Source organism: Pseudomonas sp. PA27(2017), from assembly GCF_001945445.1.
Classification (GTDB): Bacteria; Pseudomonadota; Gammaproteobacteria; order Pseudomonadales; family Pseudomonadaceae; genus Aquipseudomonas.
The window spans coordinates 1-47,490 of sequence record NZ_MSXW01000029.1 but is presented as its reverse complement, the minus strand read 5'-3'; the positions used below and the strand labels follow the sequence as shown (position 1 = coordinate 47,490).

Sequence of the window (47,490 nt, the reverse complement as noted above, 5' to 3'; positions counted from 1 at the left end):
GTTTGCGGTGAGTATGGGGTGGGGGAATTCTCCCACTGTCTGGCTTGTCGCTTGCAGAAGCCGCGCATGTCCCTCCACCCCCGACAGGTTCCTAGCCTAGAACATACAAGCCGCGACCTCGCGGCGAATCGCTCAGGCACCGCCGAAATAGGCAGTCAGGCTGCAATCGTTTCGCCCCGAGGTCGGGGCTCCCACAGGTTGGTTTGAGTGTCTGCTCCTGCCTTGTAGTTGCCGCTTCATGCGCAGATAAGACTTTGAACAGGCTCTAAGGCCCGCTCCATCCCGCGCAAAATCCAAAACATCAACCTGCCTGACTGACCTGGAAGGCCCTTGAGCACGTCTAACGCCCATCAGTAGCGACTATAAAAAATTACTACAAAAATCTCAAAAACGCCGTTTTATCTATCTGTAAATGATTTTGAACAGTGCGACATCGCGCCGCACTTCACTACTTAATTAGCGGTTATATTTTCAGACATTTATTCACGATATCCTCATGTAAGGCGATTTTAGCGGCTTAAATACAATATTTTATCGAGATAATCGGGCATGAAAAATAACAATATCTCCGATAACTTGTAGTCATGAAAAATAATTACTCCATGAATATTGCTTACCGACGCGCACTGTTTGCAGAATGCCGCGGTACGACTTTAGTCGACACCGTACCTCTGCCGCCCTCTGGGTGAATCTGCAACGATCGCAGGAGATGCAAGCGTGCACATTGGTGTTCCCCTCGAAACCCAGGCAGGCGAAACGCGGGTGGCCGCGACGCCGGAAACCATCAAGAAACTGATCGGCCAAGGCCACCAGGTCACTGTTCAGAACGGTGCCGGCATTGCCGCCAGCATTACCGATGCAGCCTATACCGCCGCCGGTGCCAGCATCGGCGATGCCGCCGCGGCATTCGGCGCCGAGTTGATTCTCAAAGTGGTCGCCCCCAGCGACGCCGAGCTGGCTCTGATGAGAAGCGGCGCCGTACTGGTCGGCATGCTCAACCCGTTCAGCAACGAGACCATCGCCCGGCTCAACGCTGCCGGCGTCACCGCCTTCGCCCTGGAAGCGGCCCCGCGTACTTCTCGCGCCCAGAGCCTGGACGTACTCAGCTCCCAGGCCAACATCGCCGGCTACAAGGCGGTGATGCTGGCGGCTAACCACTACCCGCGCTTCATGCCCATGCTGATGACCGCCGCGGGCACGGTGAAAGCCGCTCGCGTGCTGATCCTCGGCGCTGGCGTTGCCGGCCTGCAGGCCATCGCCACGGCCAAACGCCTGGGCGCGGTGATCGAGGCCTCCGACGTGCGCCCAGCCGTGAAGGAGCAGATCGAGTCCCTCGGCGCCAAGTTCGTCGACGTGCCGTTCGAAACCGACGAGGAGCGCGAGTGCGCCGAAGGCGTCGGCGGTTACGCCCGGCCGATGCCGGCATCTTGGATGGAACGCCAGGCCAGGGCCGTGCACGAGCGTGCCAAGCAGGCCGACATCGTCATCACCACCGCGCTGATTCCCGGCCGCAAGGCGCCAACGTTGCTGCACGAGGCCACGGTCGCCGAGATGAAGCCCGGCTCCGTGGTCATCGACCTGGCCGCCATTCAGGGCGGCAACTGCCCGCTGACCGAACTGGACAAGGTGGTGATCAAGCACGGCGTGACCCTGGTCGGCCACGGCAACCTGCCCGCCCTGGTCGCCGCCGACGCCTCGGCCCTGTATGCGCGCAACCTGCTCGATTTCCTCAAGCTGGTGATCAAGGACGGCGCCTTCCACCTCGACCTGGAAGACGACATCGTCGCTGCCTGCCTGATGTGCACGGGCGGCGAGATCAAGCGCCTCAATAAATGATGCCTTCCTCTCCTTATGGAGAGGCCAACGACTACAAGAAAGGATCACAGCGATGGATCTGATTTCCGACGGAATCTACAACCTGATCATCTTCGTGCTGGCCATCTACGTCGGCTACCACGTGGTCTGGAACGTCACCCCTGCCCTGCACACGCCGCTGATGGCGGTCACCAATGCCATTTCGGCGATCGTCATCGTCGGCGCCATGCTCGCCGCCGCACTCACCGTCACCCCGCTGGGCAAGACCATGGGCACCCTGGCCGTGGCACTGGCAGCGGTCAACGTGTTCGGTGGCTTCCTGGTCACCCGACGCATGCTGGAAATGTTCAAGAAGAAGGCCGCCAAAGCGGCGGTGGAGAAGTAAGCGATGAGCATGAACCTGATCACCCTTCTCTATCTGGTCGCATCGGTGTGCTTCATCCAGGCGCTCAAGGGCCTGTCGCACCCGACCACCTCGCGGCGCGGCAACACCTTCGGCATGATCGGCATGACCATCGCCGTGCTCACCACCCTCGGCCTCATCCATAAACTCGGCAGCGAGCTGGCGGTACAGGGCATCGGCTACGTGATCGTCGGCCTGCTGGTCGGCGGCACTGCCGGTTCGATCATGGCCAAGCGCGTCGAAATGACCAAGATGCCCGAGCTGGTCGCCTTCATGCACAGCATGATCGGCCTGGCGGCGGTGTTCATCGCCATCGCGGCCGTCGTCGAGCCGCAATCCCTGGGTATCGTTGCCGCGATCAGCGATCCGATTCCCAACGGCAATCGCCTAGAGCTGTTCCTCGGTGCGGCCATCGGCGCCATCACCTTCTCAGGCTCGGTGATCGCCTTCGGCAAGCTGTCCGGAAAGTACAAATTCCGCCTGTTCCAGGGGGCGCCAGTACAGTTCGCCGGCCAGCACCTGATCAACCTGCTGATCGGCCTTGCCATCGCCGGCCTGGGCCTGTACTTCACCTTCACCGGCAATCTCACGGCCTTCGCCGTATTGGTGGCCCTGGCTTTCGTGATCGGCGTGTTGATCATCATCCCCATCGGCGGCGCGGACATGCCCGTGGTGGTGTCGATGCTCAACAGCTACTCGGGCTGGGCAGCGGCCGGTATCGGCTTCTCGCTGAACAACTCGATGCTGATCATCGCCGGCTCCCTGGTCGGTTCCAGCGGCGCGATTCTCTCGTACATCATGTGCAAGGCGATGAACCGCTCGTTCTTCAACGTCATTCTCGGCGGTTTCGGCGGCGCGACCGATACCGGCCCGGCGGCTGGCAGCAGCGAGCAACGCCCGGTCAAATCCGGCTCCGCGGACGATGCCGCGTTCCTGCTCGGCAATGCCGACAGCGTGATCATCGTGCCCGGCTACGGCTTGGCCGTGGCCCGCGCTCAGCATGCACTAAAGGAATTGACCGAGAAGCTGGCGCACAAGGGCGTGACCGTGAAGTACGCGATCCACCCGGTGGCGGGCCGCATGCCCGGCCACATGAACGTGCTGCTGGCCGAGGCCGAAGTGCCTTACGACCAGGTGTTCGAGATGGAAGACATCAACGCCGAATTCGGCCAGGCCGATGTGGTGCTGGTGCTCGGCGCCAACGACGTGGTCAACCCGGCGGCGAAGAACGATCCCAAGTCGCCGATTGCCGGCATGCCGATCCTCGAAGCCTTCAAGGCCAAGACCATCATCGTCAACAAGCGCTCGATGGCCAGCGGCTATGCCGGACTGGACAACGAACTGTTCTATCTGGACAAGACCATGATGGTATTTGGCGATGCCAAGAAGGTCATCGAGGACATGCTCAAGGCCGTAGAATGACCCGCAAAGGGGCGCGCTAGAGCGGTCGCGCCCCTTTCGAGTGCAATTCGGCGTCAAGGGAAAAATACAGCAGCGCTGATTGGTAACGAGAATTGCTGCTCAAAAAAATAAATAGCTAAGCAACTATACCGAACAATCGTAACTGTACCGCAATTAATTCACTTAAAATTTAGATATTTTCAGCGTAAAAAACTGCCAAACACGCTAAGTCACGGCAAATTCACAAACACCGTTACAGTTACCATCTAAATTGTAGGAACAGTTAAAAAGCAACCTATCTAGTGCTCAGCTAATTTACTTCAGCTGTGGCTACTGCAAATCCCGTGCGAGGACGAAAATGGGCACCAGAACTTAACCAGTCCCGCCAAAAGCGGAAGGATGCACGCCATGGAACGTACCCTCAGTTCCGATCTGCTTGTCGACAACTCGTCCAAATCTGCCACCAGCCTGCCGCTGAACATCCTGGCCACCCTGCTCCTGTGGCAGCGCCGGATCGTCAGCCGCCGCCAACTGGCACGCCTCGACCCTCGTCTGCTGGCCGATGCCGGTATCAGCGAGAGCCAGCGTTACGCCGAGCTGAGCAAGCCGTTCTGGCGCTAACCGCAATATCTGAGCTTCTCCCGCAAAACCCCGCCGGCATGCAGCGCCGGCGGGGTTTTGTCGTCATGGGTAGCGGTAATCTCATCGTCACTGCCTTGTAAACAAACTGTGTCGGTCTTTTTCTTCCCAGGCTTGCAGAGCGGTTAGAATGTGGCTTTCCGTGAGCCGTAGAGACCAAGCCCATGCCCAATGTCCGCACCCTCGCCTTCGTCAGTCTGTTCGGCCTCGCTACCGGCGCCAGCGCCAGCAGCTTCGTGGTCACCACAGACACCCTGGTCGACGCACTTGCCGCCACCATCGACACCACCTCCAACGCCACCTCTTCGGTGGTCGATAACAAGGTCGTGCTGGCCGCCAGAGACGACGCTGCCAGCTTCGTCGCCAGCGCCGGCGCCGTGCGCGGCGCTCACCTGGAAAACGCCCTGCAGCACATCCGCGAACGCATGCCGAGCCTGCAAGCCGACGATGCGCAACTGGCGCAGGCTATCCTAGCTCGCTAACCATTCGTCATTGCCGGAACTGCGGCAGGCGTTCCCCGTCCAAGCAGCCAATCAAACCCCATTCGGAGACCGTTCATGAAGCGTCCGTTGTTAGCCGCCACCGCCTCGCTGGCCCTGTTCGCCGGCGCCGTACAGGCCCAGACCCTGGTGGCCACCAGCAACATCATCGTCCGCGCGCTGGATCGCACCATCAACTTCACCTCGGACACCACCACTTCGATCCGCGACATGAAAGTGGTGATCGAAGCCCGTGACGACGCTGCCAGCTTCGTCGCCAGCGAAGGTGACATCCGTGGCGCCCAGCTCGAAGCCGCCTTCGGCGCGCTGCGCAGCCAGGTTCCCGAGGCCCAGAACGCTTCCGATCAGGTACTCGCAGAAGCCATTCTCGCGCTGTGATGACCGCCCGCGGCTGGCTCCTGCTGCTGACCCTGCTGGTCAGCACGGCCAGCCACGCCCAGTTGCAATTCGCCCTCGACGATGCCGGGCTCACGCCCGAGCAACGCCACGCCAGCCAGACCCTACTCGACGAAGCTCATGCTGCCCTGCCGCCGCACCTGCGCGAAGCGCTGGACCGTGACGTGGCCGTGCGCTGGGTCGACATGCCAGCGGACAATTACGGCCGAGCCGGGCGCCTCAGCGGCGTCGAACTCAACGCCACGTTGCTGCCCAGCCTTACCGACGGCAGCGCGGCGACCACCCGCAACGGCCGCCCCCATGGCACCGTGCGCCAGGAACTGCTGGCCACCGTGCTGCATGAAGTGACCCACCTTTACGACCGTGGCGCCTACTGGAGCGCGGAGCAGCGCACCTTGCTGCGCCGCTGCCAGCGGCACAATGCCGACCTGGGCCCGGTCGGCCTGCGCGCCGAGTGCCGCGGCCAGACCGAGCGCCGCTTCACCCTCAGCGACGAGCCGCGCCTGCTCGACCTGGCCGGCTGGCCCCAGCGCGTCGGAAAACGCGGTGAGCGCGAAACTCATAACGGTCAGGTTGCCCGCAGCCCGGACAGCTACGAGCTGAGCAACCCGCGCGAGTTCGTCGCGGTGAACATGGAGTACTTTCTCCTCGACCCCGAATATGCCTGCCGCCGCCCGTCCCTGGCGCGCTTCTTCAGCGAGCACTTCGGCTGGTCGCCGGCCAGGCAAGCGCCCTGCGGCAACGGCTACGCCTACCTGAACGCAGGCCGTGATTTCGACAAGCAGGCGCTGGCCAACCTCGACCCTGAACGCGTCTACGAAGTGGATTACCTGCTCGCCGAGGCCAATCAGAACATGGCCAGCCGCTGGGGCCACAGCATGTTGCGCCTGGTCATCTGCGCACCGGGCCGTCCCCGGGGGCCGGATTGCCGGCTGGATCTGGATCAGCACCTGGTGCTGTCCTACCGCGCCTTCGTCAACGACGTGCAGCTGTCGAGCTGGGACGGCCTGACCGGCGCCTACCCGTCGCGCCTGTTCGTGCTGCCCCTGGCCCAGGTAATCGAGGAATACACCAAGGTCGAGCTGCGCAGCCTCGCCTCGGTGCCGCTGAAACTGCCGCGCGAACGCCTGGAGCAGCTGGTCGCCCGCGCCGTCGAGCAGCACTGGAGCTACGACGGTGACTATTTCTTCATCTCCAATAACTGTGCGGTGGAGACCCTCAAGCTGTTGCGCAGCGGAACCAACCATCCGCGCCTGCAGACACTGGACAGCATCACGCCCATCGGCTTGCTCGAAGTGCTCGAAGCCCGCGACCTGGCCGATGGCAGCGTGCTCGACGACTCGCGCGAGGCGCTGCGCCTCGGTTATCGCTTCGACTCGTTCCGCGACCGCTACCAGGCCATGTTCAAGGTGCTGCAGCAGCGCCTGCCAATCCGCCAACAGCGCGTCGAGGACTGGCTCGAGCAGCCATCCGAACAGCGCCGCCAATGGTTCGAGCAGGCCGACCTGCGCGCCAGCGCCGCCATGCTGCTGCTCGAACAGGCGGCAATGCGCCGTCAGTTGCTGCTCTCCCAGGACGAACTCAAGCAGCGCTACCTGACCGGCCGCGCCGCCAAGGACCCGAGCCTGAACAAGGCCGGTGATGCACTGGAGCAGATCCTCGCCAACACCGGCTTCCTGAGCCGCCCAGCCGAGCTGCTCGAAGGCGGTTACGGCCTGCCGCAGCAGGAAGAATGGCAGCGCCTGGAAAGCGAAACCCGCACGCGCCAGCAACAACTGAGCCTGCTCAGCGCTGACCTCGACGGCGAGGTGCGCAGCCTGCTCGAACCCCAGCGCCTGGCCGAGCTGGAAGCCAACGAGGCCAACCTCAAGCTGCTCGGCGAGCACCTGCGCAAGCTGCACAAGAAAAGCGGTGGGCTGCAGCTGTAAGAGCGCCATGGCCAATAAACGAGGCCTGGTTCAAGGTTTGGCGCACGATCTTGTACACGCGAAACATCTTTGTAGAACTTTTCAAAGCGCCTTCCAGTCGGACTTCTGCCCCCTGACTGGAAGAGCCGATGTCCGAACTTACCCTTCGCATCGCTGAAGTAGCCACAGGCCACGACGCGCGTTTTCCTGCCGCCAGTCGTTTCAGCGAACTCACCTCCCTGCTGCAGCAGCCGGCCTTCGATGTCGTGGTGCTGAGTGCCAGCGAAGCCGAGAACCTGGCGATGCTGCAAACCTTGCGGCGCCAGCCAGCTTATCGCCTGAGCCTGATCTACTGCGCCAGCCAGGCGCCACTGGCCGTGGCGCTGAGCGACGGCCCGGCGCCCACGCAGCCGAGCATGCTGCAGCAGGCCTGGCAGCAATGGCGCGAGCGCTTGAGCCTGTTCAACAATGGCCGCGCACCCGAGGGCCTCGAAGCGCAGTTGCTCGCCTACCTGTGGCTGCGCGCGCCAGGCACGCTCAAGGCAGTGCGTGCGCCGTCTTCGGCCAGGCACTACGTCTATCCGCTGCTCGAGGCGCTGGGCGATGACCAGGTCAATGGCCTCGCGCAGGTGCAGAACCTGGCCCAGCGCAACCTGCTCGACAGCACCGCACTGGTCGATCGCATCCGCCTGTGCCGCAGTTGCGGCAGTGGCCACCTGAACTACGTCGACGTGTGCGTGGAATGCAATTCCCTGGACATCGCCCGACAGCCGTCGCTGCACTGCTTCACCTGCGGGCACATCGGCGCCCAGACCGAGTACCTCAAGGATGGTGCCCTCGTCTGCCCCAACTGCTTGACGCGCCTGCGCCATATCGGCACCGACTACGACCGACCACTGGAAAACTACAACTGCAACAGTTGCGATGCCTTCTTCGTCGATGCCGACGTACAGGCGCGCTGCCTGGATTGCGGCGAGCACCACGCGCCGGACGAGCTGCAGGTTCGCGAAATCCGCGACTATCAGCTGTCCGAAGGCGGCCTGCTCACCGCCCGCCAGGGGCTGGAACGCAATACCGACAATTACTTCCGTGGCCTGCCGGTGGTCGGCGCCGGCACCTTCAAGACCCTGCTCGACTGGCAGCTGGAGCTGATCGAGCGGCACAAGGCGCCGACCTTCGCGCTGCTCGGCATGCGCTTTCGCAACCTGGGCCGGGTACTCGAACGCCTGGGCCCACAACGCGGCCACGCCCTGCTCGACACCCTGATCGAGCGCATCCAGGTGGCCATCCGCGACACCGACCGCTGCACCCGCAGCAGTGAGGAACAGCTCTGGCTGCTGCTGATGTACACCGATTCGGCCGGTTTGCGCCGGGTGGTCGAGCGCATCAACGAAATCAGCGAGCTGTTCGTCGGAGAGGATCTCCAGGACATTCGCCTGACCACCAGCGGCTGCGTCGCCCCCAGCGGCCTGATCGACAAGGAAGACGCCGAGCTGCTGATGGCCCGCCTCGCCGGAGAGCTCTGATGAACGCGCTGGTCGAGCATCTGCACGCGTGGCTGGGCGAGATCTATGGCGCCAATGGTCATTGGCGGCTGTTTCTCATGGTTTTCCCGTACTTCCTGCTGCTGGAGGTGCCGCTCAACCTCATGGTGCTGCTCGGCACCCTGCGCTGGTTCGTACGCAAGCGAAGTGCGCTGCCGCTGCACAACACCTGGCATCCGCGGGTGTCGTGCATCATCACCTGCTACAGCGAGGGCCGCGATGTCGAGCTGACCCTGCGCAGCCTGGCCGAGCAGACCTACCCCGGCATGATCGAGATCATCCCGATCGTCGACGGCGCCGCCGCGAACAAGGCCACCACCGAGGTGGTGCGACGCTTCAAGGCCGACCAGCGCCTGCCGCGCAACCGGGTGATCCGCCCCATCGCCAAATGGCAGCGCGGCGGACGGGTGTCGTCGCTCAACACCGGCCTGGCGTACAGCACCGGCGAGATTCTCATCAACGTCGATGGCGACACCTCGTTCGACAACGACATGGTGGTGCGCATGGTCAGCCACTTCCGTGACCCCAAGGTGCCCGCCGTCGCCGGCAGCCTGCGCGTGCGCAATGCCAGGCAATCGTGGGTGGCGCGCATCCAGGCGCTGGAGTACCTGCTGTCGATCCACATGTGCAAGATCGGCCTGGCCGAGTGGAACCTGGTCAACAATGTCTCCGGGGCCTTCGGGGCCTTTCGCCGCAGCTTCCTGCAGCAGATCGGCGGTTGGGACACCCATACCGCCGAAGACCTCGACCTGACCCTGCGCATCAAGGCGTACTTCCGGCGCTACGGCCTGCGCATTCCGTTCGAGCCCCAGGCCATCGGCCATACCGATGCACCGGCGACCTTGCGCGGCTTTCTCGACCAGCGCCTGCGCTGGGACGGCGACCTGTTCTTCGTCTACGTGCGCAAGCACCGCCACGTGTTCACACCGCGCCTGCTCGGCTGGCCGAACTTCCTGATGCTGATGGTCAGTGGCCTGTTCTTTCAGCTGGTGCTGCCTTTCATCATCCTCGGCTACAGCCTGGTGGCGGTGATCATCCTGCCGTTCACCGCGCTGGTGTTCTATTCGCTGCTGATCTACGCGCTGTACCTGGTGATGAGCACGCTCCTGTACCTGGGCCTGATGCTGATGGTCAGCGAGCGGCCCAGGCAGGACCTGCGGCTGATCTGGGTGCTGCCCTTCTACCCCTTGGCGATGTACGCCCTGCGCTGCTGGAGCGTGGTCGCCATTCTCAATGAAACCCTGCGGCGCGGGCACGAGGAGTCGAGCATGGCGCCCTGGTGGGTGCTCAAGCGGGCCAATCGATTCTGAGGCGCTATTACTAGATGACTGCACCACGACCTTCACGTCTGCTGCTGCCGCTGCTGTGCTGCGCGCCGCTGCTGGCAGGCGCCACGCCCCTGAGCCTGGAGCAGGCCCTGCAACAGGCCGGCGACGGCAGCCCGGCGGCCAACGCTGAACTGCAGGCGCGCTACGCGGCCCGCGACCAACGCGAGAGCGAATCCGGCTGGGAGATGTTCGGCAACGCCAACGTCGGCCGTTACCGCGAACTGGTGACCGACGAAGTTCGCGACGATTACTACGGGCGCAGCTTCGCGGTCGGCGTGCGCTACCCGCTGCTCGGCAGCCTGCGCCGACGCATGGATGCGGTGCGCGACAGCGAACGCGACATTCGCCTCGGCGAGATCGAACAGGGCTATCGCCGCGCCCAGCAGCGTTTGGCCATCCGCAGCACCTATGCGGACTGGTGGCGGGCCACCCAGGAGCAGCGCCTGTGCCGGGATGTCGAGCGCGCCGCACGCGATGCCGACCAGCAGGTGCAGACGCGCCTGGACGGCAAGTGGATCCTGCCGTCCGACGCCCAGCTGATGCGCAGCGAATGGACCGCGGTAACCCAGCGCTGCGCCATGCAGGACGGTTTGCTGACAGATATCCGCGCCAGCCTGCAAAGCCTCGGCGTGCAGGTCGACGGCAACGACACGCCAGTCGCCTCGGCCCTGGCCAGCGACCCGCAACCCTTGCAGGCCTGGCAGACGCAGCTCGAAGACAACCCGCGCGTCGCCGGGCGCAGCGCCGAACTGGCCAATGCCGAGCTGGGCCGCAAGCAGCCCTGGTACAGCGCCATCGAGTCCTACGTCAACGTCGCCCAGACCCTGGAGCAGCGCAGCGGCGCCAGCGATGACGGCAGTGGCCTGAGCGCCGGCATCACCTTCTCGGCGCCCTTCGACCTGTTCGACTACGGCTCCGCCCGCGGCCGCGAGGGCGAAGCGCGCTACCAGGCGGCGGTGCAGGCGCTGGAGCGCGAGCGCGGCGATGTGTTGCGTGAACTGGGCAAGGTGTTGGAGCAGCAGCGCCGCCAACTCAACGAATACCAGTGGCGCAGCGAACGGCGAGACGCCCTCGACACCATCATCGCCGAGCGCCGCCAACGCGGCAGCCTGGATGCCGGCGAAGCCAGCCTGCGGCTGCTGCAGGCCGAGGTCGATCACTACAACGCCGGCTTCGCGCAGATTTCCGCCTGGCACGGCGCCTGGCTGCAGGACTCGGCGCTGCGCCTGTTCGGTGATGACAGCCCGGGCTTCGAACGCCTGCTCGGCAACCGCGTGGTGCACTGGCAAGGCGAAAACACCGTCATGCCGGCACAGGCGGCCACGCAAACCGACTGGAGCCAGGGCGCGTACATCTGGGACAGCGTCGCCCTGCTCGATGCGCATCAGCGCAGCGGCCAACTGAACGCCCTGCAGCAGGCCGGCATCAGCCAGTTGCACGTCGGCCTGACTGCGCTGCAGGTCGCTGACATGCAGCGCAGCCACCCGGCCCTGGGCGCCTTGCTGCAGGCTGCCCACGCCCGCGGCATGCGGGTCACCCTGCTGCTCGGCGACCCGGACTGGCTGAAACCGCGCAAACGCCAGGGGCTGATCGACCTGATCGGCCAGCTCAGGGACCTGCCCTTCGACGCCCTGCACCTGGACCTGGAAGTCGAGCAGCTCGGTTGGCCGGTTCCCGATCAGCGTCTGCACGACTGGCTCGACACCGTGCGCGAGGCCAAGGCCGCCGCGCCCTGGCCGCTCAACCTGTCCAGCCACCCGCGGTGGTTCGACGAGCACGTCAATCGCCAGCCCTGCGTGCCCTGCGAACTGCAGCGCATCGGGGTCGGCGAGATCAGCCTGATGATCTACACCCGCAACCCGCAGAGCAGCGCCAATCGGGCCCTGGCCATCGCCAAACAATGGCCGGCCCTGAAGCTGCGTCTGGCCCAGAGCGTGGAGGTGGATCAGCCCGCCGACCTGAGCTGGGCGGACGCCTCCCACACGCAATTGCAACAACAGGTAGTGAACTGGCAGAACGCTCTGCGCCCGGCTGGAGTGGGCGGTATCGACTGGCAATCCTGGACCGATTACCCGAGAAGCCGATGAAGATACGTTTCAATAGCCCGAAAGAACGACACCCGACCCAGGACAACGGCATGCAGGTGCTCTACGCACCCGGCAAACGCCTGGCCTTCCGGCTGCGCTGGTACCTGATCCTGTTCCTGATCCTGCTGCCCGCCCTGTGGCTGGCCGGGCGCTACGGCCTGGAACTGATACGCGTCGAGGCACCCGCGCTGGTGCGCCTGCCCACCATGGAAGTGCGCGCCATGCAGCCCGGCCAGGTGGAAAGCATCCGCGTGCAGGCAGGTGATCACGTGGATATCGGCACGCCGCTGGTGGAGCTCGACAACCCCGAATGGCGCCTGCGCCTGAACCTGCTGCAAGGCGGCTCGGCGCCAGTTGCAGCACCGGTCGGCGACCTGGGCGCGCGCAACCGTGCGGTGCTGCAGAGCCTGGTCAACCGCGCCTCGCAACGGGTCAACGACACGCGTCGGCTGGTGCAGCAAGGCGCCGCCACCCGCGGCGAGCTGGTCGAAGCGCAGAATGCCCTGGACAGCCGTGAGGCCGAGTTACTGGATTTCGAGCGCAGCCTGAGCGGCGTCGGCAGCAGCGAAGGCGAGCGTTATGAGCGCCAGCAGCAACTGGAAAGTCGCTGGCTGGCCGGCCAGCTCGAGCAGATGCAGGTCAGTGCCAGCGAGCGCGGCCGAGTGGCAGAAGTGGTCACCGCACCCGGTGAGAATGTCGGCCCCGGCACCCTGCTGATGCGCCTGGAACGCAGCGGACCAGCGCAATTGTGGGTGTACCTGGACCCCAAGGATGTCGAGCACGCCATCCCCGGTTCGCCACTCGACGTGCGCTTGCCCGACGGCGACTGGATCAAGGCGGAAGTGATCAATCCGGCAGAGAGCGCCAACCCATTGCCCAGCGATCTGCGCCAGCCGTTTCGCAGCCCCACCCGCGGGCTGATGGTGCCGGCGCGCTTCACCGAGCCGCTGGCCAACGAGTGGCGCGTCGACTCGCTGCCGGTGCGCGTGCGCTTCCCGAATGAGCACTTCACTCTGTTCGGCATGCGCTTCTGAGCAGGGTGCTCCTGGCAGGCCGCAAGCCTGCCTATCGCACCGTATCGGGAAACCTGACCACCGCGCTGAAGCCTCGCGGGGTGGCGTTGCTGAAGCCGATGGAGCCGCCCAGATGATGGGCGATCATGCCGACGATGGCCAGCCCCAGCCCCGCACCCTGCGGGTTGCCGGCGCTGTGGAAGCGTTCGCCGAGGCGCGGTATGCGGGCCTCCTCGACGCCTGGCCCTTGATCGACGACCTGCAGGTGCACGCCCTCGCCTTCCCGGCAAACGCGCACGCTCACCTCGCTGCCGGGTGACGAGAAGGTCAGCGCGTTGCTGACCAGGTTCTGCAGCAGGATCACGATCAACCCGCGATCGCCCTGAATCAGCGCCGTTTCCTCGGCCTCCAGGGCCAGGTCGATCCGCCGGTTCAGGGCCAGCGGCGCCAGGTCGGCCAGCTCCTCGCGCACCACAGCGGTCAGGTCCAGCGGCTGCAGGTTCTGCGATGGCGCCTCCAGCCGCGCCATGGTCAGCAGCTGGCTGGCGATGCGGGTGGCGCGATGTACACCGTGCTTGAGGAAGGCCAGCGCCTCCTCGCGCTCCTGCACGCTTTCGGCCTGCGCCGCGTTACGCACGTGAATCTCGAGAATCGCCAGAGGCGTGCGCAGCTCATGGGCGGCATCGGCGATGAAGCGGCGTTCGCGTTCGAGCAGCGCGCGCAGCTGGCTCAATACGTCGTCCAGAGCCAGGCGCATGGGTTCCAGCTCCGGCGGCAGCGGCCCTGTCGGCAGCGGCTCCAAGCTGTGCTCGGGGCGCTCACGCAGTTGTTGGGCCAGGCGCTGCAATGGGCGCAGCCCCCAGCCGAGCAGCAGCCAGATGAACGCGGCCAGCAACGGCAGGCAGACCAGCGTCGGCATCAGGGTGTGCTGGAGAATCTGGTGGATCAGGTCCTGGCGCAGGTCCTCCCGCTCACCGACCCAGATGCGCAGGCCGCCTGCGCTGTCGTCGAGCAGCACGCCGCACCACTCCTGATCGTTGAAGAAGAATTCGTGAATGCCCGGCGCCGGCAGTTTCGTCAGGTGCGGCGCCTGTTCGGAGCGCACCAGCAGATTACCGTCGCGGTCCCATACCTGGAACGCCAGGTTGATTTCGTAGGGGTGCGAGAACACCCCATCGGCGGAGCGATCCAGGGCGCCATCCAGCGCCTGGCGAACGAACTGCCAGTCCACCGGCCGGCCGTCGGGCTGCTGCAGCATGCCTTGCAGCACCCGTGCAGCTTGCACCAGTTGTGCGTCGTAGACCGCTTCGGTCTGCCGGTGGCTGTCGCGCAGGGCCAGCAGCACCAGGGCCAGGCTGCCGGCCAGGACCAGGGCGATGGTCGGTGCCAGAATGCGCGTGCGGATGGAAATCACGACGTCTGCTCCACCAGATAACCGACCCCGCGTACGGTACGGATCAACTCGCTGCACAGTTTGCGGCGCAGGTTGTGGATCAGCACCTCCAGCGTATTGCCCGGGCCGCTCTCCTGCCAGCCGTACAGGGCGCCGGCCAGGCGCTCGCGAGTGACCACCACGCCGGGGCGAATCAGCAACTGGTGCAGTAGCTGGTATTCCATGGGCGTCATCGGCACGGCGCGGCCCTGGTAACGCACCTCCTGGGTGGACGGGTCGAGGGTCACGCCGGCGAACTCCAGCACCGGCTGGGCACGGCCCTGGCTGCGTCGCAGCAAGGCGCGGATGCGCGCCTTCAGTTCCTCGGGGTCGAAGGGTTTGACCAGGTAGTCGTCGGCGCCGGCATCCAGGCCCTGAATCCGGTCATCCATGGCATCGCGGGCGGTGAGCACCAGCACCGGCACGGCGTTCTCGCTGCGCGCGCGCAGTTGACGCAGCAGGGTCATGCCATCCAGGCGCGGCAGGCCGAGATCGAGCAGCACCAGGTCGAACCGTTCGCTGCGCAGCGCATGGGCGGCTTCGACGCCGTCCTCCAGCCAGTCCAGCGTATAGCCTTCGCCGCGCAGGGCCACGCGGATCCCGCGCGCCAGGGCACGATCATCTTCAACCAGCAGGACACGCACGGCACGCACCTCGTCATCGATAAAACGGCGCCATCATGCGCTTCGCGCGGCGCATTGGGCAGGGGTAGATGTTACCGACCTTTGCCCATTAAGACTTTCCTAAGCTTCGCGTCGCAAGGTGCTCCTGACTACCCCAAGAAGGAGACTCACCATGCGTTACGTCGCGCTTTTCGCCCTGCTGCTCGGCAGCCCGCTGGCCATGGCCAGCACCGAATGCACCACCGCCGACCGCTCGACCTGGCAGGACCCGGAGCAGTTCCAGGCCAAGCTCAAGGAACAGGGTTACCAGATCAGCAAGTTCAAGGTCACCAAAGGCAACTGCTACGAGATCTACGGTTTCGACAAGGACAAGCGCAAGGTCGAGATCTATCACGACCCGGTCAGCGGCAAGGCCATCAAGACCGAGATCGAAGACTGATGCAGGCGGCGACGATACGACTCTGGGATCCCCTGATCCGCCTGTTCCACCTATCGGTAGCCGGGGTCTTCGTCGCCAACTATTTCTTTACCGAGGAAGGTGACGATTGGCACACCTGGCTCGGTTACTACGCCTGCGCCTGGCTCGCCGTGCGCCTGATTTGGGGCTTCGTCGGCCCGCGCAGCGCGCGCTGGACGGACTTCTGGCCAACCCGCTCACGCCTTGCCGACCACCTCGGCCGATTGCTCGAGGGTGAACCGCACCGCCGCCTCGGCCACTCGCCGATCGGCGCCCTGGTGATGCTGCTGATGATGACGGCCATCGCCACCCTGGGCATCAGCGGCTTTCTGATGCAGGAAGTCGATGCCCTGTGGGGCGCCGACTGGCCGCTCACGCTGCACGCCTGGGCCGCCAACGGCCTGGCGACGCTGGTGGCGATCCATATGGCTGCGGCCGTGATCGAAAGCCTGCACCTGGGCGAGAACCTGCCGCTGTCGATGATCACCGGCAAACGCCGCCCACCATCCGAACATCGCTGAGATTCGAACCCCATGCTGACCCTGCTCGCACCTCGCCGTGCCAGCGCCCCGCGCGCCTGGCTGTCGCTGCTTGCCCTGGCCACTCTGAGTTGCGGGCTGTTGCTCGCCGATGACTTTCTGCAGCAGCTGTTCACCCCTAACAACCACGCCGAGCTGGAAGCAGGCTACGTGGTCGTGCTGTGGCTGTTCAGCCTGGGCCTGTGGCTGTGCAACCTGCGCCCGCTGAGCATGATCATCCTGACGCTGTTCGCGGTGATGCAACTGATGCAGCTGGCCAATATCAGCTTCTTCGGCGAGCCGCTGACCGCCATCGACATCCAGTCGCTGCTCAACGACCCCGGCGAAGTACGCGAGACCGCCGCCCACAGCTTCGCCGAGCACTGGCCGGTGCTGCTCTGCGTGGGCATTCCCTACGGCCTGCTGCTGGTGCTGCACTGGCGCCTGCCGGGCCGGGTCAGCCTGCCGCAGAGCCGCTGGGCGCTGCTGCTGATCGCCGTGGTGCTGCTCTCCAAACCCTATCGCGCCACCTACCGCAACCTCGATTCCTTCGCCGCCAGCCCCAGCCGCAGCGCCCTGCACAACAACCTCAACGTGTTTTCCGCCTGGGCCGTGCACCTGGCATTCAAGCCGGAGTTCGAGCTGCCGCCCAGCACCTTCGCGCCCTATGCCCTGAGCCCGAGCCTGAGCGAAGCCAAGCACGTCTGGCTGGTGGTCGCCGACTCACTGCGCAGCGATCGCCTCGGCGTGTTCGGCTACGACCGCGACACCACGCCGAGACTGGCCGACTACCTGCGCGAGCATCCCAGTGCTTTCGTGCGCCCCGGCATCGCCGCTGGCGTGGCCACCGACGTCAGCCTGCCCTACCTGATCAACCCGATTCGCGAGCCAGGCAAGGATGCGCTGCTGCGCACCGGCGACATCAACCTGTTCCGCTTCGCCAAGCAGGCGGGCTTTCGCACCCACTGGATTTCCTCGCAGGAATCCAAGCTGCTGGCCAACCTGGGCAGCCGTTATCTGGACGTGTCGATCACCCGCGAAGACCATCCGGTACGCTTTCTCAAACTACAGGATCGCGCCCTGCTCGACGTACTCGACAGGCAGCGTTGGGCGCAGCGCAACTTCGTGGTGCTCAACCTGCGCACCGCGCACCTGCCCTACGCGCAGAACTACCGCCATGAAAAGACCCCGGCACCCTGGGTGGATCAGGGGCCCAATGGCCAGAGCAACGCCTACGACAACTCGGTGCATTACCTGGACGGCCTGCTGGCCGAGGTGATCGCCGACTTCGACCGCCTGGAGGGCGAGCGCTACCTGATCATCACCGGCGACCATGGCCAGCGCCTAGGCGAAGGCGGCCACTGGGGCCACAACGATCTGGTACCGGAAGTCAGCGACGTGCCGGTGATCGTCATCGGCCGCGAGGCCAAGGCCGAGACCATGGCGAGCCTGTCGGCCGAACGTTGGATCAGCCATTACGAAGCCGGCAAATGGCTGGCCGCGCGCCTCGGCACGCGCATCCACAACCCCAACCTGCGCCCCAACGAGCACTTCGTGCACGGCAAACTGCTGTTCACCGACAACTTCATCCAGCGCGTCTGCGAAACGCCCACGGGCCTGGTTCACCAACCGCCGCAGTTGCTGAGCATGCTGCTCAAGGAACCCGAAAAACGCTGCTAACGCTCAACCCTCGGCCGAGCGCAGGGTGATGCGGGTGATTTCCGAGGGCTTGCCCAGGCGCAGCGGGAAGCCGTTCCACAGGCCGGTGCCGTTACTCACATACAAGCGCATATCGCCGACCGCGTACTCGCCCGACACGTAACCCTCGTTGAACGCCTGGGTGACCCAGTGCATGCCCAGCACTTGGCCGCCATGGGTATGCCCGGACAGCTGCAGGTCGACGCCCGCCAACGCGTTGAACGAGGCGGCCAGGGGCCGGTGGCTGAGCAGGATCACCGCGGCGTCCTTAGGCGCCCCGGCCAGGGCCGCATCGACATCCGGCAGCGGCTGGCCGAAGCGCGCGGCGGCGGGGTCGGTGATGCCGGCCAGCACCAGGCTGGCGCCCGCATCAATGATCGTCACATGACTATTGAGCAGCATGGGCAGGCCCAACTGCGCGAAGTGCTCCAGCCACTGCTGGTACTCGGCGTAGTACTCATGGTTACCGGCAATCGCGTACACGCCCAGGCGCGCCTTCAAGGCGCGTAACGGCTCGACATCGCCGGTTCGCGCGGCGACGGTGCCATCCACCAGGTCACCGGTGATCACCAGCAGGTCCGGGTCGAGGGCGTTGGCTCTGGCGACCACCGCCTCCATCCACGGGCGCTGCAGCAGCCGGCTGGCGTGCAGGTCGGTGAGCTGCACCAGTTGCAAACCATCCAGTTCGGCGGGCAGCTGGGCCAGGGTGATTTCCACCTCGCGCACCTCCGGCACCCGCACCGCCTGCCAGACGCCCAGCGCCGACAGCAGGATCGCCCCGATACCGACTCCGGCGCGCAACCGAGGCGCCATGACGGCGGTACGCAGGCGCGGCAACAGCGCCGCGATATCCAGTACCAACAGCAGCATGGCGCTGATGAGCAGTGCACCGAAGGCGCAGCCCAGCACCATCAGCAACGTGCCCGGAATCTCCGGCGAGGCCATGCTGCCGAAGAACTGACGGGTCACCAGGTGGTGCTCGGCAACCGCCAGGATCAATACACCCAGCAGCGCCTTGACCGATCGCGGCCAGCGCTGCGGCCAGACAATTCGCCAGAATACATAGAGGGCCAGGATGGCCGTGATCAGGTGGAACACGTTTATCTCGCTCGCTCAAGATGAATCGGATGCCGCCCTCTGTGACAGCGCCGTCACCTGCGGGTGCAGCTCGCGTTCGCCACATTTTTCCCGGGCAAAAAAAACCGCCTCATCAGGGAGGCGGTAACCAAAGGATGATGAACCGGAGAGACCACCGGCCTCTTTCGAAAGCCCATGGTGTTGTGTTCATCGAGGTACAGGGTATCGGTAAAGCCCGCAGGCACCGCATCATTTGCGTCGATAGTGATAATCGAAGGCTGCCCGCTAGCGCCACGGCCCAATGGCCGCGCTAGTTGCCGCCAGCCAGCAGGGCGCGCACGCGCAGCAGGTCAGCCAGGGTATCGACGTCGGTTAGGATGCCCGGATCATCGAGTGGCAGCAGCAGAGCCCGCCCCTCACGGCGATAACGCTGCACCACCGAGGCGCCGCCCGCTTCACCGCTCAGGTCGGCAAGTGCCTCGAAGCATTCCCGGGCGAAGCCGACCGGATGGCCCCGGTTGCCCTGAAAAGTCGGTACCACTACCGGCTGCTGCGTCAGCGCCTGGGCCACCTGGCGCAGGCTCGGCGCGCCGATCAGCGGCAGATCGCCCGGCAGGATCAGCCAGCACGACGCCGCCGCCGTGGCCCGCACACCGGCGGCGATCGAGTCGGCCATGCCGTCGCCAGCGGCGCGGTGCACCACATGGTGCGCCAGGCCGGAACGCTGGACTGCCGCCAGCACGTGGTCGAGCACGGGCTTGCCGTGCAGGTCGGCCTGCAGCTTGCTGCCGTCACCGCCGGAAGTACGAAAACGCGTGCCGCGCCCGGCAGCGAGCACGATGACCACCGGGCCGTCGGTCATGACTACAGCGCGCCGCGGTCGATGCCGTTGGCGACACGCAGCACGTCGGCCAGGGTCGCCAGGGCGATCTCCGCAGGGGCTTTGCTGCCCAGTTGCAGGCCGATGGGCGCGTGGATGCGTGCCATATCTCCAGGCTGCAAACCGCCCAAGCGGGCCAGGCGCTCCAGGCGTTTGCCGCTGGTGCGCTGGGAGCCCATGGCGCCGATGTAGAACGCCTCGGTGCGCACCGCTTCGATCAGGGTCGGGTCGTCCATGCGCGGGTCATGGGTCAGGGCGAGGATCGCCGTGGCGCTGTGGGCGCCCTGCTCGGCGATGAACCGCGCCGGCAGAATTTCGATAGCCTGCACGCCTGGCACATTCACCTCGGCGATGATCTCGGCGCGCGGATCGCAGACGATCACTTCATAACCAAGCGCCACGGCAAAGCCGGCGCAGAACTCGGCTACCGGCGACCAGCCGGCCAGTACCACGCGCAGCACGGCGCCGATGCGAATCGACACCTGCTCGGCGCTACGATGGATCTTCGCATCGCTCATGCTGCCGGGCCGGCAGCGACTGCTGGCCTCCCCCAGCGGCACTTCGCGCACCAGCAACTCGCCACCGCCGAGCGCCTGCTCGACCTGGCCGAGCATGCGCTGCACGGCCTCGCCGGGCTGCAGGTACTCGACCAGCACATCCAGCACGCCGCCACAGGGCAGTGCGCGGGTGGGCGTCAGGCCGCCTTCGCCGTAGCGCACGATCTGGTTGCAGGGCGCGAACCCGGCATTCTGCACGCGCTCGAGAAAATCCTCCTCGACGCAGCCACCGGACAGCGAGCCGCACGAGGCGCCGGACGCCAGCGCCGCCAGCATCGCTCCCGGCGCCCGCGGTGCCGAACCGAATGTCGACAGCACAGTGCACAGCCAGACGCCATGGCCCTGCTGCAGCCAGCCGAGAGCCTGCTGGATCACCTGCAGGTCAAGTTGCTTCATCGACACCCCCTCATTCCACGGCACCGGGCGCACGCACGGCGGCACCATTTCAGCATGCAATTTGGTGGCCGGGTTGGCGCTTCGGTTCAGTGTATTTGCCGGCGGGCAGCGGCTGATCGGGCCAGGGATCTGGCGCCTATGGAAGAGGCGCCTAACGCGACGGGATACGGCCGCAGCGCAGCCCGAAAAATCAGACGAAGCTCTGGCGCGCAGCACCACGGGGCAGGCGATTGCGGCCCGGCAGTTGCTCGATCCTCTGCTGCCAGGCGGCCTTCACGCTCAGGGTCGCTTTCTCGGCGCTCTCGGCGGGTTTGGCCGGGGCCTTGGCGGCGCGGGCGGCAGCGCGCAGTTCGGCCAGGGTTGGCGTGCGGTTGGTGGTGACCGGCGCAGCGGCCTTGTCCAGCGAACGCAGGCAGAGTTTGCAGGAAACCTGCGCCTGATCCTCGGTGGTACTCAGGCTCGCGCCGCTACGGCCGCAGGCGATGGTGTTCGAGGAAGGCGAGAAGTGAATGGCCAAGATGGCATCTCCAGCAGTAAAACGGGGCGGCGATTTTACATACCCGCCGCGATTTCTGCGCACTCACCTGTCACAGTGAGCCTTGGTCGCTGGCGTGGGACGCTCAGCCGCGCGGAGTGCCGGGCTGCTGAGCCTTGTCTGGCGTCATCGACGCGCACATGGCGAGCAGCTGGGCAACGCTCCAGGGCTTGGGTATCACGGCGACGTTGAGGCCGTCGAAATCCGTGGAGGCCCCGAGGAAGCCCGAGGAAATGATGATCGGCAGATCCGGGAAACGGTCACGAATCAGGTGCGCGAGAAAGATGCCGTCGATGTCGCCGGGCATGCTGAAATCGGTAAGCACCATGTCCACCTGGCCGTCACTGCTGGCGAGGTATTCCCAGGCGTCGTCAGCACAGGGGAAGGCTTTGACCTCGTGGCCTTCGTCTTCGAAGATCTCCACGAGCATCTCCCTGATGGAGCGTTCGTCTTCGGCTATGACTATCAGTGGCATCGCTGGGATCCGGCAGTAAGGGTCAGGCTCTGACCGGCTCGGCCAGGCAAGATTTCATTAATTTTTCATGGCGCCGACTGGTGGCGCGTGCGAGGCGGGATCGTCGCCCGCCAACTCGGCGGGCGACGATGGGCCGGGGCCCGATCAGGCCAGGCGGAAGCGGCCCACCAGCTTCTGCTGGTGATCGGCGAGGCGCGCCAGTTCCTGGCTGGTGACGGCGGTCTGCTCGGCACCGGAACTGACCTGGATGGCCACGTCGTTGATCTCCACCACGTTGCGGTTGATGTCTTCGGCCACCGCGCTCTGCTCCTCGGCCGCCGCGGCGATCTGCATGTTGCGGTCGCTGATGCTGGAAACGCCCGAGGCGATATCGCCCAGCAGGTCGCCGGCACGCTCGATGTTGCTGGCACCGGCGCGGGCCTTGCCGAGGGTTTCCTGCATGGACTGCGTGGCCAGGTCGGAGCCGCGCTGCAGGTTGGCGATCATCTCCTGAATGTTGCCGGTGGACTCCTGGGTTTTCTGCGCCAGGGTACGCACCTCGGAGGCCACTACTGCGAAGCCGCGACCGTGATCGCCAGCGCGTGCCGCCTCGATGGCCGCGTTGAGGGCCAACAGGTTGGTCTGGTCGGCGATGCCGCGAATCACGTCGAGCACCGAGGAGATCGAATCGCTTTCGTGCTTGAGGTCGCCAATGATGCGCGCGGTGTCATCGGCCTGGGTCGACAGCTCACGGATCACCTCGACGGTGCGCTCGATTTCCAGGCGGCCCTGGGTGGTGCTGAGGTTGACCTGGCGTGACATCTCCGCGGCGTCGTTGGTGCTCTGCGCCACTTCGCGAACCGTGGCGCTCATCTCGTTGATGGCGGTGACCACCAGCTCGGTGCCCTGGCGCTGACGCTCCAGGCTGTTGCTGGTTTGCAGGGTGACCGCCGAGCACTCCTCGGCCGCGGTCGCGACCTGGGCGGTGGCCGAGCCGATTTCCTGGACGATCTGCGTCAGTTCCTCGGCCATGATATTGAGGTTGCGGGTGATCTCGCCGAACTCGTCCTTGCCCACATAACCCGAACGGGCCGTCAGGTCACGCTGCGACAGCGCCAGCAAGGCACGGTTGGCCTCGCCCACCGCCAGGTTGATGTTGCGGATGATCAGGTAGGACAACGCGCCCACCACCGCCATGGCGATCAGCACGCTGATGGCCGTCGTCCACAACATGGCCGACGCTTTCGCGCGCGCCTGGGCGGCCAGGTCACCGACGCTTTGCCCCAGCTCGCTTTCCACCTCGCCCATCAGGTCGATGCGATTGGTGGAGGTCTGGAACCAGTCGGTGGCCTTCACGCCCAGGGAATCGCCGATCGGCGTGTCGAAAGACAGCTTCTGCAAGCGCGCCACTTCGAGGGCGCTGGGCTGCTGCATCTTCTCGTCGAGCTTGCGCACGAACTCTGGCGAAGCGTTGCGGCGAAAGCCTTCCGAATAGGCGGTGAACTCGCCAAGGTTGCGGCTGAAGGTAGAGAGCAGGTCCGCATCGAAGCGATCCTGATTGAACACCACGCCCAAGGTCGCGCGCTCGCGTCCAGCGCGCTCCTTCATCTCGATGAACTGGTTGAGCGAGGACAGCGCCCGCGACAAGGTCGGATCCTTGACCGAGCGTTCGACGGCGTGGGTGTAGCCGACCAGCTTGCGGATGATGTCGGTGAAGCGCGCGCCGGACTCACGGTTGTTGATCGCCAGCTTGTCGATCTGCCCACGCATGGCATCCAGCCCGCTCAACGCAGCCAGCGCCTCATTCAGCCCGGCATCGACATTGCCCAGCGCGCGTGCGTCGGCCAGGGCGGTGTCGGTCTGGCCGCGCATGCGCAGCAGCACGTCCTGCATGGTCTTGCCCTGGCTGCCCAGGAATACGCCACTGGCGCCGCGCTCGCGCTGCAATACGGTGATCAGTTGGCTGACCTTCTGCGCGACGACACTGGCCTCCTGGGTCCGCTCCATCTCCTGCAAGGTCTGGTAGCTGCTGTTGACCTGCAGAGCGGCCAGCCAGAGAAAGCCCAGCAACGGGCAGGCGAGAATCAACAAGAGCTTGAGGCTCAAGGGGATGTTTCTGAGCACGACGTTTCACCTATTCAATTTACTTCGGCAGTTCTGATTACGAAGCGAAGGGTTGCCTGTTGTCGCACCGTCTGCGCGGCGCGTTGAACAGGGGGACGCATTTGGCATGCGGCACGTTAGGCAATGGACGAGGTACAGACAGGCAATCGGCGCGAGACAGCCAATCTTTAATAAAGTTCGATGAACCAGGCGACAGTAGCTCGACGACCGCTAAATCAGATATGTGCCGCTAGTCGATTCGCTCTTGCTGCTCCTGGGGCAAAGATGGATCGACCTCCAGCCACGGCAAACGGCTCTGGGTCCAGATATGCCGGTCGGCGGCGGCGTGTTCGGGGTGATCGAGCGTGGCGATGGTCACGTCCAGGCTGTTCGGGCTCAGAGTGGTGAACAGCGCCAGATGGGCGCCGCAGGTCGGGCAGAAGTAGCGCTCGCAGCTGGGCGAGGAGGCGAAACGCGCCGGTTCGCCGCGTAGCCAGGTGAAGGCTGCCAGCGGCACGGTGATCCAGGTCACCAGGATGCCGCCGGTGCTGCGTCGGCACACCGAGCAGTGGCAGTGGGCGATATCGCGCAACGGCGCGCGGAACTGGTAACGCACGGCGCCGCATTGGCAGCCGCCCTGATGCGAATCGCTCATCCCGCTCTCCTTGAAACCTCGTGATATCCCAGCTTGCCTGATCAAACGGCACTGGCGAAGATGCACCCTCACCACCACCGGGGGCTCCCGTGACCGAACTGCTCTTGGCCCTTTGGCCACTCTTCGCGCTGATCGTCGGCGGCTACGTGCTCAGCCGTCGCGGCTTCCCCAACGAAGCCTTCTGGCCAGGCGCCGAACGCCTCAACTACTTCATCCTGTTCCCCGCGCTGCTGTTCAACAGCCTGGCCACCGCACCGCTGGACAACCCGCAGCTGCCGCGCATGGCACTGGCCGTGTTGCTCGGCCTGGGCATCGCCTGGCTGGCGCTGCTGGTGGTGCGTCGCCTGCGCGGCTGGCCGGCGGCGCGCTTCGGTGCTTTCAGCCAAGGCATCCTGCGTTTCAACACGTACCTGGGCCTGGCCGCCGTGGGCAGCCTGTTCGGCCAGCCGGGCCTGACTCTGGCAGCCCTGATGCTGGCGCTGATGGTGCCGACCGTCAACGTGCTATCGGTCTGGTCACTGACCGCCGAGCGGGGCGTCAGCGCGCGCAGCCTGCTGCTGCCGATCATCCGCAACCCGTTGATCCTGGCCTGCCTGGCCGGTGCGCTGGTCAACCTGAGCGGCCTGGGTTTGCCCGGCGGCAGCGGTCGACTGCTCAGCCTGCTGGCGGCGGCAAGCCTGCCGCTAGGCCTCTTGTGCGTGGGCGCGGCGCTGAAACCCGAACAGCTGGGCGGCGAGGTACCGGCCCTGGCCTGGAACAGCCTGCTGCGCCTGCTACTGATGCCACTGCTGGCCCTGGCCGTGGCCGTCGGGCTGCAGTTGCCGGCCATGGAAAGCACCGTACTGGTGCTGTTCTTCGCCCTGCCCACCGCACCGACCGCCTATGTGCTGACCCGCCAGTTGGGCGGCGATGCCAACCTGATGGCCGGCATCATCACCTTGCAGCATCTGCTGGCTGCCGCTTCGCTGGTGGCGGTGCTGGCGCTCCTCGAACGCCTGCTCTGAAAGCACCGCGACGCGGACCACAGGGTCCGCGTCGCCTGCCCAATTTCCTGTTCGCAGCCCTGGTTTCGGCGAAAGCTGGCTGAAAGCTTCGTGTTCTAGCATCCGCGCACTGACCGACACAGATTGGTCGATGAGCTGCCGCCAGTGAGGCCCGCAGCTGCCGTCAACAAGAACAAAACAGGTAATTAACCATGTTCCGCCTCAGCTACTCACGCCTGAATCGCCCTCTCCGCTCGCCTCGACGCTAGCCACTCGCGCGTTACCCGCCCCTAGCCGAATCACGTCCGGAGAATCTCCATGCTCACATTCCTTGGCTTCGCCATGGTCTCGACCTTCATGTACCTGATCATGAGCAAACGCCTGTCGGCGTTGATCGCTCTGATCATCATTCCGATCATCTTCGCCCTGATCGGCGGCTTCGCCGAGCAGATCGGCCCGATGATGCTCGAAGGCATCAGCAAGCTCGCGCCCACCGGCGTGATGCTGATGTTCGCCATCCTCTACTTCGCCATCATGATCGACTCGGGCCTGTTCGATCCGCCCGTGCGCCTGATCCTCAAGCTGGTCAAGGGCGACCCGCTGAAGGTCGCGGTCGGCACCGTGGCCCTGGCGCTGATCGTCTCCCTGGACGGCGACGGCTCGACCACCTACATGATCTGCGTGGGCGCCATGCTGCCGCTGTACAGCCGCCTGAAAATGAGCCCGACCATCATGGCCGGCCTGATCATCATGGCCGGCGGCATCATGAACATGACGCCCTGGGGCGGCCCGACCGCACGCGCCGCCAGTGCCCTGCACGTCGACCCGTCGGACGTGTTCGTGCCGATGATTCCCGGCATGATCGTCGGCGCCATCGTGCTGTTCGGCGTGGCGTACCTATACGGCATGCGCGAGCGCAAGCGCCTGGGCGTGCTGCAACTGCCGGACGACCAGAGTGCTCAGGAAGAAATCAGCGTGTCGCAGTTCCCCGAGGCTCGCCGCCCCAAACTGCTGTGGATCAACGCCATTCTCACCGTGGTGCTGATGACCACCCTGATCGCCGGCCTGCTGCCGATGCCGGTGCTGTTCATGATCGCCTTCAGCATCGCCATGATCATCAACTACCCCTGCCTGCAGCAGCAGAAGGACCGTATCGCCGCCCACGCCGGCAACGTCCTGGCGGTAGTCGGCCTGATCTTCGCGGCGGGTATCTTCACCGGCATCCTCAGCGGCACCGGCATGGTCGACGCCATGTCCAAGAGCCTGCTGGCGGTGATTCCGGACGCCCTCGGCCCGCACCTGGCGGTAATCACCGCCCTGGTCAGCCTGCCGTTCACCTTCTTCATGTCCAACGATGCGTTCTACTACGGCATTCTGCCGGTGCTGAACCAGGCCGCCTCCGGCTACGGCATCAGCGCCGTGGAAATGGCCCGCGCCTCCATCGTCGGCCAGCCGGTGCACCTGCTCAGCCCGTTGGTGCCGTCCACCTACCTGCTGATTGGCCTGGCGAAGATCGAATTCGGCGACCTGCAGCGTTTCACCCTGAAATGGGCGGTGCTGGTATGCATGGCGATCCTGGCTGCGGCGCTGGTGCTGGGCGTGTTTCCGCTGTTCGGTAGCTGATCCGAAAACATTTTGACGAAATTTTCACATCACTGGCGCTAGACTTCGGCATCCCGGCCGATGCCTCGCGCCAGTTTTCTATTCACCCACAAGGAACCTCTAATGGAATGGCTCACCAACCCGGAAATCTGGGTTGCTTTCCTGACTCTGACCGCCCTGGAAATCGTTCTGGGCATCGACAACATCATCATGATCGCCATTCTGGTGTCGCGCATGCCGCCGCACATGCAGGCGCGTACCCGTTTCTTCGGCCTGGCCCTGGCCATGGTCACGCGCATCCTGCTGCTGCTGTCCATCACCTGGATCATGCGCCTGACCACCGACCTGTTCCATGTGTTCGGCCAGGGCATCTCCGGTCGTGACCTGATCCTGTTCTTCGGCGGCCTGTTCCTGCTGTGGAAGAGCAGCACCGAGATCTACCACGGCATGGAAGGCGAGGAAGAAAGCCCCGAGCAGCCCTCGGGCGCCGGCAAGCAGTTCCTCGGTACCATCATCCAGATCGCCATCATCGACATCGTCTTCTCGCTGGACTCGGTCATCACCGCGGTCGGCATGGTTTCCCACGTACCGGTCATGGTCGCGGCCATTGTCGTCGCCGTCATCGTGATGATGATCTGCGCCGGCACCATCAGCGACTTCATCGAGAAACACCCGAGCCTGAAGATCCTGGCCCTGTCGTTCCTCATCGTGGTCGGCACCGTGCTGATCGCCGAGAGCTTCGAAGTCCACGTACCGAAAGGCTACGTCTACTTCGCCATGGCCTTCTCCCTGGCCGTGGAAGCGCTGAACATCCGCATGCGCACCGCCCGCCGCCGCGCCGAAGGCAAGGCCGACCCGGAGCCGGTGAAACTGCGCAAGGACATTCCTGGGCAGTGATCGGCTGACGCTGATGCAATGAAAAACGGGGCCTCGACGGCCCCGTTTTTTTATGCGCTCAGACCCGATCCGCTGCGGGCTCGAAGCGCTCACCACGAAACACCCGCCGCGGGTTACCCCGCTCCACCTGCAGGTGCGCATCGCGACGTTGCGCCCTCGCCGCATCGGCCTGCGCCTGGGCATGCACGGCGAGGCGCTGGGCAATCAGCAGCAGCGCCAGGCGCTTGTTGGCGTGCTGGCTGCGCTCGCTCTGCACCTTGACGCTGATGCCGCTGGCCACATGGATGGCACGCACCGCCGACTCGGTGGTGTTGACGTGCTGGCCACCCGGCCCAGACGAGCGCAGGGTTTCGAAGCGGATTTCACCGGCCAGCTCCTCTGCCGGCGCGGCAAAGCGCGCACCACCGAAGAACCAGTTCTTGCGAGCATGGCCGGGCCTGTAGGGGCTTGGGCAGGTCCATTGCAGCGAGCCCGTCCAGTCACCGGCCAGCCGCTCGGCCTGCTCGCCATCCAGCGCCAGCAATACCGAACGCAAGGTGCCACGCCGCGGCCCCGGTTCCTCTTCGAGTACCCGTACCGCCACGCAGAGGCCATCCGCTTCGGCCTGTAGCCTGGGCAATGCCCTGGCCACTGCCAGCGCACATTCCTCCGGACCCTGAGCCGCCGAGAGTTGCAGAAGGATCATCAGCAGCACCCTCCACGCGTCTTGTAGGTCAGCACCGGTTTCAGTCGCGCCAGCACGCGAACCAGCCCCGCCTGACGCAAGGCACCGACGACCGAGTCGATAGCCTTGTAGGCCTCGGGCGCCTCCTCGTAGATCAGCGCGCGGTCGGCGCAAATCACCCGGCTGCCGAGTGCGGTGCGGCTCAGTTGCTCGACGCTATAGCGCGCGGCGAGGCGATCCTTGCACTCGCTGCGCATCCATTTGCGACCGGCGCCGTGGGCCAGCGACAGCAGGCTGCGCTCATCGGCGATCGGCTGCACAAGGTAGCTGTAATCGCCACGCGAGCCGGGAATCACCACCGTACCCTGGTCCGACGGCGTGGCGCCCTTGCGGTGCAGCCAGCCATCGAGGCCATCGATACGCGCTGGCGAGACTAGGTTGTGGTTGATATCGAGCACCCTCTCGCCGTCGGCACGCAAGCGCTCGAGCATACGCCGGGCGATCAACTGGCGGTTGGCTTCGGCGAAACGCAGCGCGCCGTCGTGTCGGCCCAGGTAATGGCTGCTGGCATCGCTGCCCGCCTCCAGGCCTTGATGGCCGAACAGGTCGACCTGCTCACGCAGGATCGCTTCACCGAGGCCGCGCGAGCCGCTGTGCACCAGCAAAAGCAGGTGCTTACGCTCGATGCCCAAGGCTGTTAGCGCAGCATCGTCATAGCTTTCATCGAGCTGCTGCAGCTCGGCGAAATGGTTACCGCCGCCGATGGTGCCAAGGGAGCGCTCGTGTCCGGTGGTTGGCAGCCCGAAGGCGGCGACCGCCTCCTGCCAGTTCTCGTCGAGTGGCAGGTCGAGGTTACCGAGGCGCTTTTCCAGTTTGTCCAGATGCAGCTTGGCGGTCGGTATGTCCGTGCGCCACAGCGCCATGCCGCAGCCGATGTCGTTGCCAACCAGCGCCGGGTAAAAACGCCCTACGGAAAAGAATGCCGCACCAACCGGGTATCCACGCCCCGGGTGCAGATCCGGCATGCCGGCCACCCGATGCATGCCCGGTAAGCGAGCGGTGGTTTCGAGTTGCTGGATCGCTTTTCCTTCGATCCAGGTGTCGTCCGTGGCGACCAATACGGCGCCGTCGGACAAATTGCGAATGCAAGTGCCCATAGTCCAATCCTGATGGGTTGAAACAGAAAGATGTTCGGATTGGCAGGCCAGAGGCCGGGCGTTGCGGCACCGCTAACGAAGAGCGGCGAGTGCGATCAAGCCAGGCGCGACCTGCAAAGGGTGATCAGCTGCTGCATGATGTGCCTCCTTTGCTGTCGGTTGAGAGAAGGCGCGCATGCTAGGCGCATTAGCGCTCGCTTGCAACAGAGCACGGTGATTGACTGACGCACCGCGCAACCCGCCGGCCAAGCGGCGGTCCACTCCTTGCTTGGCAACCTGCGCTTCTCCAACTACAGCTTGTAATAGGCAGCGGTGTTGGTGACCACGCCTGCGCGAACGCCGTCATCGGCAGTATCCCAAGTACCGGGATCGAATCTGCATATCAGGGAGATGCGTGATGTTGACGCTGCTCAATCTGTTGTCCGCCATTGCCCTGCTCATCTGGGGCACCCATATCGTGCGCACCGGCATCCTGCGGGTGTACGGCTCGCAGTTGCGCCGCGTGCTCAGCCACAACGTCGGCAAGCGGCCGATGGCCTTCGTCGCCGGCATCGCCGTGACCGCGCTGGTGCAGAGCAGCAACGCCACGGCGCTGCTGGTCACCTCGTTCGTGGGCCAGGGCCTGATGGCGCTGACCCCGGCACTGGCGATCATGCTCGGCGCCGATGTCGGCACCGCGCTGATGGCCCGGGTGCTGACCTTCGACCTCAGCTGGCTGTCGCCGCTGTTGATCTTTCTCGGTGTGGTGTTCTTCCTGTCGCGCAAGCAGACCCGCGCCGGCCAGCTCGGTCGCGTGGCCATCGGCCTGGGATTGATGATTCTTGCCCTGCAACTGATCGTCACTGCCGCCACGCCGATCACCGAGGCCAAGGGCATCCACGTGCTGTTCGCCTCGTTGACCGGCGACGTGCTGCTCGATGCGGTGGTCGGTGCGCTGTTCGCTTTGATCTCCTATTCCAGCCTGGCCGCGGTGCTGCTCACGGCGACGCTGACCGGCTCCGGGGTGATTGGCCTACCGGTAGCCATCGGCCTGGTGATCGGCGCCAACATCGGCAGCGGCGTGCTGGCCTTTCTCAACGCCAGCATGCAGAGCCAGGCCGGCCGCCGTGTGGCTTTGGGCAGCCTGCTCTACAAGCTGATCGGCCTGATCCTGGTGATCCCGGTGCTCGACCCGCTGGCGCATTGGCTCGATAGCCTGAAATGGCACCCGGCCGAGCTGGTGATCGCTTTCCACGTGCTCTACAACACTCTGCGCTGCCTGCTGATGCTGCCGACCCTGGGCCTGATGGCGCGCTTCTGCAACTGGCTGCTGCCCGATCGCCCGGACATCAACGCCGTGGCCAAGGCCCGCCACCTCGACCCCACGGCGCTGCCCACGCCGAGCCTGGCACTGTCCAACGCCGTGCGCGAAACCCTGCGCATCGGCGATCTGGTCGACAGCATGCTCGGTCACTTGCAGGATGCCCTGCGTGGCAGCCAGCCGATTCTCGCCAAGGATCTGCGGCGTATCGACGACGACATCGACGCCCTCTATACCGCCGTGAAGCTCTACCTCGCCCAGATCCAGCAGGAAGACCTGAGCGAAACGGACAGCCGACGGTGGGCCGAGATCATCGAGTTTTCCTCCAATCTGGAGCGCTCCGGCGACATCATCGAGCGCATGCTCGGCAAGATCCAGGACGAGAAGACCGCCCAACGCCATGCCTTCTCCGAGAGCGGCCTGGAAGAACTCACCGCGCTGCACGAACGCCTGCTCGGCAACCTGCGCCTGGGCCTGTCGGTGTTCTTCTCGGCCGACGCGGATGCTGCACGCCAATTGCTGCGCGAGAAGCGCCGCTTCCGTATTCAGGAGCGCCGGCTCACGCATTTACATGTCGAACGTCTGCATAGGCAGGTGGTCAAGAGTCTGGAAACCAGCTCTCTGCATCTGGAACTGATCGACGATATGAAACGCCTCAACTCGCTGTTCTGCGCAAGCGCCTACGCCGTACTCGGCAGCCACGAAACCGGTGCCCTGCTCGCCGAAGAAGGTGGTGAATAGTGCGGGCCGTGGCCCGCTCACTGGCACTGCTGCTGGGGCTGATGATGTGCAGCCCGCTGTGGGCGGCCGATCATCTGAAGGTCGAAGGCTACCCGCTGGACAATGGCCTGCAGCTGATCCTCAAGCCCACCAGCGAACGGGGTCACGTGTCGATCCGCCTGGTGGTCGGCGTCGGTTTCGACCAGTTCGACTGCTCCCACAAGGAAATGCCGCACCTGCTCGAACACCTGTTGTTCAGCGGCATCGACGAACGCGGCGAAGCCGGCCTGGAAGAGCGCATGCAGGCCCTGGGTGGCGACTGGAATGCTTTCACCCGTGACAGCGACACCACCTTCGTCATCGAAGTCCCGGCCGCGAACCAGCGTGCGGCGCTCGATCTGCTGCTCGCTGCCCTGTTCAACACCGAATTCACCGCCGAGCGCATCGACGCAGCCAAGCGGGTGATCGTCCACGAGAACGGCGAACACCCCGCTGCCTGGCAGCGCCTGCTGGGCGCTTCGAGCAAGCGTAACGACGCCACCGAACAGGTGGCCGCCGAACTCGGTCAGGCCTGTGCCGAGCAGGATTCGCTGGAGCGCCTGGACGCCGCCGGCCTGGAGCGTCTGCGCGAACAATGGTACGTGGCCAACAACATGACCCTGATCATGGTCGGCGATCTGGATCGCCGCCTGCCCGCCTACCTGGAACGGCGCTTCGGCGAACTGCCGCCCGGCCCCATGCCCGAGCTGCGCGAACTGCCGGAAAGCACCGGTCACGCCGATCCCGAACGGACACTGACCACCGGCCTGGTCGGCGACACCGCCCAGGTGAACCTGATCTTCACCGAACCCTGGGTCGGCGAACTCGACCAGGGCACCTGGCAGTTGCTGCGCGATTACCTGCAATGGGCCGTGTACCGCGACCTGCGCCTCGAACATGGCCTGGCCTACAGCCCCACCGTGGAGCGCAGCGCCTACGGCAGCAGCAGCTTCTTCAGCATCAGCGCCGAGGTGGCGCGCGAAGACGTGGCGCAGACCGAGCAGCGCCTGCATGACTTGCTGCAACGCCTCGCCAAGGACGGCATGGACGACGTCACCGTAGAGCGCCTGCGCAGCGTCGCCCTAGCCCGCCAGAACTGGACCGCACAGGGCAATAGCGCCCTGGCCGACATCTACTGGAGCTCCCTGGGCAGCTACGAAGAAGGCCGCTTCGCCGACCCGGCGCCGGAACTGCGCAAGCTCCACACCGCCCAGCTGGATGCCGCGCTGAATCTCCTGCTCAAGCAGCCGAGCTACCAGCGCGTGGAGCAACCACTGCTGAGCACCGCCGGTCTGTATGGGGTGGGTGCGGTGGCAGTGGTAATTCTGTTGCTGGCTCTGGTCGGTCTGGTCAGCCTGCTGCGCCGCCGCTGACGAAAAGCCCCGGATAACCGGGGCTCGACGATGCAGCAAGCGCAGTCGCGGCTCACTCGATGATATTGAAATCGCTCAGGTACTCCTCGGAGATTTCCAGGCCCAGGCCGGGCTTGTGGTCATCCAGCTGGATATAGCCATTGACCGGCGCCGGCTCGCCCTTGAACACGTAGTAGAACAGCTCGTTACCGACCTCGACGTCGAACACCGGGAAGAACTCCGCCATCGGCGAGGCGGTGGTCGACATGGTCAGGTGGTAGTTGTGCATCTGCCCGGCATGGGGGATCACCGGCACCGACCAGGCTTCGGCCATGGCGTTGATCTTGCGCGCCGCGGTGATGCCGCCCACGCGGTTGGTGTCGTACTGGATCACGTCCACGGCACGGCGCTCGAGCATCTCCTTGAAGCCGTACGAGGTGAACTCGTGCTCGCCGCCGGAAATCGGCATGATGCCCATCTTCTTCAGCTCGATATAGCCTTCGAGGTCGTCGGCGATCACCGGTTCTTCCAGCCAACGCGGCTCGAATTCGGCGAGCTTGGGCAACATGCGGCGGGCGTATTCCAGGGTCCAGCCCATGTAGCACTCGAGCATGATGTCCACGTCCGGGCCAGCCAGCTCACGCAGCGCACGCACCTGCTCGATGTTGCGGCGCATGCCCGCCGGGCCATCCTTCGGGCCATAACCGAAGCGCATCTTCAGGGCGTTGAAGCCCTGGTTCAAATAGCCCTGGGCCTCTTCCAGGAACAGGTCGAGGTTGTCGTTGGCATACAGCTTGGAGGCGTAGGTCCAGATCTTTTCCTTGGTGCGCCCGCCGAGCAGCTTGAACACCGGTTTGTTGACCGCCTTGCCCATGATGTCCCAGATGGCGATGTCGATCGCCGAGATCGCCGCCATGCCAATGCCCTTGCGGCCCCAGGCGTGGCTCTGGCGATACATCTTCTGCCAGATGTACTCGTTGTCGAATGGGTCCTCGCCGATGGCGATGGGCGCCAAGTATGTGTCGATGATCTCCTTGGCCACCCGCGGCGCCAGGGCGCAGTTGCCGATGCCGACGATGCCGTTGTCGGTCTCCACTTCCACCACCAGCCAGCCATGGAAACGGAACGAGCCCATGGCATCGCCCTTCTCGAAGAGGATGTCACTGGCATTGGTGCAAAAGTGCGCCTGGGGCGGCACGACCTTGCCCTTCCACTCGAAAACGCGGGTACGGATGGATTTTATTTTCATGGTACGGCTCCTTTCACGATAGAGGGGCGACCGGCAGAGGCTGGCTCTCGGCGATACGACGGGGTTGGTTGAGCGGGAAATTGAAAAGAGGTGGCGAGCACAGCGAGGCCAGCGCCCTGACCGATGCCATCGGTGTCATGGTCGATTCCTTGTTGCCGCTTTTGCCCTGGCGATCAGGGCCGGCTTCTTGTTGGTCTGCGGCGGCAGCCGAGCTGCCTGTTGCCGACGACTCTAGCCATGGCGCACGGCGGCGGATAATCACTTATGCGCATTCGGTGATAACCACAGGAAATGCCAAGAGCGATAAAAGCCGCGGGCGTGTTATCGCCCGTAGAGCTGGATAGGCTGTTGAAGAACAATCAAGAATGGGAGGCCGCTAAGCGGCTCAGGCGGATAGCCCCGGGTCCGGAAGCTGGACGATCGTAGTGCGAGCTTTGCTCACGGAGGTAGGTGGAGCCAGCGGAAAGCGGGCAAGCCGGCGTGAAGAGATGGAGAGGAAAGAGGCGCAGTCACACAAGGAAGTTTATAAGCGCCATGAGCCCCGGCACCTTTAGATGCTGCAGCGCGAGCCGCGTTGCCGCGAGAAATCTCGCTACGCCGGGCGGCGATCCGCTAGACGGAGCACGCAGGCAATGGACTAGCCGTCCGCGCCTTCCCTCTTCGAATCCTCCAACGACGCATGGCGATATTTCTCGCGCAACACGCCGGGCCGTGTCCGTTTTGCCGCGATGCTGCGTTTATCGCCGGCTCTTTTAGCCCGCTAGCTAGACGTCGCGGCTCGTGCCTTACCTCCCGGCAAAACGGGCTCCGGCGCAGCTATGCGTGAAACGTCGACAGCCCCCATGCATCTGGAGGCACTGCCTCAAGCGTTGTCAGGGGCATCACGCTCGGTGTCCGGTTGAGCAGTGGTGTTTCTCGCGTTCCGCACACCTTGCACGGTCTTGTCGACGCCTGCTCTCACCACGCCATCGACAACGGAGTTGGCGACTGCCCCAGGTAAATTCAGTGCACGCTGGCTGGCGTCAAGAACGTTTGTGGCCACTCGGCCAATACTGCCTTCAGGAAAGACCTGCTTAGCAGCGGGATGGTTAGGGTTTGTGCCCAGCATCACCAGGCCTTTGGGCCTGTCGAAATTGAAATAGCCCTCTCTCGTTTCTTGCCCGGCCGGTGTTCGTGCTTCCTCTCGTTCCTTTTTGTATGCATTAGCCTCGTCTGAAATCTTCAAACTTCCATACAACGATAACAAATTCATGACAGTTCCAACTGCCGTCCCCGCCGCTTGTACACCCTTGCCGGCGGCTGGATATCGAGTCTCGATGGCAGTGGCGGCAAAGTCCACCAGTCTTTTCGCCGCACTGCCGGTCAAAAGTCCGGCGAATTTGTTTTGAAGCGTTTTCAGATTGTCGTCATTGCTGTAATCCATTTTTTTATTCATCATCTCAAACGCCTTGTTCTTGGCGCCACGTAGCGTACCTGATGTCGGTGTCGGCTCCATGGCCGGTACGCTCCGGCCTCCGGGCTCTTTGGCACTCGCGTTCATGCCGCCGCCGCCAATCAAGGCCCCCACCAAACCGCCGGCAATGAGAGAACCGGTTACGGATGCGGCCGGCCCCGTGGCGACAAGGCTACCGAGGCCTTGAACCGCACCGAATACGGAGGCGTACTTGAGTTCACTCCACCCAGTGCCTAACTTGTTGGCATTGTCACCATACTTGAGTTCTTTTTCGAACTTGGTCTGCAACTCACGTTGTGCTTGTATTTCATCCGTGGTTTTCTCGCGGAACTCACCATTGTCATAGATGAATTTATTTGCTGTGCTGGTTACGTCGCTGGCCTTCACAGGCTTCGTAGCGCCGCCCATAAGCTCCAATATCCCTGCAGCAATCGCGTGGGTACCAAAATCGTGGGCCAGAGCGGTAAGGCCGGCACCTAGCGCCATCTGAAGCGGCGCGGGCAATGGCGTTTTGCTGAGCAAATCCGAAGAATACGAGTTCACAAGCCCCAGCGCGAAGCCAGACAGTCCAAACTGCCGGAACCCTTGGCCTACCATGGCGTGCAATTGAGCGCCCCAGCCCCCGCTGTCCTGTAAATCCTTGATGGTCTCTGCGATTTTTGATCGTTCTACCGCAGTCTCCAATTCGGGCACCAGATCGGCAAGAGTCTGATCCAGTGCAGTCGAGGCTTCCCGCCATTCGCCGAGTAAACTCGAGACTCGTTCATTTTCAGCAGCGCTTTCAGTACCCGCCGCATTCAGCTTTTCTTCCAACTCGCCAATCACCAAATTGGCAGTATCTCTCATGCTGGTTATGGTGCTGGGTATGGTGGATGTTGTTTGGGCGGCGTACAGCGAGAAACTCAGCTCGCTTTTCAACACCGCCTCGCGATCTTGCTTAGACAGATTCTGCTTTCTGGCGGTCTCGAAATTTTGCAAGTGCTCGTCGAATAAAGCGGCCTGCTGCTTCATCTGTTCTTTCAGGTTCACCGTCGAAGCGGGTGCGCTACCCCGCTCGCCGCCACGAAGTTGAACGGCAGTCTCAAGTTCTTTCTGGGCCTGCATCAAGCTGTTATCGACCTGATCGAACAGCGGATTGTCGAACCCCAAGGCTGCTTCGATTTCTGGAAATCTAGGCAACGTGTGCAATGAGTTATTGGCCGCGGCGTGTTTGGTGCATTCTTCCAAGTACTTACCGTGGATAATCGCTTTTTCAAGGATATGTGCTTTTTTCTGCGCGTCGCTAACCGTAGCGCCTTGTACGTGCATGGTTTCGCGCAGTTTATCGGCCCGTTCCACGAGTTTCGCCGACGGTGTAAAGGGTGTCAGCGCCGCTTCCGGCGTCGTTGGATAATGCCCCGGCATCTGCCGGAGTTCTATTGGGCCCTGGTTACCTGCCGTTACGCCCTCAACGCTGGCACGCTGAGTGGTCTGGGTGTCTTGGGCGCCCGGTACGGCCAGCGTTTGGTGCAAGTTGCTGATGGATGTTCTTGGTGTAAGCATTAGAAAGCCCTCCTGGCACCAAAGGTTTGAGGTGGTTGATTGGCAATGGGGGCCTGGGGTGTTGACGCCTTCTGATCGAGGAAGAAGGTTTGCCGCCAAACCAGAGCGTAATCCACCAATGATCCCATCTGATCGAGAATCGATTGTCCTGAGAGGCTCGCCAGGAGCGGCTGCGCGGTGCTGAGCAATAGGTTGCCACTTTGTTCGTTGCGGCAGAACGTTATGGGTTTTGCAGAGTTGATGAGATGAAAGTTGGTATCGAGTAAACGCAGCAGCGCCTCATCTCTGCGTTTCTCAGGCAGTGCGCCGAGATCGCAATGGATGACCACGTGCTCCTGATCCTGATCGCCAACCGGGTAAATGGAAAAGTCGACGCCACGAATGGACAGATGGATAAGTTCACGAGACAGCAGCGCTTCAGGCACATGAGTCAGCTGATGGATCTCGTCCAGCAGCCGGCGGTACTGATGAGGTACAGCCATGATTATTATTCTCCGTTGTTACGAGGGCTTCGAGGGTGGTCCCATCGGATTGGGCGTGTAACCGCCTTGACGGTGTCCGGGAATGAGTGGCGATCGCTGCTGTCCGGTTCCATGCCAGTGTCACGGTTCTGTCATTCACGCGAGGGGGGACAACGCGTGCGTGGCGCTCGGCGTTGCTTCACTGATGAGTCGCCCTGCTTTCACGGGCTTTGCTTGTATCACCTGACAGTAATGGCCTTTCTTGCGGGCGACGAAGGCGTCGAGCCCTTGGCTGATGTCCTTCAATCGAGACTGTTCTGGAATTGCCCGAAAAAGACCTCGGTACCTCGCTGGACCAGCACGGGCTGGCGTCCGACCCAGCGGTATGACCCGCCTGTCGTTTTAGCCTGAAGGCCAACCAGGTACAGCGCATAACAAGCCATTGCCGCGATCAACAGCAGGATCTCGATGTGTCGTGGACAGCGCGTGCGGTGCAGATCGAAGGCAAAGCCGAAGCGCAGGCTTTTCACGTCTCGAAACCCATCTTCGATCTGCATCCGCTTGCGGTAGATGCCGACGATCTGACGTGCTGTCCAGTTGGTTTGCGGCAGGTTGCTGGCGAGCAACCAGGGCTCTTGTTCACGGCGAGCGTTTTGGCGGCTGCGCTTTCTGCGCGCGATGCTGCCCGTCACGCGTCGATGCTTCCTGCCCTTGGGTGGCTGGTGAATGCCGTACAGCGCAACCTGATGTGGCGCGCGGCGCGTCATCTCGATTTCGCCAAGCGACCGCGCTGTCGAGGTTATCCCCTGATAGAGATGCTTAATCGGTTGCCAGTGGTCTTGCTCGTCGCGATAGAGATCACGATTACGCACGCGACCCACGTAATACCAGCCCTTGGCTTCGACAGTCTGGAACCAGGGACGACGAAATCCGGCATCTGTCACCAGAACCGGCACGCATTGATCGGGGAGCATAAGCTCAAGCGCGTCGAGTAGTTGCCTCTGGCGTTGTGGGCAGCCTTCACGATCATGCACGCTCTCGTAAACGGGGAACGCCCGCCCGGCCAGCGGTATTGAAGCGCGCAGCAAGTAAAGATCAGAAGCGGCATTGATCGGCGACCAATCCACCAGGATCAGTGGATGACGCAGGGAGCCAAGCAGTGCCGTGAGCATTTTCCAGTAGAACAGAGGACGTTCGGACTGAAGCTGGGCGTTACCCAATAAGCGATCCACGCGCTTGATCGAATGTTTGGTGTAGGCCCCGCTGGGCATGGCCCTGCCCAGATCGGTCAGGGTTAAGCGATGCCCATGCAGCAAGGCGCTGACGCAACTCATCAGCGCGGTCAGTCGCTTGGCGTGAACAGTGGGGAGTGCTTGGGAAAATGCCTTGTGTAAGAATCGTATTGCCTGCATGACTCTAGGGCGTTGGTGTGTTTGGCGACTACCAAACTGCCCGAATCAGACAGGCATCATCAAGCTATCCTACTGATTTTAATGGATATTTTGTGGGGATTCCTCAGACTCTGACCCCATTGATCCCAAGGCGAGTTACGGGAATGCGCGGGAAGATTGCCGCTTGGAGAGCGCGCCCGCTGAGCTGACAGAAGCCCTGAAAGCACACATTGAGTCCGATGGCGGGCATAGTGAGCGGATATAAGCAGCACTCAACTTTCCTTCAGGCCTCAGGCCATTTATGCCGCATTAAGAACAAGCATCAAGCATGCTGTTGCTCTAACGCTCCGACCTGAGCTACGCCAGTCGCTCGCCCAGCAGTTTCTTGCCATAAAGGCCAAGACGAATCTATAGCTATGTAACGATATCAAGAACAAGTCTAGCACTGATGCAGACTCGCTACGGGGCTGCTCGGGTTTGGAAAAGACCGCCTATTCAAAGCTAGATCTACTCTTCGTCCCAGAAGTTTCCCGGAGGCGCATACTCTCCGCCTCGTAAGACTACACACCAACCGAAACTGCGGTAGAACACTTCGAGATCAATGATATCGAAGAGATTTTCATCAATTTTCTTAAGTGTGATTAGCCCGTTATTATAATGCGTGTATTCACCACCGCCTCCCGCCACAGCTCTTAGCTCCAACTCTTCACGACTCCATTCGAGAACCACACCCGCAGATTCAGGAACCGTATCGGAAAATGTAATTACAAATTCTCTCGAAACCTTGCAGAAGCAAGGAATTCGAATCTGATTAAGTAGCTCGTCAGTGATTAAATTATCAGGGAAACTAATGCTCAATTTCATTTAAAAACACTCCGAGGCAAAACAACATTACCCAGAACTTTCCTTAGCTATACTAACCGGGCAAAAAACCGTGTTCGCTTGGTGCGCGAATACTACAGCAGGTATTTAAGCGCTCAACTGCACATGCCAACTAATACGCCTAAAACTACATGACTGCGAACCTCTACAGCTCGCAGCATCGGGCGGCCACCCCGCACCTTTAACAATTCAAAAGAGTAAAACCAACCTCGCCCTCAAACTTTACTCTGGTCAACCCCATGGAAAATCAGGCTCAACAGTACAATAAACGCCAGCAGAGACGAGTGTGTTTTTGACTTTCAAAACATCCACAGCCTCTCCAGAAAAGACAGAAAAATGACCTTCCTTAAGTCTTTTTCTGGCCGCAATAAAGTTAAAGCCAGAGACCGCAGAAACGGCCCTCACATGGGCTTCATTTCGATAGTCACCGCTACAGCTAACCTCATAAATATTACTGTCGGTTTTTATCCCTGAAAGGTTTGTTGTAACTACAGACAGCCCACAACAGAGGCATCTTTGGCCAGAGATACTGCCTTCCTCAAAAAACTCTAGCCCACTGCCACATCGCGAACATAAAACAGACTCATCTTCTTTCATTCTGGTTTACCAGGATTAAAAATTTTAAATACGCCCTGCTTCGACAAATCTGGAGTATTAAATAGTGGTGAATTTTTGTTTAGTGATAGACGTGGAGCCACTACCAGTCGCCCATCACTATACGCCCAAACTAAGCTGGTGGGAGCTTTTACTGGAACGCCCATTTTATTAGCCAAATTCTGAGCAAAGCCAGTATCACATGCACCAGTGTCACATGATAGCAACCGGATTGGTTGACCAGTATAGCCAGCGTTATTTTCGATCAATTTTGAGACAAGACGTTGATCGGCCATTATGGTTCCACTTGGTGTAGTGATCTCTATTTTCTGCTGGCTTCCATGAGCCACCACATCAAAAAATCCATCAGGGTCAACATCTGCTCTGTTAGACGCATTTTTAAAAAACTGATCTTTACTACCCATAAAGCTAGTTGGGCCAGGAACTGGATTTCCTGATGAAAGATTTATATCTTTTGAACTGCCATTATCCGAAGCTACGTTCAAAGCAGCGCGCTTTTTCGCGGCACTGCTGGCTAATATAGATTTGATTTTAAAGAAAGCAGCCGCCCCCATCGGCCCGCCAACAGATGCGACGAGCATCGCTTCTTTTATGTCAGCAACTTGTGTGTCTGAGAGACCCAGTGTCGTTTGAATCTTAATTAACGCCCCTTCAGCCTGACGACCAGTAGTTGCCATTGCAAGCATTTCTTGAACGTCATTATTTTGATTAATTAACGCCTGAATTGCTTCTTTCTTCTGCAAGTCGTCGATACCATCGCCCAATTCGTTATAGATGGCATCCAACTTCAGCTTTGCATTAGCGACCTCTGTAGAGTGCGCCTTGCAAGTCTCAGCATTAGAGGCGCAGTCGACGAAACCTTTGGCGTCTTGCTCCGCACTAATTTGCAAGTATTTAAGCTGAGCTTTGCTAACGCACTCTTCGCTCTTACAGGAGTTAATCTCTCTAGCAGCTCGTGCTAGTTGCTCGTGCCCTAAATAATTGTAGTTGGTCGCACTTCCAGCGATATCTGCTCCCAGTTGCAGATCTTTTTCACCGCTCACCGCTCCTGCAGCTACAACACCAACAATCTGTGAGGCTGCAGTAAGCAGGGTGTCGTCATATTTGACTAATGAATCGAGATGTTTAACTAAGGCCTCGTTAGCGCCCGCGGCTAACGCACCTGCTGCGAATGTGCCGCCAGCGGCCTCACTCAGCAGTCCGCCGACAAGGGCGTGCATAACAATTTTTTCAGGACTGCCTGTTTCCCAATTTTGGGTTTTACTGACCGCACCAACAGCATTGAATGCAACTGCTTGTAGAACCCCCTGTAGCTGGGTTGCTAAGGCACCAGACAAATTGTCAGAGAAGCTCCCGCCATTTATAGCGGTTCCCACTCCAGCCTGGAGAATTGCCTTAGCAGTGGCATGCCCAGCATATCCAGCAACGCCGCCTACCGTTGTAAGATCAAAACCGTGTGTCATTGAGTTAGCTGGATTAGTATTTCCCCCAAACGTAGGGTCTATCCAGGCGGCTGTAACACCTGCAGTAATTCCAGACACTGCATATCCTTTTAAAGCATCACTAGAGGTGACGTCTTTAAATACAGCGCCTAGATTCCCGCGATTATTAACTGTACTAACTGCTGCATTCGTAGATGCACCGGCGGCAATGGCGCCGGCAGCCGCCCCACCTGCACCACCACCAGCAGCTGCAGCTGCCATGGGCCCAACTATCGCAGCCATCGCAATTGCGATGATTATCTGAGCACCTACACCAAGTCCTGAATGGCTGTATTTGAAGCTATCGTGGATTTCTTTAACTTGCCTCCAATCCACATCGCCACGCTGCTCAGCCTGCTTTATCCACTCCAAGCTCGGATCAGCTTTTACCATCGCATCGATAGCTTGGCTAACGGACTGTTGATTGACCTGCTTAACATCAATCTTCAGGCCTTCAACCGCTCTAATCGTGACATTGCCTTCCGCAATCAACTGACTCTGAAGTACGGTCTCGTCTGTTTTTCCCTTACCCTTACCGGAAGTCCATGCAAGGCTGCTCTTACTCTTCTCATGACTTTCCTGATCCAGATCCTTCACCGCTTCGAAAGTTATCGAACCACCACTCTCTAGAGTTAGGTCAGCGCCACTTTCCAAGCGAGCCCTCTGGTATAGCTGATCGCCCTCGCTGACCAGTGTCAGATCTCCACCGCTAGTAATAGTGGTACCCACATTACGAACAGTGGTCACTTCATCGCGCTGGGTTTTCTTGCTGCCCCAAGAGCCTTTTTTCTTCATGTCGTACAGCGAGTAATCGCTGTTCTGTGCAGCTAATAGCGCCAGTTGCTCTCCTGCATATAGATAGGCCTCGCCCCCAGCAGTAAGATTGCTAGCGTTTAGCGCGACGTTACGCTCAGCCTGAATGGTTAGGTCGCCGCCAGCGTCGATCACCGCAGCCTGCTGGCGGATGGTGCTGTTTTCTTTATTAACCTTTTTGCCACTGCGCTTGTAACGATATTCGCTGCTACTTTCATCGGCTGCCGCAGCCACTATTACGTCTCGATCCGCATCGAGCAGTACGTCACCGGTAGCCTTAACCGTACTCGCCACAACAGCTATATCCTGCCCGGCAGATACCGCAAGGTTTCCGCCAACTTGAACATCACTACCATGCTGAGTAGTACTGGTGGAGCTCCAGAAATGGCGCTTGTCCTTGCGCATGCTGCCGTGTTCTTCTTCGGCAGAAGCGATGATCACATCCCCCCGAGCTTTTAATTCAGCATCTCCGCCCGCTCTGAGACTGCCGCCGATGTTCTGGATATCACCACCAGCCTTTATTTGCAGCGTGTTACCAGCCTCGATGCTTGCCGCCTTATCAACCACGCTAGTCAACTGACTAAAGCCCTTGCCGCTCATACTTTGCTGGCTGATGGTACGTTCGTTGGTGATATTTCCACTCACGGTCGTCAACGAGACGTCATGGCCTCGAATAATGCCGCCTTGGGCGTTACGAATGCTTTCATTAGCGAGTAACTTCAAACGCTCATCGGCCTGCATCAGGCCGCTGTTGCCAATACTGGAGGCGGTGGCGCTGAGGTTCTTGCTGGCACGCAAGGTGCCGCTGTTGTTCAGGCTGCTACCACTGATCAGTGCAACATCCTGACCCTGAATCAGCGCACCTGTAGGCGCCAGTCGATCACCGACCTGAGCAAGATAGAGCACCGGCACCAGCACCTTCTCGCCCTGCACCTCACGCTCTTCGAGCCATACGATGTCATGCGTCAGAGCCGCTACTTGAGAAGCCGACAGCCCTACCCCCAGCGACAAGCTCAGGGCGTCCTTGCTGGCTAGGGCGTTGTCCATCAGGTAGCGGAATTGTGCGTCGTTGTTAGTAAGACCATCGAGCAGGCGTTTACCAGTACGTGCGGCCACTGCCTGCTCGATCAGACGCTGCTCGTAAAGGCCATCCCCTAGACGTTTTTGCGCCACGTCAGGATCGAAACCGAGGCGACTGAGCAGGTAATCGGAGTTGAGGAAGTTCTTGAGGTCAGCAAACGCTGGGTTGGTTTCGATCAGGTAGCGGTGACCAGGATTTGTGTTGGTTTGGAACAAGCCGTTCTGGCCTTGCGGCAGACTGAAACCTGGGAGACTGATCGGGTCTATCGCCTGCTGTGCTTTGTCAGCAGCAAGCTGTGGGTTGAGCTGCACAACCAAAGGAGCAGAGGCACCGTCAACACTCGTCTCCAGCGTTGGAGTGGAGCCGCCAGCCTGAGGGGCGCTGTGGGCCATAACGGCCGCATTGGTAATTGGCTGAGTGGCCCGTATATCTACATTACCTCCCGCTTGAATGATGGCGGGAGCCGCAATACCGATGGGGGTTTCCCTTTGTATATCGCTCACCAAGCGCCACCGATAGAAAGCCGATGGCAGTGTCTTCGGAAGGGGCTGCGCGTTATAGGGATAGACATAACCGGCGGTAAAACGCTCTTCTGTCCCGTCGGTGACACGACCAGTGTTGAAAACGCGTATACGTTCGACCGAGACTAGATTAGCGCCCGTATTTTCCAAGCTAGTGGCTACAACGCTAATGTCATTTACAGCGCTGAGCGTGCTGTATTGGTTAGTGACCTCGCCAGCTTTAACATTCAAATTCTCGCCGCTATGGATGCGCGAGGCAGCGGAGTCGGCCTGCACACGTGCTTCGAAACGTTCGATGGCCTCGTAGTCGACGTTATGGTGGTCACCGCCACAATCACCACAATGCTTGATAACGCCACCATAGGTCTGCACCAAGCCCCAATCGAAAACGTCCTTGCGGTTACGCAACACCGCTGCCCGCAGAGTCATGTCCTTCGCCGACTCGATGCTCGCAGAACGGTTATCCAGCAAGTCGAGATTGCCGCCCTGCTCATCACGGGCTACATCCAGCCCGCCCAGGCTGTAGATATCGCCCAGCAGGTTGGTCAGGCTGGTAGTGCGCAGGGTCATGTCCCCACCGCTGAAGACCAGCCCCTGCTCGTTACGCAGCGAATCCCCCTCGATACGCAGCAGGCCCGCACCACCCAGCGTGCCGCGGTTATCCAGACTTCCCAGTTTGAGGGACATGTCCTGGGCCGCGGTCAGGCGGCCACGGTTCAGCAGTTGGCCAGTGAGGTCGAACTGCCCAACGCCACCACTCTTGACCTGCGCATCGGTGCCGAACTCGGCGCTGGCAGCCTTGAAGATCAGATCGCCAAGGCTGCTCAACGCGCCATTGCCTGTGTAGCTGCCGGTAAGCGTCAGGCCTAGCGTGCCATCGGTGGCGATGAGGCCGTCGTTTACCCAGCTGTCGCCGGTGGCCACGATGCTCTGCCGGGAAATCAACTGGCCGGTGGCCGTTTGGGTGAACTGACCGATGTTCAGGGTCAGGCGCTCGGCCTGCAGTTCGCTGGTGTTGGTCCAGTCAGCGGCGCTCAGGGTCAGCTCACCATTGGTGGTGAAGCGTCCGCCGGCGCCGCCCAGGTCGTCCAGGCTCAGGTCGAACCCTTGGCTGCCAAGATGACGAACCGTGCCGCCCACGTTGGTCAGTGAGCCGCTGGAGAGACTGAAGGCGGCGTTGCCGATTTCCACCAAACCCTGACCGTTGTCGAACAGGCTGCCGATCTGGAAGTCGCTTTGGCCGGTACTGGCCAGCGCGCGCAGGCGCCCATTGTGATTCTGGGCGCTGTCAGCATCGAGTTTGAGGGACTGAGTGGATTCGATCAGGCCCTGATCGTTGGTCAGGGCACCCGTGAGTTTCATGTCAATGGCGTTGGCCGCCAGTGTGCCGCCCTGGTTGTCCAGCGCAGCGCCATCGACGTGCAGTCGGCCGGCCGTTACTACCTCACCTGCATGGTTGGTGACGTCACCGCCTTTGAGCGTCAGGTTCTTCTGGGCGATGAGCTGGCCTTGGCTGTTGTCGAGCTTTGCAGCCTGGATGGTGGCATCACCGGCACTCACCAGCTTGCCGGTACGGTTATCCAGCTCGTCAACGGTCGCATTCAGCGTACCGCGGGCGATCAGTTCGCCCCGGTTGGTAACGCGCTCGCTGTTGAGCACCAGTTGGCTGTTGGTTACCAGCGTGCCGTCTGCCTTGACGCCAGCTTCGACGATGCCCTGGTTCTCCAGCTCACCACCACCGACTTCAACCTTGCTCCCCGCTGCCAGGCTTTCCTTCACCACCGTTTTGTCGGTAGCCGTCACCGTCGCATTACGCCCCGCATAGGTATCGGCATTGAGCTCGACGCCCTTGGCCACCAGCGTGACGTCATTGCTGGCCGCCATGCGATTGGTGGTCAGTTGCCCGTTGGCATCGATCTGAATATCCCCGGCGCTGGCGGCCATATCACCGGCCAGTTTCACGCCTACACCGGCTTCGGTACCGACCAGGCGGATCGCACCGGCGTACATGCCGCCCAGGGCCGAGCTGTCGATGGCCAGTTGCGGCTGCTGGGAGCCGTCATCGGCCTTAGCAGTGGCCTGCAGGGTCGCCACATCGACCTCGTTACGGCCGGCGATGACGTTCAGGCGCTTGGCGTGGATTTCGGCGTTGATCTGCGCACTGCGGGTGATCAGGTCGAACTGGTCGACGTTGCCCGCATTGAGGCCAGCGCCTTCGATGGCGATGTCGCCGCCATTGACGTCGAAGCGTTGCAGGCGTCCGTTTTCGACCACCGGCGCGCCAGTGGTCAGGGTCGCGCGTGGGGTGTTGATGAAGCCACAACCATCGCAGGTGATGCCATGGGGGTTGGCGACGATCACGTGTGCGGCCTGCCCGGCCACTTCCGTGTAGCCCTTGAGCTGGCTGCGGTTGCTGCCGGTCACTTCGTTGAGGATGACGTTCGCGGCGCCGCCTTGCAGATTCGGGTTGCCGGTGATGTAACCGCCCAGCTGTGTCGGTACGAACGCCTGGGCGCCGTTGTTGAGGATCAACCCCTGCTGACCGACGTTGTAGTCGGTGAATTTGTTGTGCGACAGGCCGCTGCCGTTGGGCGTGGCGATGTTGACGATCGGCACGCCATTGCCGGCTTGGCCGATGCTGGTGTTGCCGCCCGCCTGGGCATCAACGGTCAGCTGCGCCGCCGAGGCGACGATGGGGTTGAGGAACATCACGCCGGCGACGATCAGGGCGATGTTCTGGAAGAAGGGGCTGCGAACGTCCATGTCAGGGTGCTCCAGGGCGTAAACGAATCAGAAATCAGAAGAAAAGGTCGACGCGGAAATACACCGGGCGCTCGCCCTCGGTGATCACGTCGGGGCGCTCCAGGGA

At 62.3% G+C, this 47,490-nt stretch carries 36 protein-coding genes and 1 pseudogene; 19 read left to right on the top strand and 18 right to left on the bottom strand.

Annotation, left to right across the window (positions count from 1 at the left end; translation table 11 throughout):
- Positions 1–717: 717 nt before the first annotated feature.
- The 11 genes from BVH06_RS16360 (at position 718) to BVH06_RS16310 (ending at position 13,054) form a co-directional block, all read left to right on the top strand.
- Positions 718–1,836, top strand: a complete 1,119-nt coding sequence (locus BVH06_RS16360) for a Re/Si-specific NAD(P)(+) transhydrogenase subunit alpha (protein ID WP_075929892.1) — start codon at positions 718–720, stop codon at positions 1,834–1,836.
- Between the two features lie 52 nt (positions 1,837–1,888).
- A complete protein-coding gene (locus BVH06_RS16355) occupies positions 1,889–2,200 on the top strand; it encodes an NAD(P) transhydrogenase subunit alpha (protein ID WP_074881214.1) in 312 nt (103 codons plus the stop codon).
- Positions 2,201–2,203: 3 nt separating this feature from the next.
- On the top strand, positions 2,204–3,640 hold the full coding sequence (locus tag BVH06_RS16350) for an NAD(P)(+) transhydrogenase (Re/Si-specific) subunit beta (protein ID WP_075934791.1): 1,437 nt from the start codon (positions 2,204–2,206) through the stop codon (positions 3,638–3,640).
- Between the two features lie 387 nt (positions 3,641–4,027).
- Positions 4,028–4,240 (top strand): DUF1127 domain-containing protein, encoded by a 213-nt coding sequence (locus BVH06_RS16345; protein WP_074881216.1) that lies wholly within the window; start codon positions 4,028–4,030, stop codon positions 4,238–4,240.
- Positions 4,241–4,422: 182 nt separating this feature from the next.
- On the top strand, positions 4,423–4,740 hold the full coding sequence (locus BVH06_RS16340) for a DUF2388 domain-containing protein (RefSeq protein WP_075934790.1): 318 nt from the start codon (positions 4,423–4,425) through the stop codon (positions 4,738–4,740).
- 75 nt (positions 4,741–4,815) lie between these two features.
- The gene (locus tag BVH06_RS16335; RefSeq protein WP_013792566.1) at positions 4,816–5,136 is read left to right on the top strand and encodes a DUF2388 domain-containing protein; all 321 of its coding nucleotides are present in this window, start codon (positions 4,816–4,818) and stop codon (positions 5,134–5,136) included.
- Positions 5,133–7,082 carry a DUF4105 domain-containing protein gene (locus tag BVH06_RS16330; RefSeq protein WP_371915297.1) on the top strand — a complete coding sequence of 650 codons (1,950 nt, stop codon included), beginning with the start codon at positions 5,133–5,135 and terminating at the stop codon, positions 7,080–7,082. The genes BVH06_RS16335 and BVH06_RS16330 overlap by 4 nt, the downstream gene beginning before the upstream one ends.
- Before the next feature lie 128 nt (positions 7,083–7,210).
- Positions 7,211–8,587: a diguanylate cyclase domain-containing protein gene (locus BVH06_RS16325; protein WP_075929889.1), complete on the top strand. Its 1,377-nt coding sequence runs from the start codon at positions 7,211–7,213 to the stop codon at positions 8,585–8,587.
- Positions 8,587–9,915 (top strand): glycosyltransferase, encoded by a 1,329-nt coding sequence (locus tag BVH06_RS16320; protein ID WP_075929888.1) that lies wholly within the window; start codon positions 8,587–8,589, stop codon positions 9,913–9,915. Before BVH06_RS16325 ends, BVH06_RS16320 begins: the two co-directional genes overlap by 1 nt.
- A gap of 14 nt (positions 9,916–9,929) precedes the next feature.
- Positions 9,930–12,020 carry a hypothetical protein gene (locus tag BVH06_RS16315; RefSeq protein WP_075934788.1) on the top strand — a complete coding sequence of 697 codons (2,091 nt, stop codon included), beginning with the start codon at positions 9,930–9,932 and terminating at the stop codon, positions 12,018–12,020.
- Positions 12,017–13,054 carry an HlyD family secretion protein gene (locus BVH06_RS16310; RefSeq protein WP_075934787.1) on the top strand — a complete coding sequence of 346 codons (1,038 nt, stop codon included), beginning with the start codon at positions 12,017–12,019 and terminating at the stop codon, positions 13,052–13,054. Before BVH06_RS16315 ends, BVH06_RS16310 begins: the two co-directional genes overlap by 4 nt.
- 31 nt (positions 13,055–13,085) lie before the next feature.
- Here the strand turns inward: BVH06_RS16310 and BVH06_RS16305 are convergent, their stop codons facing one another.
- A complete protein-coding gene (locus tag BVH06_RS16305; protein WP_075929885.1) occupies positions 13,086–14,447 on the bottom strand; it encodes an ATP-binding protein in 1,362 nt (453 codons plus the stop codon).
- On the bottom strand, positions 14,444–15,109 hold the full coding sequence (locus tag BVH06_RS16300) for a response regulator (RefSeq protein ID WP_075934793.1): 666 nt from the start codon (positions 15,107–15,109) through the stop codon (positions 14,444–14,446). Before BVH06_RS16300 ends, BVH06_RS16305 begins: the two co-directional genes overlap by 4 nt.
- A gap of 151 nt (positions 15,110–15,260) precedes the next feature.
- Between BVH06_RS16300 and BVH06_RS16295 the strand changes: the two genes are divergently transcribed.
- The 3 genes from BVH06_RS16295 to BVH06_RS16285 are packed head-to-tail and all read left to right on the top strand — an operon-like array spanning position 15,261 to position 17,743.
- A complete protein-coding gene (locus BVH06_RS16295) occupies positions 15,261–15,527 on the top strand; it encodes a PepSY domain-containing protein (protein ID WP_075929884.1) in 267 nt (88 codons plus the stop codon).
- Positions 15,527–16,066, top strand: coding sequence for a cytochrome b/b6 domain-containing protein (locus BVH06_RS16290; RefSeq protein WP_075934786.1), 540 nt, complete (start codon positions 15,527–15,529; stop codon positions 16,064–16,066). The genes BVH06_RS16295 and BVH06_RS16290 overlap by 1 nt, the downstream gene beginning before the upstream one ends.
- A 12-nt stretch (positions 16,067–16,078) precedes the next feature.
- Entirely contained in the window at positions 16,079–17,743 is a 1,665-nt protein-coding gene (locus BVH06_RS16285) for a phosphoethanolamine transferase (RefSeq protein WP_075934785.1), read from the top strand.
- A 3-nt stretch (positions 17,744–17,746) separates the two neighbouring features.
- On the opposite strand, the gene BVH06_RS16280 is transcribed toward BVH06_RS16285, so the two are convergent.
- From BVH06_RS16280 to BVH06_RS16250, 7 genes are all read right to left on the bottom strand, one after another.
- Positions 17,747–18,859, bottom strand: coding sequence for a metallophosphoesterase (locus BVH06_RS16280; RefSeq protein ID WP_075934784.1), 1,113 nt, complete (start codon positions 18,857–18,859; stop codon positions 17,747–17,749).
- A gap of 289 nt (positions 18,860–19,148) precedes the next feature.
- A complete protein-coding gene (locus BVH06_RS16275; protein WP_075934783.1) occupies positions 19,149–19,700 on the bottom strand; it encodes an NTP transferase domain-containing protein in 552 nt (183 codons plus the stop codon).
- A gap of 2 nt (positions 19,701–19,702) precedes the next feature.
- Positions 19,703–20,671 carry an XdhC family protein gene (locus BVH06_RS16270; RefSeq protein WP_075934782.1) on the bottom strand — a complete coding sequence of 323 codons (969 nt, stop codon included), beginning with the start codon at positions 20,669–20,671 and terminating at the stop codon, positions 19,703–19,705.
- Between the two features lie 190 nt (positions 20,672–20,861).
- On the bottom strand, positions 20,862–21,188 hold the full coding sequence (locus BVH06_RS16265; protein WP_075934781.1) for a hypothetical protein: 327 nt from the start codon (positions 21,186–21,188) through the stop codon (positions 20,862–20,864).
- Positions 21,189–21,291: 103 nt separating this feature from the next.
- Positions 21,292–21,681 (bottom strand): response regulator, encoded by a 390-nt coding sequence (locus tag BVH06_RS16260; protein WP_075934780.1) that lies wholly within the window; start codon positions 21,679–21,681, stop codon positions 21,292–21,294.
- A 144-nt stretch (positions 21,682–21,825) separates the two neighbouring features.
- On the bottom strand, positions 21,826–23,730 hold the full coding sequence (locus BVH06_RS16255) for a methyl-accepting chemotaxis protein (protein ID WP_371915298.1): 1,905 nt from the start codon (positions 23,728–23,730) through the stop codon (positions 21,826–21,828).
- Positions 23,731–24,013: 283 nt separating this feature from the next.
- Positions 24,014–24,418 carry a GFA family protein gene (locus tag BVH06_RS16250; RefSeq protein ID WP_075929875.1) on the bottom strand — a complete coding sequence of 135 codons (405 nt, stop codon included), beginning with the start codon at positions 24,416–24,418 and terminating at the stop codon, positions 24,014–24,016.
- An 89-nt stretch (positions 24,419–24,507) separates the two neighbouring features.
- Between BVH06_RS16250 and BVH06_RS16245 the strand changes: the two genes are divergently transcribed.
- From BVH06_RS16245 to BVH06_RS16235, 3 genes are all read left to right on the top strand, one after another.
- The gene (locus BVH06_RS16245; RefSeq protein WP_075929874.1) at positions 24,508–25,422 is read left to right on the top strand and encodes an AEC family transporter; all 915 of its coding nucleotides are present in this window, start codon (positions 24,508–24,510) and stop codon (positions 25,420–25,422) included.
- A gap of 297 nt (positions 25,423–25,719) precedes the next feature.
- Positions 25,720–27,024: a CitMHS family transporter gene (locus BVH06_RS16240; RefSeq protein WP_075929873.1), complete on the top strand. Its 1,305-nt coding sequence runs from the start codon at positions 25,720–25,722 to the stop codon at positions 27,022–27,024.
- A 102-nt stretch (positions 27,025–27,126) separates the two neighbouring features.
- Positions 27,127–27,900, top strand: coding sequence for a TerC family protein (locus tag BVH06_RS16235; RefSeq protein ID WP_075929872.1), 774 nt, complete (start codon positions 27,127–27,129; stop codon positions 27,898–27,900).
- A gap of 58 nt (positions 27,901–27,958) precedes the next feature.
- Here BVH06_RS16235 and prfH read toward each other — a convergent pair whose 3' ends face one another.
- Both prfH and BVH06_RS16225 read right to left on the bottom strand, forming a co-directional pair.
- Positions 27,959–28,585, bottom strand: a complete 627-nt coding sequence (gene prfH, locus BVH06_RS16230; RefSeq protein ID WP_075929871.1) for a peptide chain release factor H — start codon at positions 28,583–28,585, stop codon at positions 27,959–27,961.
- Positions 28,585–29,721: an RNA ligase RtcB family protein gene (locus BVH06_RS16225; RefSeq protein WP_075934779.1), complete on the bottom strand. Its 1,137-nt coding sequence runs from the start codon at positions 29,719–29,721 to the stop codon at positions 28,585–28,587. Before BVH06_RS16225 ends, prfH begins: the two co-directional genes overlap by 1 nt.
- A gap of 397 nt (positions 29,722–30,118) precedes the next feature.
- Here BVH06_RS16225 and BVH06_RS16220 point away from each other — a divergent pair, with 397 nt between their 5' ends.
- Entirely contained in the window at positions 30,119–31,762 is a 1,644-nt protein-coding gene (locus tag BVH06_RS16220; RefSeq protein WP_075929869.1) for a Na/Pi cotransporter family protein, read from the top strand.
- Between the two features lie 41 nt (positions 31,763–31,803).
- Positions 31,804–33,153, top strand: a complete 1,350-nt coding sequence (locus tag BVH06_RS16215) for a pitrilysin family protein (RefSeq protein ID WP_075934792.1) — start codon at positions 31,804–31,806, stop codon at positions 33,151–33,153.
- A gap of 52 nt (positions 33,154–33,205) precedes the next feature.
- Here BVH06_RS16215 and BVH06_RS16210 read toward each other — a convergent pair whose 3' ends face one another.
- The 7 genes and pseudogenes from BVH06_RS16210 to BVH06_RS16185 all read right to left on the bottom strand — a co-directional run bounded on the left by BVH06_RS16210 (position 33,206) and on the right by BVH06_RS16185 (position 47,384).
- Positions 33,206–34,381 (bottom strand): L-rhamnonate dehydratase, encoded by a 1,176-nt coding sequence (locus BVH06_RS16210; RefSeq protein WP_075934778.1) that lies wholly within the window; start codon positions 34,379–34,381, stop codon positions 33,206–33,208.
- Positions 34,382–35,243: 862 nt separating this feature from the next.
- Positions 35,244–37,376: a hypothetical protein gene (locus BVH06_RS16205; protein WP_075934777.1), complete on the bottom strand. Its 2,133-nt coding sequence runs from the start codon at positions 37,374–37,376 to the stop codon at positions 35,244–35,246.
- Complete coding sequence (locus BVH06_RS16200) at positions 37,376–37,858, bottom strand: CesT family type III secretion system chaperone (RefSeq protein WP_075929867.1); 483 nt, start codon at positions 37,856–37,858, stop codon at positions 37,376–37,378. The genes BVH06_RS16205 and BVH06_RS16200 overlap by 1 nt, the downstream gene beginning before the upstream one ends.
- 371 nt (positions 37,859–38,229) lie before the next feature.
- A pseudogene (locus BVH06_RS16195) lies at positions 38,230–39,249 on the bottom strand (IS4 family transposase); the annotation flags it as partial.
- Between the two features lie 486 nt (positions 39,250–39,735).
- Positions 39,736–40,092: a hypothetical protein gene (locus BVH06_RS16190; protein WP_075934776.1), complete on the bottom strand. Its 357-nt coding sequence runs from the start codon at positions 40,090–40,092 to the stop codon at positions 39,736–39,738.
- 249 nt (positions 40,093–40,341) lie between these two features.
- Positions 40,342–40,707, bottom strand: a complete 366-nt coding sequence (locus tag BVH06_RS25485; RefSeq protein ID WP_139315664.1) for a hypothetical protein — start codon at positions 40,705–40,707, stop codon at positions 40,342–40,344.
- Entirely contained in the window at positions 40,704–47,384 is a 6,681-nt protein-coding gene (locus BVH06_RS16185; protein WP_075934775.1) for a DUF637 domain-containing protein, read from the bottom strand. Before BVH06_RS16185 ends, BVH06_RS25485 begins: the two co-directional genes overlap by 4 nt.
- Positions 47,385–47,490 lie beyond the last annotated feature (106 nt).

Coding starts and splice junctions, on each gene's coding strand:
- BVH06_RS16355 (WP_074881214.1), top strand. CDS start 1,889: ATGGATCTGATTTCCGACGGAATCTACAACCTGATCATCTTCGTGCTG.
- BVH06_RS16350 (WP_075934791.1), top strand. CDS start 2,204: ATGAGCATGAACCTGATCACCCTTCTCTATCTGGTCGCATCGGTGTGC.
- BVH06_RS16345 (WP_074881216.1), top strand. CDS start 4,028: ATGGAACGTACCCTCAGTTCCGATCTGCTTGTCGACAACTCGTCCAAA.
- BVH06_RS16340 (WP_075934790.1), top strand. CDS start 4,423: ATGCCCAATGTCCGCACCCTCGCCTTCGTCAGTCTGTTCGGCCTCGCT.
- BVH06_RS16335 (WP_013792566.1), top strand. CDS start 4,816: ATGAAGCGTCCGTTGTTAGCCGCCACCGCCTCGCTGGCCCTGTTCGCC.
- BVH06_RS16325 (WP_075929889.1), top strand. CDS start 7,211: ATGTCCGAACTTACCCTTCGCATCGCTGAAGTAGCCACAGGCCACGAC.
- BVH06_RS16320 (WP_075929888.1), top strand. CDS start 8,587: ATGAACGCGCTGGTCGAGCATCTGCACGCGTGGCTGGGCGAGATCTAT.
- BVH06_RS16315 (WP_075934788.1), top strand. CDS start 9,930: ATGACTGCACCACGACCTTCACGTCTGCTGCTGCCGCTGCTGTGCTGC.
- BVH06_RS16310 (WP_075934787.1), top strand. CDS start 12,017: ATGAAGATACGTTTCAATAGCCCGAAAGAACGACACCCGACCCAGGAC.
- BVH06_RS16295 (WP_075929884.1), top strand. CDS start 15,261: ATGCGTTACGTCGCGCTTTTCGCCCTGCTGCTCGGCAGCCCGCTGGCC.
- BVH06_RS16290 (WP_075934786.1), top strand. CDS start 15,527: ATGCAGGCGGCGACGATACGACTCTGGGATCCCCTGATCCGCCTGTTC.
- BVH06_RS16285 (WP_075934785.1), top strand. CDS start 16,079: ATGCTGACCCTGCTCGCACCTCGCCGTGCCAGCGCCCCGCGCGCCTGG.
- BVH06_RS16275 (WP_075934783.1), bottom strand. CDS start 19,700: ATGACCGACGGCCCGGTGGTCATCGTGCTCGCTGCCGGGCGCGGCACG.
- BVH06_RS16270 (WP_075934782.1), bottom strand. CDS start 20,671: ATGAAGCAACTTGACCTGCAGGTGATCCAGCAGGCTCTCGGCTGGCTG.
- BVH06_RS16260 (WP_075934780.1), bottom strand. CDS start 21,681: ATGCCACTGATAGTCATAGCCGAAGACGAACGCTCCATCAGGGAGATG.
- BVH06_RS16250 (WP_075929875.1), bottom strand. CDS start 24,418: ATGAGCGATTCGCATCAGGGCGGCTGCCAATGCGGCGCCGTGCGTTAC.
- BVH06_RS16240 (WP_075929873.1), top strand. CDS start 25,720: ATGCTCACATTCCTTGGCTTCGCCATGGTCTCGACCTTCATGTACCTG.
- BVH06_RS16235 (WP_075929872.1), top strand. CDS start 27,127: ATGGAATGGCTCACCAACCCGGAAATCTGGGTTGCTTTCCTGACTCTG.
- prfH (WP_075929871.1), bottom strand. CDS start 28,585: ATGATCCTTCTGCAACTCTCGGCGGCTCAGGGTCCGGAGGAATGTGCG.
- BVH06_RS16225 (WP_075934779.1), bottom strand. CDS start 29,721: ATGGGCACTTGCATTCGCAATTTGTCCGACGGCGCCGTATTGGTCGCC.
- BVH06_RS16220 (WP_075929869.1), top strand. CDS start 30,119: ATGTTGACGCTGCTCAATCTGTTGTCCGCCATTGCCCTGCTCATCTGG.
- BVH06_RS16215 (WP_075934792.1), top strand. CDS start 31,804: ATGATGTGCAGCCCGCTGTGGGCGGCCGATCATCTGAAGGTCGAAGGC.
- BVH06_RS16210 (WP_075934778.1), bottom strand. CDS start 34,381: ATGAAAATAAAATCCATCCGTACCCGCGTTTTCGAGTGGAAGGGCAAG.
- BVH06_RS16205 (WP_075934777.1), bottom strand. CDS start 37,376: ATGCTTACACCAAGAACATCCATCAGCAACTTGCACCAAACGCTGGCC.
- BVH06_RS16200 (WP_075929867.1), bottom strand. CDS start 37,858: ATGGCTGTACCTCATCAGTACCGCCGGCTGCTGGACGAGATCCATCAG.
- BVH06_RS16190 (WP_075934776.1), bottom strand. CDS start 40,092: ATGAAATTGAGCATTAGTTTCCCTGATAATTTAATCACTGACGAGCTA.
- BVH06_RS25485 (WP_139315664.1), bottom strand. CDS start 40,707: ATGAAAGAAGATGAGTCTGTTTTATGTTCGCGATGTGGCAGTGGGCTA.
- BVH06_RS16185 (WP_075934775.1), bottom strand. CDS start 47,384: ATGGACGTTCGCAGCCCCTTCTTCCAGAACATCGCCCTGATCGTCGCC.